Origin of the sequence: Aggregatibacter sp. oral taxon 513 (assembly GCF_018128305.1) — a bacterium.
Lineage (GTDB): Bacteria > Pseudomonadota > Gammaproteobacteria > Enterobacterales > Pasteurellaceae > Aggregatibacter > Aggregatibacter segnis_A.
Genome location: NZ_CP072381.1, coordinates 1,553,681 through 1,611,351, shown reverse-complemented (window position 1 = coordinate 1,611,351; position 57,671 = coordinate 1,553,681). Strand labels below are relative to the sequence as shown.

50 protein-coding genes and 1 other RNA gene (2 of these 51 running past the window's edge) are annotated in these 57,671 nt (G+C 42.7%); 21 read left to right on the top strand and 30 right to left on the bottom strand.

Annotated features, from left to right (window positions below; all coding sequences use genetic code 11):
• From J5A60_RS07690 to J5A60_RS07675, 4 genes are all read right to left on the bottom strand, one after another.
• A protein-coding gene (locus tag J5A60_RS07690; protein ID WP_212509985.1) for a translocation/assembly module TamB domain-containing protein crosses the window boundary here: on the bottom strand, positions 1–1,859 show its start. 2,017 nt of this gene lie to the left of the window's left edge; only the first 1,859 of its 3,876 coding nucleotides appear in the window; it begins with the start codon at positions 1,857–1,859; its stop codon lies off the left edge, out of view.
• A gap of 21 nt (positions 1,860–1,880) precedes the next feature.
• Positions 1,881–3,638, bottom strand: a complete 1,758-nt coding sequence (locus J5A60_RS07685) for an autotransporter assembly complex family protein (RefSeq protein WP_212509984.1) — start codon at positions 3,636–3,638, stop codon at positions 1,881–1,883.
• Positions 3,639–3,812: 174 nt separating this feature from the next.
• A complete protein-coding gene (narL, locus tag J5A60_RS07680; protein WP_212509983.1) occupies positions 3,813–4,442 on the bottom strand; it encodes a two-component system response regulator NarL in 630 nt (209 codons plus the stop codon).
• An 8-nt stretch (positions 4,443–4,450) separates the two neighbouring features.
• Complete coding sequence (locus J5A60_RS07675) at positions 4,451–6,952, bottom strand: class I adenylate cyclase (protein ID WP_212510762.1); 2,502 nt, start codon at positions 6,950–6,952, stop codon at positions 4,451–4,453.
• Between the two features lie 153 nt (positions 6,953–7,105).
• On the opposite strand from J5A60_RS07675, the gene hemC reads away from it, so the two are divergent.
• The 4 genes from hemC to J5A60_RS07655 are packed head-to-tail and all read left to right on the top strand — an operon-like array spanning position 7,106 to position 11,535.
• On the top strand, positions 7,106–8,032 hold the full coding sequence (gene hemC / locus J5A60_RS07670; RefSeq protein WP_212509982.1) for a hydroxymethylbilane synthase: 927 nt from the start codon (positions 7,106–7,108) through the stop codon (positions 8,030–8,032).
• A 9-nt stretch (positions 8,033–8,041) separates the two neighbouring features.
• Positions 8,042–8,788, top strand: coding sequence for a uroporphyrinogen-III synthase (locus J5A60_RS07665; RefSeq protein WP_212509981.1), 747 nt, complete (start codon positions 8,042–8,044; stop codon positions 8,786–8,788).
• Between the two features lie 29 nt (positions 8,789–8,817).
• Positions 8,818–10,248 carry a uroporphyrinogen-III C-methyltransferase gene (locus J5A60_RS07660; protein WP_212509980.1) on the top strand — a complete coding sequence of 477 codons (1,431 nt, stop codon included), beginning with the start codon at positions 8,818–8,820 and terminating at the stop codon, positions 10,246–10,248.
• A gap of 12 nt (positions 10,249–10,260) precedes the next feature.
• Positions 10,261–11,535: a heme biosynthesis protein HemY gene (locus J5A60_RS07655; protein ID WP_212509979.1), complete on the top strand. Its 1,275-nt coding sequence runs from the start codon at positions 10,261–10,263 to the stop codon at positions 11,533–11,535.
• A gap of 56 nt (positions 11,536–11,591) precedes the next feature.
• On the opposite strand, the gene J5A60_RS07650 is transcribed toward J5A60_RS07655, so the two are convergent.
• Positions 11,592–12,320, bottom strand: coding sequence for a 7-cyano-7-deazaguanine/7-aminomethyl-7-deazaguanine transporter (locus J5A60_RS07650; RefSeq protein ID WP_212509978.1), 729 nt, complete (start codon positions 12,318–12,320; stop codon positions 11,592–11,594).
• A 238-nt stretch (positions 12,321–12,558) separates the two neighbouring features.
• On the opposite strand from J5A60_RS07650, the gene J5A60_RS07645 reads away from it, so the two are divergent.
• On the top strand, positions 12,559–14,643 hold the full coding sequence (locus J5A60_RS07645) for a TonB-dependent receptor domain-containing protein (RefSeq protein ID WP_212509977.1): 2,085 nt from the start codon (positions 12,559–12,561) through the stop codon (positions 14,641–14,643).
• A gap of 109 nt (positions 14,644–14,752) precedes the next feature.
• On the opposite strand, the gene pgeF is transcribed toward J5A60_RS07645, so the two are convergent.
• Both pgeF and rluD read right to left on the bottom strand, forming a co-directional pair.
• Entirely contained in the window at positions 14,753–15,490 is a 738-nt protein-coding gene (gene pgeF, locus J5A60_RS07640) for a peptidoglycan editing factor PgeF (RefSeq protein WP_212509976.1), read from the bottom strand.
• Position 15,491: 1 nt separating this feature from the next.
• A complete protein-coding gene (gene rluD, locus J5A60_RS07635; RefSeq protein WP_212509975.1) occupies positions 15,492–16,466 on the bottom strand; it encodes a 23S rRNA pseudouridine(1911/1915/1917) synthase RluD in 975 nt (324 codons plus the stop codon).
• Positions 16,467–16,572: 106 nt separating this feature from the next.
• Between rluD and J5A60_RS07630 the strand changes: the two genes are divergently transcribed.
• Entirely contained in the window at positions 16,573–17,358 is a 786-nt protein-coding gene (locus J5A60_RS07630) for an outer membrane protein assembly factor BamD (protein ID WP_212509974.1), read from the top strand.
• A 35-nt stretch (positions 17,359–17,393) separates the two neighbouring features.
• Here J5A60_RS07630 and J5A60_RS07625 read toward each other — a convergent pair whose 3' ends face one another.
• From J5A60_RS07625 to J5A60_RS07615, 3 genes are all read right to left on the bottom strand, one after another.
• Entirely contained in the window at positions 17,394–17,969 is a 576-nt protein-coding gene (locus J5A60_RS07625; RefSeq protein ID WP_212509973.1) for a 5-formyltetrahydrofolate cyclo-ligase, read from the bottom strand.
• Between the two features lie 12 nt (positions 17,970–17,981).
• Positions 17,982–18,165: non-coding RNA, 6S RNA (ssrS, locus tag J5A60_RS07620), on the bottom strand.
• 83 nt (positions 18,166–18,248) lie between these two features.
• Positions 18,249–18,554 carry a cell division protein ZapA gene (locus J5A60_RS07615; protein ID WP_032997987.1) on the bottom strand — a complete coding sequence of 102 codons (306 nt, stop codon included), beginning with the start codon at positions 18,552–18,554 and terminating at the stop codon, positions 18,249–18,251.
• A gap of 129 nt (positions 18,555–18,683) precedes the next feature.
• Between J5A60_RS07615 and J5A60_RS07610 the strand changes: the two genes are divergently transcribed.
• The 6 genes from J5A60_RS07610 to rplS all read left to right on the top strand — a co-directional run bounded on the left by J5A60_RS07610 (position 18,684) and on the right by rplS (position 22,774).
• Entirely contained in the window at positions 18,684–19,232 is a 549-nt protein-coding gene (locus J5A60_RS07610; protein ID WP_212509972.1) for a YecA family protein, read from the top strand.
• 9 nt (positions 19,233–19,241) lie between these two features.
• Complete coding sequence (gene pepP, locus J5A60_RS07605) at positions 19,242–20,552, top strand: Xaa-Pro aminopeptidase (protein WP_212510761.1); 1,311 nt, start codon at positions 19,242–19,244, stop codon at positions 20,550–20,552.
• Positions 20,553–20,784: 232 nt separating this feature from the next.
• Positions 20,785–21,033, top strand: a complete 249-nt coding sequence (gene rpsP / locus J5A60_RS07600) for a 30S ribosomal protein S16 (RefSeq protein WP_006719370.1) — start codon at positions 20,785–20,787, stop codon at positions 21,031–21,033.
• 24 nt (positions 21,034–21,057) lie between these two features.
• Positions 21,058–21,585, top strand: a complete 528-nt coding sequence (gene rimM / locus J5A60_RS07595) for a ribosome maturation factor RimM (RefSeq protein WP_212509971.1) — start codon at positions 21,058–21,060, stop codon at positions 21,583–21,585.
• Between the two features lie 64 nt (positions 21,586–21,649).
• Positions 21,650–22,399 (top strand): tRNA (guanosine(37)-N1)-methyltransferase TrmD, encoded by a 750-nt coding sequence (trmD, locus tag J5A60_RS07590; protein WP_048750746.1) that lies wholly within the window; start codon positions 21,650–21,652, stop codon positions 22,397–22,399.
• A gap of 24 nt (positions 22,400–22,423) precedes the next feature.
• Positions 22,424–22,774: a 50S ribosomal protein L19 gene (gene rplS, locus J5A60_RS07585; RefSeq protein ID WP_006719364.1), complete on the top strand. Its 351-nt coding sequence runs from the start codon at positions 22,424–22,426 to the stop codon at positions 22,772–22,774.
• A gap of 101 nt (positions 22,775–22,875) precedes the next feature.
• Here rplS and glpQ read toward each other — a convergent pair whose 3' ends face one another.
• The 4 genes from glpQ to rnr all read right to left on the bottom strand — a co-directional run bounded on the left by glpQ (position 22,876) and on the right by rnr (position 28,988).
• Entirely contained in the window at positions 22,876–23,961 is a 1,086-nt protein-coding gene (glpQ, locus tag J5A60_RS07580; RefSeq protein ID WP_212509970.1) for a glycerophosphodiester phosphodiesterase, read from the bottom strand.
• A 156-nt stretch (positions 23,962–24,117) separates the two neighbouring features.
• Entirely contained in the window at positions 24,118–25,560 is a 1,443-nt protein-coding gene (gene glpT / locus J5A60_RS07575) for a glycerol-3-phosphate transporter (RefSeq protein ID WP_212509969.1), read from the bottom strand.
• A gap of 304 nt (positions 25,561–25,864) precedes the next feature.
• Positions 25,865–26,602, bottom strand: coding sequence for a 23S rRNA (guanosine(2251)-2'-O)-methyltransferase RlmB (rlmB, locus tag J5A60_RS07570; RefSeq protein WP_212509968.1), 738 nt, complete (start codon positions 26,600–26,602; stop codon positions 25,865–25,867).
• A complete protein-coding gene (gene rnr / locus J5A60_RS07565; protein ID WP_212509967.1) occupies positions 26,595–28,988 on the bottom strand; it encodes a ribonuclease R in 2,394 nt (797 codons plus the stop codon). Before rnr ends, rlmB begins: the two co-directional genes overlap by 8 nt.
• A 236-nt stretch (positions 28,989–29,224) precedes the next feature.
• On the opposite strand from rnr, the gene J5A60_RS07560 reads away from it, so the two are divergent.
• The 3 genes from J5A60_RS07560 (at position 29,225) to mreD (ending at position 31,902) form a co-directional block, all read left to right on the top strand.
• Positions 29,225–30,280: a rod shape-determining protein gene (locus tag J5A60_RS07560; protein ID WP_048750741.1), complete on the top strand. Its 1,056-nt coding sequence runs from the start codon at positions 29,225–29,227 to the stop codon at positions 30,278–30,280.
• A 66-nt stretch (positions 30,281–30,346) separates the two neighbouring features.
• On the top strand, positions 30,347–31,414 hold the full coding sequence (mreC, locus tag J5A60_RS07555) for a rod shape-determining protein MreC (protein ID WP_212509966.1): 1,068 nt from the start codon (positions 30,347–30,349) through the stop codon (positions 31,412–31,414).
• On the top strand, positions 31,414–31,902 hold the full coding sequence (gene mreD, locus J5A60_RS07550; RefSeq protein WP_212509965.1) for a rod shape-determining protein MreD: 489 nt from the start codon (positions 31,414–31,416) through the stop codon (positions 31,900–31,902). Before mreC ends, mreD begins: the two co-directional genes overlap by 1 nt.
• A gap of 46 nt (positions 31,903–31,948) precedes the next feature.
• Here mreD and greB read toward each other — a convergent pair whose 3' ends face one another.
• Positions 31,949–32,428 carry a transcription elongation factor GreB gene (gene greB / locus J5A60_RS07545; protein ID WP_212509964.1) on the bottom strand — a complete coding sequence of 160 codons (480 nt, stop codon included), beginning with the start codon at positions 32,426–32,428 and terminating at the stop codon, positions 31,949–31,951.
• Between the two features lie 116 nt (positions 32,429–32,544).
• Here greB and J5A60_RS07540 point away from each other — a divergent pair, with 116 nt between their 5' ends.
• Positions 32,545–34,860 (top strand): Tex family protein, encoded by a 2,316-nt coding sequence (locus tag J5A60_RS07540; protein ID WP_212509963.1) that lies wholly within the window; start codon positions 32,545–32,547, stop codon positions 34,858–34,860.
• A 161-nt stretch (positions 34,861–35,021) separates the two neighbouring features.
• Here the strand turns inward: J5A60_RS07540 and tuf are convergent, their stop codons facing one another.
• From tuf to ilvC, 6 genes are all read right to left on the bottom strand, one after another.
• Positions 35,022–36,206: an elongation factor Tu gene (gene tuf / locus J5A60_RS07535; protein WP_109092129.1), complete on the bottom strand. Its 1,185-nt coding sequence runs from the start codon at positions 36,204–36,206 to the stop codon at positions 35,022–35,024.
• A gap of 64 nt (positions 36,207–36,270) precedes the next feature.
• Complete coding sequence (fusA, locus tag J5A60_RS07530) at positions 36,271–38,373, bottom strand: elongation factor G (RefSeq protein WP_212509962.1); 2,103 nt, start codon at positions 38,371–38,373, stop codon at positions 36,271–36,273.
• Positions 38,374–38,488: 115 nt separating this feature from the next.
• On the bottom strand, positions 38,489–38,959 hold the full coding sequence (gene rpsG, locus J5A60_RS07525; RefSeq protein WP_005555497.1) for a 30S ribosomal protein S7: 471 nt from the start codon (positions 38,957–38,959) through the stop codon (positions 38,489–38,491).
• Positions 38,960–39,112: 153 nt separating this feature from the next.
• Positions 39,113–39,487, bottom strand: a complete 375-nt coding sequence (rpsL, locus tag J5A60_RS07520) for a 30S ribosomal protein S12 (RefSeq protein ID WP_005543325.1) — start codon at positions 39,485–39,487, stop codon at positions 39,113–39,115.
• A gap of 447 nt (positions 39,488–39,934) precedes the next feature.
• Positions 39,935–42,505 (bottom strand): autotransporter outer membrane beta-barrel domain-containing protein, encoded by a 2,571-nt coding sequence (locus tag J5A60_RS07515; protein WP_212509961.1) that lies wholly within the window; start codon positions 42,503–42,505, stop codon positions 39,935–39,937.
• Positions 42,506–42,572: 67 nt separating this feature from the next.
• On the bottom strand, positions 42,573–44,051 hold the full coding sequence (gene ilvC / locus J5A60_RS07510) for a ketol-acid reductoisomerase (protein ID WP_212509960.1): 1,479 nt from the start codon (positions 44,049–44,051) through the stop codon (positions 42,573–42,575).
• Between the two features lie 172 nt (positions 44,052–44,223).
• On the opposite strand from ilvC, the gene ilvY reads away from it, so the two are divergent.
• On the top strand, positions 44,224–45,102 hold the full coding sequence (gene ilvY, locus J5A60_RS07505; protein ID WP_212509959.1) for an HTH-type transcriptional activator IlvY: 879 nt from the start codon (positions 44,224–44,226) through the stop codon (positions 45,100–45,102).
• Positions 45,103–45,129: 27 nt separating this feature from the next.
• Complete coding sequence (gene rarD / locus J5A60_RS07500) at positions 45,130–45,999, top strand: EamA family transporter RarD (RefSeq protein WP_212509958.1); 870 nt, start codon at positions 45,130–45,132, stop codon at positions 45,997–45,999.
• 8 nt (positions 46,000–46,007) lie between these two features.
• Here rarD and aroE read toward each other — a convergent pair whose 3' ends face one another.
• Genes aroE through J5A60_RS07485 form a run of 3 tightly spaced genes read right to left on the bottom strand, consistent with a single transcriptional unit; the run spans position 46,008 to position 47,916 of the window.
• The gene (aroE, locus tag J5A60_RS07495) at positions 46,008–46,808 is read right to left on the bottom strand and encodes a shikimate dehydrogenase (RefSeq protein WP_371817615.1); all 801 of its coding nucleotides are present in this window, start codon (positions 46,806–46,808) and stop codon (positions 46,008–46,010) included.
• Positions 46,809–46,811: 3 nt separating this feature from the next.
• Positions 46,812–47,363: a Sua5/YciO/YrdC/YwlC family protein gene (locus J5A60_RS07490; protein ID WP_212509957.1), complete on the bottom strand. Its 552-nt coding sequence runs from the start codon at positions 47,361–47,363 to the stop codon at positions 46,812–46,814.
• A 4-nt stretch (positions 47,364–47,367) separates the two neighbouring features.
• Positions 47,368–47,916, bottom strand: a complete 549-nt coding sequence (locus J5A60_RS07485; protein ID WP_212510759.1) for a type I DNA topoisomerase — start codon at positions 47,914–47,916, stop codon at positions 47,368–47,370.
• A gap of 165 nt (positions 47,917–48,081) precedes the next feature.
• On the opposite strand from J5A60_RS07485, the gene rmuC reads away from it, so the two are divergent.
• Complete coding sequence (rmuC, locus tag J5A60_RS07480) at positions 48,082–49,689, top strand: DNA recombination protein RmuC (protein ID WP_212509956.1); 1,608 nt, start codon at positions 48,082–48,084, stop codon at positions 49,687–49,689.
• 71 nt (positions 49,690–49,760) lie between these two features.
• On the opposite strand, the gene J5A60_RS07475 is transcribed toward rmuC, so the two are convergent.
• The 5 genes from J5A60_RS07475 to serB form a co-directional block, all read right to left on the bottom strand.
• Positions 49,761–51,629, bottom strand: coding sequence for an acyltransferase family protein (locus tag J5A60_RS07475; protein WP_212509955.1), 1,869 nt, complete (start codon positions 51,627–51,629; stop codon positions 49,761–49,763).
• Positions 51,630–51,701: 72 nt separating this feature from the next.
• Positions 51,702–52,793 carry a redox-regulated ATPase YchF gene (ychF, locus tag J5A60_RS07470; RefSeq protein ID WP_212509954.1) on the bottom strand — a complete coding sequence of 364 codons (1,092 nt, stop codon included), beginning with the start codon at positions 52,791–52,793 and terminating at the stop codon, positions 51,702–51,704.
• 67 nt (positions 52,794–52,860) lie between these two features.
• Positions 52,861–53,445, bottom strand: coding sequence for an aminoacyl-tRNA hydrolase (gene pth / locus J5A60_RS07465; RefSeq protein ID WP_212509953.1), 585 nt, complete (start codon positions 53,443–53,445; stop codon positions 52,861–52,863).
• A gap of 120 nt (positions 53,446–53,565) precedes the next feature.
• Positions 53,566–54,057, bottom strand: a complete 492-nt coding sequence (locus J5A60_RS07460; protein WP_006719311.1) for a YajQ family cyclic di-GMP-binding protein — start codon at positions 54,055–54,057, stop codon at positions 53,566–53,568.
• Between the two features lie 10 nt (positions 54,058–54,067).
• Positions 54,068–55,012, bottom strand: a complete 945-nt coding sequence (serB, locus tag J5A60_RS07455) for a phosphoserine phosphatase (protein WP_212509952.1) — start codon at positions 55,010–55,012, stop codon at positions 54,068–54,070.
• Positions 55,013–55,087: 75 nt separating this feature from the next.
• On the opposite strand from serB, the gene J5A60_RS07450 reads away from it, so the two are divergent.
• A complete protein-coding gene (locus tag J5A60_RS07450; RefSeq protein ID WP_212509951.1) occupies positions 55,088–55,768 on the top strand; it encodes a YtjB family periplasmic protein in 681 nt (226 codons plus the stop codon).
• A gap of 105 nt (positions 55,769–55,873) precedes the next feature.
• Here J5A60_RS07450 and rpsT read toward each other — a convergent pair whose 3' ends face one another.
• Positions 55,874–56,137, bottom strand: a complete 264-nt coding sequence (gene rpsT / locus J5A60_RS07445) for a 30S ribosomal protein S20 (RefSeq protein WP_005548279.1) — start codon at positions 56,135–56,137, stop codon at positions 55,874–55,876.
• Between the two features lie 268 nt (positions 56,138–56,405).
• On the opposite strand from rpsT, the gene murJ reads away from it, so the two are divergent.
• Positions 56,406–57,671: the 5' portion of a murein biosynthesis integral membrane protein MurJ gene (gene murJ, locus J5A60_RS07440; protein ID WP_212509950.1), read on the top strand. Its footprint extends 312 nt past the window's final position; only the first 1,266 of its 1,578 coding nucleotides appear in the window; its start codon is at positions 56,406–56,408; the stop codon falls past the right edge of the window.

Sequence of the window (57,671 nt, the reverse complement as noted above, 5' to 3'; positions counted from 1 at the left end):
GCTTGAGCAAGGTCGATGTCGTAGAAATGAAACTGTTTTGCGGTTAAATCTACGACAAGGTTTGGGTGCATAATGTTGCCGGTTATGGCGCTCTTGCCATTAACTGAGGCGGATAAACCGGTCAATAAACCGCTTAAATTCGGTGCATTAATATCAAGAGTAAAATCGGAGACGGAACCAAGGTTGCCTTGTGCGTTGATTTTGTTGTCCCCGTAAGTGAAGGTGAGCTGCGGTACATTAAGTAATGGCTGTTCTGCCATATGTAAATTGCCGGTTAGGCTCAATGGGCGTTGTGACAGTGAGCCCTGCAGATCGATGTCTGAAACCGAAATTTCTGGTTTGCCTTGATTGATTCTTCCCTGTGAATTTAAGCTACCGGAAATGATTGCCGGAAAATCGGCTAAGTAGGCATTAAGCGGCATCTTTGCTAACGCTAAATGCCCGTTCCATTCCACACCATCACGCCAATTTAATTTGCCTGTTAAATCTGCCGTGCCATTTAAGGTATTGAGTTTGAGTTGATTAATCGCGATATCGGATAAATGGGCCACGGCTTGTAATGCCACATCGCTGTTTGATATTCCCATGCCACTGACCGCACTTTTGAGTTGTATTTGTGCGGCAGCTAAGTTGCCGTCTACGGTCAAATTGAAATCCTGAATTTTTAAAGGATCCTTGTTATTAAAAGGGTATTGTGCTTGAGGCACAGTCAAGTTCACTTGAAGCGGAAGGTTGGGTTCAGCAGCCTGAATTTGAGCATTCAGTTGTGACTCCAACGCGCCCTGGGTTTGCCAAGAAAGTGCGGTCTGTTTTTTTAATGCGCCTGAGAGACGGATTTCCGCTTGGCTTGCCGGCAAAATAAGTTCGTTATTTTGGCGTATATCGTTAATTTTTACGGTGGCATCAAATTGCAACGGAAAATTTTGTTGGCGTTCTAGTTGGCCATTCGCTTGTAACTGACCAAGCGAGCTTTGCACATCAAATTTAGCTAGTTCGATAATATCATCAGTTGCGCTTGCTTGAAGTTCTGCAGCAGAAACGAGGATATCTTGCTCGACAGTATTTTTCCCACTGAGACTTTGATATCGCCAGTTTTTGCCTTGCACGCCTTGAATGTGTATCGCAAAAGGCAGTTCAATTTGCTGCAATTCACTAAACAGCGGTTTACGGAGAGACTGTTCCAACTTTTCCCATTGAATTGGTGTGGAAGTTTCAGTCTTTTTAGACGTATCGGTATTTTTTTTGGTTGAGGTTAAATCGTGAATAAAGCTGAAATTCTCAATTTGTGTCGGCGCTAATGTTAATCCATTGGCGTTATTTAAACTTGCTGCTGTATGGAATGTACCTAAAGTGATTTTATTTTTATCAAGAGATAATGAGAAATCGTTAACGGCTAACCGATTGATTTGCACCGAGATAGGTAGGAACACATGTTTCATGTTCCCGTTGCTTTTCTTTTTAGGCTCAGAGGGTGGCAGCAAGGCGGTGTCAATCAGAATGGATGGTTGTGTCAGGGTGATATCATCAATGCACACGTCTAAATGCCATAAACAGCTTAATTGCAGCTGCAGATGCGCTTCCTCAATATGGGCATCCACACCTTCTGTCTGAAAGCGAAGATGTTTTAATGTTAATCCTTCTTTTAAATTGCCTTGTGCTTGTTCAATGGAAAGGGCATCCAGTCCTGCATCTGCCCAGTGGAGGAGTTTGTGCTGACCACTTTCTGTTGAAAGGAGGGCGAATAGGGCAAAAATAGGTAAAAAAATGACCGCACTTATGAGGCATAAAAGCCATCGCCAAAGGCGTTTTGGCGATTTTACTTTCGTTGTTTGAGCCGCTTTTTCTGTCTGTTCTGTCATGAAGTAATCCGTGTTATGTTGCTATATTTCACTACCCAGCCCGATATAAAACTGAATGTTTTTACTCTTGTCTTTGTCTTGTATCGGGGTGGCAACATCAAATTTAATGGCGCCTACCGGCGAGGCCCAGCGCAAGCCAAAGCCCGCACCATAGCGTAATTCATCAGGTTTAAAGCTATTTGCCGCTAGACCGGTATCAGCAAAGGTAGCTAGCCACCAGCCGGGATAAGCCTGATATTGGTATTCAAGGGTTCCTGTCGCTAAACGGGAGCCGCCGACTAATTTGCCATTTCGATCTTTTGGCGAGATTTTTTTATAACCATAACCACGTACGCTGCGATCGCCGCCGGCAAAGAAACGTAATGAAGGTGGAATTCGGTGAATATCTGCAGTGTTGAGTACGCCAATTTCTAGACGAGTAAGAAAACGGTGATTTTGCGCATAGGTTCTGACCCAAGCGGTGGACGCTTGAATTTTCCAGAAATTGACATCAGAAATCCCCAATTTACGTCCAAAATCGAAGGTAATACGTTGTGAATCACCCCAATCAGGAAAGGCACCACCGCGTAAACGGGTACGGGTTAACGAGGTTGTAGGATATAGTAATAGCGTTTTGTCGGAGATATCCGCTTGGGTAAAGGCATCGTAGCGCAAGCGTAAACCTAAGGAATACTGCCATCCGGTAGGATGGTTCCAATAGCGTAGTGCGGCAAGAGTTGATGAGGTTGTTTTGGTATCGTTCTTATTTTCACGTTCAAAACCGCCGGAATATTCATAGTAATAATTCAGCGGATTTTTCAGTAGGGGCATTTTATAGGTCAGTTCGAGCGTTTGCTTCGGTGAGGAAAAATAGAGATTGCTTCTGACACTATGCCCGCGATCATTGATCCAAGGTTTCGTCCAACTCCATTGAAAACGAGGCCCAACATCGGTGGAATAACCTAGTCCGACATTCATAATATTTTTTTTGCGTGGATAGAGCAGCACATCCACATCCACTAATTTCTTTTTATCGTCTAAGTGCGGTTGCAATAGTACTGAGCTGAACCAGTTTGAGGAGGAATAATTGTTGGTTAAGGTAGAAAAATCACTCATTAAATAGGGTTCATTTGAGTGAATGTTAAGCATGTTGCGTAAATATTCTTCTCGAATTTGCGCGTGTAAGAAATGAATTTTCCCATAGTGGTAGCGTTTTTTGCTATCGAAGGTGAGATTCCACCAAGCTTCGCGTGTGGATTTCATCACTTCTAAACGGGATTGTTCAAATTCTGCATCAAAATAACCGCGAAATAGCGCGAGTTGTTGCAGTTGGTTTTTATAATCTTCGTAAGTTTCATGATTGAGTATGGTACCGGTTTTAGGAACCTGTTTTTCCAGTTGCATGAATTCCGGATCTTGTTTGGCCTCCCCTTTAATCACGATGTCTGTGGCAGCGATTTTTACCGGTTCGCCTACGGTAATGTGAGCGATTAATAGCGGCTTGTTCTTGGTTCGCGGTTTTAATTCAAATTGAATCTGGTGATCATAATAGCCTAAAGCACGCAGACCTTTATCAACGGCTTTGCTGACAATATCTTGATAGCGTTCGGAGCCGTCTGCCTCTTCTTTATCGATGGCATTGAGGTGAATTTGGATATTATTTTTTAACGCATCGTTTTTTACTCCGTCGATTTGTAAATCGACAAGATGTTCGGCGTAGGCGGAGGAATGCCAAAATAAGCACGAAAATACAAGTGCATAGAAACGTTGACTTGCTTTTTTATTGAACAATTGCTTCATATAACTCCCACATTAAACCTTGGTAGTTTACTCGTTAGGTTTTTTCCCTGCAATGCTTCGCCTATACAAAGTGCGGTGGATTTTTTCGATATTTTTAAGAAAAGGGGACGAGTAAATTGATAATAAAAAAATAGCCGACAATGCTGTCGGCTATTTCTTGTGAAATTATACGGTTTAGCCGTTTTTATGCTCAAAATAAAGCACTGTTGCGGCAACGCGTGAGTGAACGTTAAGTTTACGTAGCAAATTACGAATGTGTACTTTGACGGTTTCTTCCGAAATAAACAATTGGCCGGCAATTTGTTTATTGGAAAGACCGGTTGCCACTAAACGCAATACGTCAATTTCACGATCGGTAAGAGAGTCAATAGGGCTTTGCGAAGATTGACGCTCTAATAAGAGATTTTTAATGGAATCACTGAGGATAGCTTCACCTTGAGCGATGCGTTTTAGTTGAGAAAGTAATGTGTCGGGTTCGGTATCTTTTAATAAATACCCGTCCGCACCGGCATCAATTAAGGTAAAAATGTCGTTTTTAGCATCAGACACGGTCAAAATGACAATGCGAGCATCAACGTCTTCTGCTCTCAATGCTTTAAGCGTATCTAAACCGGAGAGTCCTTTCATATTCAGATCTAAAATAATGAGATCCGGTGAGGTTTGTAGCGCTAAATTAATCCCTTCAGAACCATTGCCTGCACCGCCAACAACCTCAAAACCTTCTTCTAATTCAACAAGTTGTTGTATGCCGCGGCGCATTAACGGATGGTCATCAATAATTAAAACTTTTAATTTGTCATTCATGTTACACCTCAAGACAAAGCCAAACGGCTATGGAAAGGAACAATCGTTATTCCTTCTTCTGCCATTAATAATTGGTAGAATTGTGGATAATTAAAATCGCGTTGTACGATTTTATACGGATTCTCATTTTCATCCAAGCCTGAGAGTTGATAAATTCGATTTATCTCATGAATTTTTTTCTCTTTTGTACCATCACAGTTGCGGTAAACCTCAAGGCGATTAAGTTCATCTAAAATATACACGTTAAAACTGCCGTTCGGATTATCTTCAAAGAAGAATTGCAGGAAACCTTCCGTTGCAAATCGATCGATTTCTCGTGGATATTTTTGATGCTTTGTTGGAATCGGATCCGTTGCTGCGGCTTTTTTATTAAGTGCGGTGTCAAATTGATGTGTTTTTGTGACCCGCCCGTGATGAATTTCTTGCAAACTAATACCGCGTTCTTCAAAGAAAAATTGCCAGTTTTTTCCTGCCACTCGCAATAAATTGTTTTTCGGCGGTTCGGCGACCCCGAGTTGGATGCTGATACATTTATTAATGAGTGTCGTGACGATGCGGCGTAACGCATGTCGATAGTAACGGCTATAACAAAAAACTTGCACAAATTTCGGTGATGGTGCTCCGCGATAAATTTTGTTGGAAAGCACTTTTAACGCCAATAAAATCGCATTCGCTCCTTCAAAATGTAACGTTCTGACCTCATTCCATACATTACGGTAGGTTAAGTCAATGCTGCCGACTAAGCTTTCTTCATTCGGACCAAAGCTAAACAAATCACTGGCTTGGATGGTGGGCTTGATATCCTTCAACTGTTGCGTCGGATCTTGAGTTAAATTGATAATCACGGCAAGACTACGGATTTCGCAAGGATGGCTGAGATCGGCGTTGCTTGCAAAGGTCGTTTCAATCGGGAATGTTAAACGGAGGTCGGTGACAAACTGGCGCAACGTTTTTAGTTCTATGTTATCGCTAGAAATAAATAATTGCGTATTGGCGGTTAATAAACGATTGAAATAGGCCCAAGCCACAAGTTTATTCAAGCTTTCGTTATATTCGATATAACGAGGATGACGACAACCTTCCACGTCCGGCGTTTGATTGATGACATACCAACCGTCTTTAAAATGTCGATTATGTTTGACTTCAATAAACGTCAACGCCGGTTCTGATAAATCCACAGCCAGTTGTGGGTTGAGTAAGGTCACTTTACCCGGCAACTCTTCAAAAGCAGCGTACAGTTTACGTGTCAGCACACTCATGTCTTGTGGCATGATGCTGGCATTCACTTGGTGTTTACGTGCAAAATGGACTAAGTTGCGATAGCTCAACATGAGGAATTTAATCAAACTATTATGTATTTTCATGGTTTGTTTGATTTTCCAATGTCGGCGATTATTGAGGCACTCTAATTGACCGCACTTCCATCCCCATTGTTGGGTTAGCTTGAGCAGTTCGTCCAAACGCCAGTTCGTTTCCTCGGGAGCCACTTCATTTTCGTGTACTTTGATATAAAAACAGCAACGTACAAAGTCCAACCGTTTGAATTCTTTTTGACGCGTTAAATAATCGGTAACCCGCTGTAACATGGCTAAATAAGCATCAAATTGGTGTTCGACGTTCACATCACCATTTAGTAAGGCTTGCTTAAATTCGCGAGAAATTAAGAAGGTGTTTGGGTAATCCCAAGAATAAGCTTCGAGTAATAAAATTTTGAGCAGAGATTTATACGGATAATCAATGCCTTTATAAAGCTGCCACAAGCTTGCGCCAAAATATTCGTTTGCTGAGAACGAGCCTAAACCACCAAAATCGACCCAATCGTTTAAATCCAGCTGCCCTTCTTGAGTTAAACGCTCAATTTCCGCTTCATAATTTTCTTCACGTTCAACCAATAAATGTAGCCATAACAAAGGTTTGCCGGCAAGACGAATGGCAGAGCGGTAAAACTCGTCCAGCAGTAACATGTATTGTGTGGAACCACAATTTTCACCATCCATCGGTTCGGCATAACGAAAACAACGGAAACGCTTTTGATCCATTAAGTAGAAGTTAATTTCTACTTGAAAGCGTTTTGCCCATTGCTGAATTGCATTAGTTTTTTGTTGTAATAGGTCGAGCGCACTTTGGCTTAAATCTTCTCGATGGCAAATCCAAATATCCAAATCGGAAGATGGTGTTTGGGCGATGGAGGCAATACTGCCCATCACATATACGCCCAGTATGGCTTCTTGCTCAAAAGTGCGGTGATTTTTTTGAATGTTTTTTCTTTGTTCTTCAGAGAGGGTTCTAGCAAGATAATCTTGTTGAAAACCTGTGAGAGAAAAATGAGCGATTCCGGTCGGCGCGTTAGCAACATAGCCAGGAAGATCAGGATGGTTAAAATGAAGTAATAAAGGAATGAGTTTAAAGACAAGTTGAAAGGATTCAGTCGTATCGGATAAAGCGCGATCAAGGCGTAATTTATCTAGAAAGTCCACGCGTTTTTTGGCTTCATTGACATCAAACTTCAATTCGTATCCTAACTTTTTTACAACAGTCATACTTGGCTGGTGGGTACTCTATCACCAGTACTTCAGGAAAGCAAAAAAATTAAATGGAAACTGACAATACGGGCTAACAATGGTAGGATAAAGCACATAAGATCACTTTCATATCTCGTTATTATGTTTAAAAAAACTTTAAAAATTGCCACTCGTCAAAGCCCATTAGCATTGTGGCAGGCAAACTTTGTGAAAGCGCGTTTACAACAACTGTATCCCGATTTATCAATCGAATTGGTGACGATGGTCACTAAAGGCGATGTGATTTTAGATTCGCCGTTGGCGAAAATCGGCGGTAAAGGTTTGTTTGTGAAAGAATTGGAAAATGCATTATTGAATAATGAAGCGGACATCGCTGTGCATTCTATGAAAGACGTGCCGATGCAATTTCCTGAGGGGCTAGGTTTATCCGTCATTTGTAAGCGTGAAGATCCGCGTGATGCATTTGTTTCAAATACTTACCGCACTTTAGCCGAGTTGCCTCCGGGAGCCATCGTCGGTACATCCAGTTTGCGTCGTCAGTGTCAGCTAAAAGCCTTACGTCCGGATTTGGAAATTCGCTCTTTGCGAGGCAATGTGGGAACGCGTTTGAGCAAACTGGACAACGGTGATTTTGATGCGATTATTTTGGCTTCTGCCGGTTTAATCCGTTTGGGATTGGCGGATCGAATTACTTCTTTTATTGAGGTAGAACAGTCACTTCCTGCTGCCGGGCAAGGCGCCGTAGGGATTGAATGCCGTACGAATGACGAACAGGTGAAACAATTATTAGCACCGTTGGCTGATGTCGAAACGACTTATTGTGTGTTGGCGGAACGCGCCATGAATAATCGCCTACAAGGCGGTTGCCAAGTGCCTATTGGTGGTTATGCCGTGTTGCGTGAGAGCATGTTGTACTTGCGAGCCTTGGTGGGCAGTGTTGACGGTTCAACAATTATTCGTGCGGAAGGTCAAAGTGCGGTAGAAAATGCTGAGGTTTTGGGCGTGCAAATTGCCGAGCAACTTTTGGCACAAGGTGCTGACAAGATTTTGCAAAATATTTACGCATAAGAGTTGAATATGGCTGTTTTGGTGACACGCCCTGACGAACGTGGAGAACAACTGGTTGAGATGTTGGTGAAAGCCGGCATCGTTGCGTTGCATTTACCCCTATTTCAAATTACTCGCGGGGTGGAACTGAACGAATTGCCAGCGAGATTAGCGAAGCTGAAACCTGGCGATTATGTCTTTGCTGTTTCTAAAAATGCGGTAGATTTTGCGGATAAAGCCATTAAAAACACTGGTTTCAAGTGGCGTGATGACTTATCCTATTTTGCCGTCGGGAAAAGTACGGCTCAGTATTTTGCTGCCATGACAGAAATGGCTATTCACTATCCGACTACGCAGGAAAGTAGTGAAGGATTATTGCAGTTATCCATGATGCAGGATTTGTCTGAGAAAACGGTATTAATTTTGCGCGGCAATGGTGGTCGCGAGTTTTTTGCCGAACAGGTACAACAACGTGGCGCTAGTATTGAAATTGTCGAATGCTATCGACGTGAACCTCTCGTTTACAATCAAGCGGAGAAAACCAGTTTGTGCAAACGAGCAGGCGTAAAAACGATAGTCGTGACTAGTGCTGAAATACTTACCCAATTAGTGGATTTTGTTCCGCAAAGCGAACATAATTGGCTAAAAAGTTGCCACCTTATTACAATCAGTGAGCGTATTGCTCATTTGGCACAAGCGTTAGGTTGGCAACAAGTGACGGTTTGTCCGTGTTCAGACAATAGAACGTTATTACAAACCTTATTACAATGTCGTTAAACCACATTTTTTCTTTATAGGTAAATATTATGGCTAACAAGAAATCTCACCCGTCGAAACGGAATGCAGAAGTGGAACAGAAAATTGATGTCAGTGAAGATCTTGATTTAGCGACACAAGATGAGGCATTAACTGAACAAATTGAGGCTCCAATAGAGGATAAAGTAAACACTATGCAACAAGAACACAATGAAAAGACGATCTCTTCGGCACAGCAATCTGCTGTAGCGGAAACTGTTGCTAACGCTTCTACAACGAAAGAAACACCTGTAAAAGAAACGGTAGTTGTAAAAAAAGGCGGTTCTGCATTAGGTTTGTTAGCCATTTTAATTGCGCTAGGTTTGGGGGGCGCGGGCTATTATTTTGGTCAGTTACAGGTTGAGGAAATACAACAAAAATTGACCGCACTTTCAGGGAAAGTACAACAGTCAGTGCCTGCAGTGGTAGCCGAAGGACAAAATTTTGAAGCCGAAAGAGCACAGCTGCAACAGCTTATTGCATTTTCAAAAACGGCCAGTGAACAAATTGGCGCATTACATCAGGAAATTGCTGTTAAAGAACAAAGCTTATCAGCGTTGAAACAAGAAGTTCAACGCTTGGCGAACCAAGCCAAAGCAGAGCAACCCAATGATTGGTTGCTTACCGAGGCGGACTTCCTACTTAATAATGCGTTGCGTAAATTGGTGTTAGATAATGACGTGGACACCAGCATCGCGTTGTTAAAAGTAGCCGATGAAACTTTATCGAAAGTTGCGTTGCCAGAGGTGGCTTTAGTACGTAACGCCATTCACGCAGATTTGAAAAACTTATTATCGCTTAATAACGTAGACCAAAACACCATCATGCAAGATTTATCCGAGCTTGCGAACAATGTTGACGAATTAACGGTGTTAAACGTGAATTTTGATGAAGATCCGAACAACGATAAATTGACGGATTCTTTGGATGATTGGAAAGAAAATGCAGAAAAAAGTGCGGTGAGTTTTTTAAATCATTTTATTCGTGTGACCCCAAAGAAAGCGAATGACAAAGCCTTGTTAGCACCAAATCAAGATATTTATTTACGTGAGAATATTCGTTTACGTTTACAAATTGCAATTTTATCTGTGCCGCGCCAACAAGACGATTTATACAAACAATCTCTACAAACTGTGGCTTCTTGGATTCGGACGTATTTTGATACCAACACCGATGTAGCTCAAAACTTCTTGAAGAATTTGGATGAATTAGCGGAACAATCAATTTACGTGGATGTGCCGACTCAGTTAAGTGGGTTAAATGCCTTAGATAAATTGTTGAATAAGCCAACACAAGAAGTGCAAAAAATCACGCTTTCTGTGGATAAAGAACTCGAGTCGCACGGTAATTCGGGAACTGAGCCAACAGGAAAAGAAAATGAGGCTGCCACCGCGCCGGCGAATGAAACAAAGCTGGAAGTTAATCAAGGACAACAACAATAGGAGAAATAGATTATGTTACGAGTGCTATTTTTAATGTTGTTGTTACTGGCGAGCTTAATTGCCGGTCCGTATTTAGCGGGTAAGCAAGGCTATGTGCGAATTGAAACGGCAAGTCATATCGTCGAAATGTCCATTACCACTTTAGTGATCTTCTTTGTGCTCGCTTTAGCCTTGGTGTACAGCATTGAAGTCGTCATTAGCCGTTTTTTCCGTTTAAGCAACAACACATACAGCTGGTTCTCTCGTCGTAAACGCACGAAAGCGCAAAAGCAAACGTTGGAAGGCTTAATGCGTATGGATGAAGGGGATTATTCTAAAGCGGAAAAATTAATTGGTAAAAATGCGAAGCATTCTGATGAGCCGGTGCTGAACTTCATTAAAGCAGCAGAAGCAGCACAACAGCGTGGTGATGAATTCAGTGCAAACCGTTATTTAATGGAAGCAACGGAAATTGCTGGTTCTGATAGCTTGGTTTTAGAAATTGCACGTACCCGCATTTTATTACAACAAAATAAATTACCGGCAGCGCGCAGTTCAGTTGACAGCTTATTGTTGATGGCGGGGAAAAATAAGGAAGTACTTAAATTAGCCGTTGAGATTTATTTAAAATCAAAAGCTTATCAGGCGCTAGATAATATTTTAGACCAAATCGAAAAATCCGGCTTGTATACCTCACAGGAATTTGTTGCATTACAAACCCAAGTGGAAGATGGATTGCTCGATGAGAAAATGAACGAAGAAGGCGTCGATGGTTTGTTAGATTGGTGGGATCAACAATCTCGTAAACGCCGCAGTGATGCCCGTGTGAAACTGGCGTTAATTACGCGTTTAATTGATGCCAATGATCATGAGTCTGCTTATGAATTCATGTTGGAATTAGTGAAAACATTAGATAGTGACAATAGCCCGTTAACGCAAGAATTGTTTAAACAAATCAGTCGTTTGCAACCGGAAGATAACAGTAAGTTAGTTAAATTTATCTGTAGATGGTTAAAAGGGGCGGAGCCATCTGCGCAATGTTGTGCGCATCGTGCACTCGGTTATTTATATGTGCGTAACAATGACTTTGCTAAAGCCAATGAGGTGTTTAAAGCGTTAATCGCCAATAAAGAGAAATTGGAGCCGGCGGACATTACAATGGCATCTTATGTTTTTGAGCAAGTTGGTGATAAGGCTGCAGCACAACAATTACGTGAAGACGGCTTGAAGTCTGTGATGGCAGTAGAAAATCTCAACTTATCGGAAGAAACATCAGAAAATCCGACCGCACTTTTAGCGCAAAAATAATGTTTTCAAAAGCAAAAATGCCCTGAATCCTCAGGGCATTTTTTATTCGTTTCTTTTTAAGAATTTTGGGGTAATTTCATATCATTTTCGAGAACGGCAGTCAGTTGCTGAATCTTACGCAGAATCATATTTAAGAACACACCGTAAGCAGGGACGAACAACAGTAACCCAATGAATAATTTAAATAAATAATCGACGAAACCGATTTCCATCCAGTGTTCCGCCATAAACGGATCGCCACTGGCATAGAAGGCAATCGCGAAGAACAAATAAGTGTCTGCCATAGAACCAAATACCATAGAGCTGGTTGGCGCTATCCACCAAGTTTTGAGTTGGCGTAAGCGATTGAATACCAAAACATCTAATAATTGTCCGAAAACATAGGCGAAGAAACTCGCGACTGCAATGCGGAACACAAACATATTAAATTCGGTTAATGCTTGTAGACCTTGATATTGGGTATTTGAAAAGAGGGTTGAGATCACATAGCTGATAATTAATGCCGGAATCATTACCACGAAAATGATCCAACGTGCTTCTTTCGCACCGAAGATACGCACGGTTAAATCCGTCGCCAAGAAAATAAATGGGAAGGTAATTGCGCCCCAGGTGCTGTGGAACATAAAGTCTTCTTGTGCGCCGAAGAATGTGAGTGGCACATGAATTTCAAAAGGAAGCTGTACTAAATAGTTACTGACAGCAATGATAAAAATGTGGAAGAAACTGAGCAAAACTAATGCTCGACGTTTTTGGCGATCGCTAAAGATCGAAAATGCGTGTGTCATTTGAATACCTTTTTAGTTTAAATTGGGGTTAGGGAACCCAGAACAGATTGTGAGTCTGCAAAAATGCAGGGCGCAAATGATACTGCATCAAGAAAATAATTCAACTGAAAATAGTATTACCTCTAGATCGGTGATATGAAAAAATGTTCTAAAATCGGAAATATGCCCCTCTTCAAAGACCGCATCTTTTTTTATATTATAAAAAAGAATCATTATTAATATCAAAATGGGTCTTTTTATGAAATCGTATATAAAATTTTCTCCAATTAGTCTTGCTATCTTTTCTGTTTGCTCTACTCAAGTCTTAGCTGAAGAAACGAATAGTGAAACCTTGGCGCCGATTGTGGTCACTGCAGCCGGTACATCCCAAGATTTAAAAGATGCTCCTGCTAGTATCAGTATAGTCAATCAGGAACAGCTTAAACAACATCCATCCAATCGTTTGGAAGAAGCGTTACAAGATATTCCGGGCGTAAATGTCAGTGGGAGTAATGTAAATAAATCAGATATTTCTATCCGTGGTTTACCGGCTGATTACACATTAATCATGGTGGATGGTCGCCGCCAGAATACCCGTGAGTCCCGTCCAAATGGTAATGGGGGTTTTGAAGGCGCGTTCATTCCGCCGCTGAATGCGATTGAGCGTATTGAGGTGGTACGCGGACCGATGTCCTCTCTGTATGGTTCTGATGCGATGGGCGGCGTTGTCAACATTATTACCAAAAATGTTACCAAAGAATGGACAGGATCTGCTTCTGTCGGCTTTACCGCACATGATAAAAGCACTTTTGGTAACGGGCATCATGGTAATTTCTTTGTTTCAGGTCCATTAATTCAAGATAAGCTAGGGCTGCAAGTTTACGGCGGAGCAGACTATCGTCCTGAAGATAATATCATCGGCGGTTCTAATCGTAATAAAAACCGAAATATCAATGCCAAACTTTCCTTTACTCCAACAGATAAACAAACTTTTATCTTAGAGGGTGGGCGCCATCTATTAGAAAAACAGGAAACACCGGGAAAATCCTTAGCGTTAACAACAACTCGTGGTACCAGTGTGGCTCAAAATCAACCGGGCTCAACTCGTGCCACTAGAAATCACTGGTCTTTGACTCATCAGGCCGGTTGGGATGTGATGAGTTCGGAATTGAGCTTATATCAAGAAAAAGCAAAACGTGAAGTGACCACGAATGGGGTGATGGATTCTCGTAAACCTGAAATTACTAATACCGTATTTGATGCGAAGTTCATGTTACCTGTAGCAAATCACTTTTTTGTGTTTGGCGGGCAATATCAAAATGCAAAATTGGAAGATGATTCCGTTATCAAAGTAAACCGAGTGACAAGAACGGTGAATGGAAGAACGCAAACCCGTTCGGTACCGGTTTATCAAAATACAGAAAATAAAGTTCATCAGTATGCGTTTTTCGTTGAAGATGAAATTAATTTTACAGATAAATTCCTATTAACATTGGGTACACGTTTAGATCATCATCAGAAGTTTGGTACGCATTGGAACCCAAGAGCCTACGCTGTTTATCATATTAATGATAACTTTAGTGTAAAAGGGGGAATTGCTAAGGCTTTCCGCGCGCCAAGTATTCGTGAATTAAGCGAAAGCTATGTTACTGCCACAGAAGCGGGTGCCGGTGTGATTTACGGTAATCCAAACTTAAAACCGGAAACCAGCGTAAACGAAGAGGTTAGTGTTGTTTATCATCACGATAGCGGCGCCAATGCTACGGTAACCTTGTTTAATACGGATTTTAAAAATAAACTCACTAGCCATTACACCGGAAATCCGGATCCGCTTACCGGCGCAAAACTTTATGAATACAGCAATGTCGGTCGAGCCAATATTAAAGGTGTCGAGGTAAGTTCCCACATTCCGTTTAATGAGCATTGGAACGTCGATTTATCTTATACATATCAGCACTCAAAACGTAAATCTGATGAAGACATTTCGGCTTCAGGCGTGAGTTTAAGAGGATTGCCATTAGATAATACGCCTAAGCATGCAGCCAGCGGAAAACTTAATTGGATAGTGAATGATAGCTTAAGCGCCTATACTCGAGTTGCTTATAAAGGCAAACAAATTTGGGCAAATCCGCGTAATGGAGACAATCGAAACGCTTATCGTACCCGTGGTGGATATACGACGGTAGATTTTGGTACAACTTACAAATTTAATCCAAATGTCTCCCTTAACTTTGCGGTATTAAATATTGGTAATGAAATTGGCGAGCGTGTGGATACCAACGGCGGAAGCTGGACGGTAGAAGATGGTCGTCGTTTCTGGACGAATCTTAATATTACATTCTAATCCTGAAAAAATAAGGCACATTTAATTTTTTGGATGTGTTTTTATTCCAACTTCAAAAGTGCGGTCAAAATTCACCGCACTTTTTTCATGAAACAGATTAAAAATCAAATTATCCGTTAATCCATACTACCGACGCCATTCTTCCTGTGACATTCTCTCGGCGATAAGAAAAGAATTTGTCTGCTTCAAGATAAGTACAGTATTCACCACCACTGATTTGGGTAATGCCGAGAGCATTGAGACGTTGCGTAGCGATTTGGTAAAGGTTGCCGAGGAATTTGTCTTTCGCTTTCGGATCTGCGATAAAGGCGGATGTGGCTTGGGGATCTTGGGCAACAAATTGATCGATAACTTCTTGCCCTACTTGGAAAGCCGTTGGGCCAATAGCCGGACCGAACCACGCTAAGATGTCTTCAGGCGGACAGTGAAATTTGGCGACAGTTTGTTCTAATACACCATCGCATAATCCGCGCCAACCGGCATGGGCAGCGGCCACTTTCGTGCCCTGTTTATTGGTAAATAACACGGGCAAACAATCGGCAGTCATCACTAAACACATTTGATTCGGTTGGCAGGTATAAACCGCATCGGCATTGAAATCTTCCCCGTCATAAGGCAGGGTTAATACGCGCGTGCTATGAGTTTGGTTTAAGAACAACGGCATTTGTGGCAAATGGAATTTTTCTACCAATAAAGTGCGGTTGATTTTCACGACGTTTTTATCGTCCCCTACATGATCACCCAAATTAAAACTGTCATAAGGCGCAAGGCTCACACCGCCATGGCGAAGCGTGGTGAACGCCTTCACGTTTTGAGGGGCGTTCCAGTTCGGTTTAATGGCTTGCATATTAATAATCCAATTCGTCTTTGTGGAGAACATAATCCGCTTTTAAAGCAGTCACTAATTCCACAAAATCGTCCGGCAACGGTGCGTACCATTCCATCATTTCGCCATTAATTGGGTGTTGTAAACGTAACATCACGGCATGTAAGGCTTGACGTTTGAAATTACGCAATACTTCCATCAATTCTTCACTGGCATTTTTTGGGGGGCGTGGACGACCACCATAGGTTTGATCGCCTAATAACGGGTGGGCGATATGTGCCATGTGTACACGGATTTGGTGGGTACGACCGGTTTCTAAACGCAAACGTAGGCGGGTGTAATCGCGGAAACGTTCCATAATACGATAGTGAGTGACCGCAGGTTTACCCATCGGATGCACGGCCATGTGCGTACGTTTGGTTGGGTGGCGTGCCATGGGCTCATCCACGGTGCCGCCTTTGGTCATGATGCCACAAGCAACCGCTTCATATTCACGGGTGATTTTGCGTTTTTGCAAATCACGCACCAACTGGGTTTGCGCGGGAATGGTTTTGGCGACGACCATCAAGCCCGTGGTGTCTTTATCTAAACGGTGTACAATGCCCGCGCGCGGCACTTCGGCAATTTGTGGGTAATGGTAAAGTAGCGCATTGAGAACAGTACCTTTAGGATTGCCTGCACCGGGGTGGACCACAAGATCTTTGGGTTTGTTGATAACGAGAATGTCCTCGTCTTCATAAACGATATTTAACGGAATAGCTTCCGGCTCAAAGCGGGTTTCATCTTCAATTTCTACAGTAATCTCAATGTGTTCGTCACCGTAAACTTTGGTACGTGGCACATTTTGCACGACACCGTTGACCAACACCAAATCCTCCTCAATCCATGTTTTTAAGCGGGAGCGGGAATAGTCGGGGAACAATTCCGCTAGGGTTTGGTCTAAGCGCTGTCCCATTTGTTGCGGTTGCACGGTTGCCGAGAGAGTAATTTGTGCCATAAATAAAAAATCCGTTAATCAAGTTTGCTTATTTAGCAATGTTCTATACAATATCGGGCAATTGTAACTCATTTCTCATTTTTCGTAAAAATAAGGATTCTATTCAATGCGTAAACTTAAATCCTTTGCATTGCTTACCGCTATGGTGTTGGCGGTGACCGCATGTTCAAGCTCTAAACAAGATGTAGAACAAGCACCGGAACAAACCTTATACAGTACAGGGCAAACCTATTTACAGGACGGCGATTATTCTCAGGCAATCCGTTATTTAAATGCTGTGAGTAGTCGTTTTCCGGGGAGTTCTTATAGCGAACAAGTACAATTAAATTTGATTTATGCCTACTATAAAACGCAGGACTACTCCGAAACGTTAGTCACCATTGATCGTTTTATTCAACGTTTCCCAAACAGTAGTCACTTAGACTATGCCCTTTATATGGCGGGTTTAACTAATTCTGCATTAGGTGATAATTTCTTCCAAGATTTCTTCGGCGTAGATCGCGCAACCCGTGAAAATACATCGATTAAAACGGCCTTTGCTAACTTCCAAAATTTAGTGCAGCATTTCCCGAATAGTCCTTATACGCCGGATGCCTTGGCGCGTATGACTTACATTAAAGCGAGTCTTGCTCGTCATGAGTTAGCGATTGCGAAGTTTTATTTTAAACGTGATGCTTATGTGGCAACAGCAAATCGTGTGGTTTCTATGTTGAAACTGTATCCGGATACGCAAGCGACTTTGGATGCATTACCGTTGATGAAAGCATCTTATGAAAAGATGAACTTGACTCACTTAGCAGATCAAACCGCAAAAATTATTGCAGCTAACGAAGGCAAAAAATTTGATGAGCCGGAAAAACCAAAAGAACCGGAATTAAAAGCGCCACAATAATCCATAAAAAAACCTCCGAATTTTCGGAGGTTTTTTTATCCCGCTAAAATGTGTTCTAAGGGAATATCCCAGCTTTCGATTGGGAGTGCTTCTACTTGTTGGCATTGATGTGCTAAACCCACTGTGATGAAACGGTGTGGTGAGTTTTGTAACGTACGATCGTAAAATCCGCCCCCCATGCCTAGACGGTTTCCCTGCTTATCAAAGGCGACCAACGGCGTGAAGATCAGATCTAATTGCTCAAGTGGAATTACATTTTGTACATTTAAGTGCGGTTCAAAAATGCCGAATTTATTGGCTTTCATCGGTGTATCGGGTAAATAGCGTAAAAATAATAAATGACCACGAACAAAAGGATGCAGCACCGGCAAATAAACATTTTTATCTTGTTGCCATAATTGCTCAATAAGTGGTTTTGTTGAAATTTCTCCGTCAAAGGCAAGATAGAGCGCAATGTTTTTCGCCTGTTGTTGTTCGATAAGTTTTAGCGCCTGCTCAGTAATATGTTGTGCAGCTTGTTGCTGTTGAAGTGTGGTCAGTTTTTGCCGAGTTTCTCGCATTTGCTGACGAAGTTGTTGGCGAAGAGCGGCGGTTGAGGAAAATAAACGCATAGCTATTGTTTGAGAGGACCCGAGGTGCCGTTGTGGATGGTCGGTCCTTGAACCCGACGGTTCAAGGGAATTAGTTGAAATCATTTTTAGGCTTCTTAGCAGAGCTAAGCCTGCACACCAATGACAGGAAACCAATTCATAAGATTAAAAGTATCGGCTCAGGGACATAACCCACTGGCGAACACCTCAGGAATTTCTTTTATTCAATACTACTCGAAATTAGGTTTAATGACTAGCACTAATTCTCTTTCTCAGATGACATTTAGTTATCTGAAATTATCAGGAATTGAGCTTTTGTGCCCCGATATTTTCAAGAGAATGATCGAGCGGACGCAAAATTCTGTTTTTTAGCACATCCTCAATGAGATGCGTTTTTTGTTGCTCTTGCATGAGTTCAAAACTTAAATTTAAGGCGACGATGGAAAGGACCTTTTCAACTTGTAACATGCCGGTGCGCTCTTTCATTTCCAAGACGCGTTGATCTAATTCGCGGGCAGCGTTGCGTAAAGCTTCATGTTGTTCTTCCGGACAATTTAAACGTAATACCTGCCCCAAGACGGAAATTTCAATACTTTTTGATGACATTTTAGCCTCAAATTCTTTAATCAAAACTGGCCGTATTATGCCATAGGCAAAAAAACTTGCCAATTTCTAAACTGGTTGCCTGCGGTGTAGAATGATAAACTAAGCGCAATTTCAACAAGGATAATTTCAATGACAACAATTTCTTATCAAAACCTGAATCAACAACTTCAACAAGCCTCTATTCCACTTTCTGCTGCTGAATTACACGGTTTTTTAAGCGGCTTAATTTGCGGAGGGATTCAAGATCAAAGTTGGCAGCCATTGCTCTATCAATTTACCAATGATAATCATGCCTATCCTACCGCACTTTTAACGCAAGTTAGCAACATTTATCAACAAGTTCATCGCCAATTGGCGGACAATGAAGCGTTTGATTTTGAGCTTTGTTTGCCTGATACGGAAAATGTCTTTGAACAGGCGGATGGCTTAGCGGAATGGTCGAATCACTTTTTGCTCGGTTTAGGCTTGGCTCAACCGCATTTGGATAAAGAAAAAGGCGACATCGGCGAAGCGGTGGACGATTTACATGATATTTGCCAGTTAGGTTACGAAGAAGACGATGATCCCGAGGAACTGGCACAAGCGGTGGAAGAGATCGTGGAATATGTGCGCACCATCGCCACCTTGTTTTTTACCCATTTCACCAAACAAGAAGACAAACAGCCAACGTTACACTAAGGATAAATGATGGATCTCGCATACATAGCAGCGTTACCGATAGAAGAATTTGCCCAACGCCGTGCCAAGGTTTTTGAACAAATGCAGGAAGATTCCTTATTTTTGGTATTTTCCGACATTGAACGTCGTCGCAATGACGGCTGTGATTATCCTTTCCGTCAGGACAGCTATTTCTGGTATTTGACCGGTTTTAATGAGCCGAATTCGGCATTGTTATTGCGTAAACAGCAAGGTGAACTGCAGGCGATCATTTTTGTACGTCCGTCCGATAAATTACTGGAAATTTGGAATGGCCGCCGTCTTGGCGTGGACAATGCACCGCAAACCTTGTTGGTGGATACCGCTTATGCCATCGACGAGTTTGTACCGCAGTTTAACAATTTAGCGCAAAAACAGACCGCACTTTATTATGCACCGAAGCAACAGCCTTGGGGCGATGCCTTGCTGGAACAAAGTGCGGTGGAATTTTTGAGTGTTTTTAATTGGAAGCCGATACTCGGTGAGATGCGCCTGTTCAAATCGGAAAATGAAATTGCGCTCATGCAACAAGCGGGGCAAATCAGCGCGCTTGCACACATTAAAGCCATGCAACAAACCCGCCCGAACCGTTTGGAATATGAGGTGGAAAGCGATATTTTGCATGAATTTAATCGCTTTGGTGCGCGTTATCCTTCCTATAACAGCATTATTGCCAGTGGTGAAAATGCCTGCATTTTGCATTATTCGGAAAATGATATGCCGTTGCGCGACGGCGATTTGGTGCTTATTGATGCGGGCTGTGAATTTGCCATGTATGCAGGTGATATTACCCGCACATTTCCAGTGAATGGTCAATTTACTGAAGCGCAAAAAGCGATCTATGAAATTGTCCTACAAGCACAAAAACGCGCCATTGAATTGCTGGTACCGGGCGGCTCCATTGCGAAAGCAAACGAAGAAGTTATTCGTATTAAAACCGAAGGTTTAGTGCGTTTAGGTATTCTGAAAGGCGACGTAAATCAATTAATCGAACAAAAAGCCTATCGTGAGTTTTATATGCACGGGTTAGGACATTGGCTCGGGTTGGATGTGCATGATGTGGGCGAATATGGTGAAAATCGCGACCGCACTTTGGAACCCGGCATGGTACTCACCGTAGAGCCTGGGTTATATTTATCTAAAGACGCGGATATTCCGGAGCAATACAAAGGCATTGGCATTCGGATTGAAGACAATTTGTTGATTACCGATTACGGCAATAAAAATCTGACGTCTGCTGCACCGAAAGAAATTGCCGATATTGAGAAATTAATGGCAGATGCGCAATCTTTTGAAGGGTAAAAGAGATCTTAAAAACGTTCTGAAAAACGACCGCACTTTATCTTGAATTTATCTGAGAAATTCCCGTTTTAACAAAGCCCAAACATGGATTTTAACTTGCTTTTTATGCGAAAAAGAGTACAATCCACGGGCTTTTTGTCTATATATACAGAGAAAAAAGTAAGTTTAACTCTCATTTAACTTTCGATATTTGAGGGTTTTCTTTTTGTAATCAAATAATTAGAGGAAGGTTATGGTAACCATTCGTTTATCTCGTGGCGGAGCTAAAAAACGCCCATTTTACCAAATCGTAGTTGCTGACAGCCGTTCACCACGTGACGGTCGTTTTATTGAGCGTGTTGGTTTCTTCAATCCAATCGCACAAGGCAATGCAGAACGTGTTCGTATCAATTTAGACCGTGTTAACCACTGGGTTAGCCAAGGTGCTTCATTGTCTGATCGCGTTGCGACTTTAGTAAAAGAAGCGCAAAAAGCTGCGTAATTTTACTTTTTTGAGGTGATGAATATGCAACAACAAAGAATCGAAACTGTCGGCAAATTAGGTTCGACTTATGGTATTCGCGGTTGGTTACGTATTTACTCATCCACAGAACAAGCTAAAAGTATCTTTGATTATCAACCTTGGTTTTTGAAAATCAAAGGGCAGTGGCAGCCAACCGAACTGGAAAACTGGCGTCATCATAATCACGAACTGATCGTTAAATTAAAAGGCGTAGATGATCGTGAAGCGGCGCAAATCCTTGCCAATGTGGAAATCGGTGTCGATTTATCGGTATTTCCAACCTTGGAAGAAGGGGATTACTACTGGCACGATTTAATTGGTTGTGCGGTGGTGAATCTGGAAGGTTATGCCATGGGAACCGTGACTGAAATGATGGAAACCGGTTCTAATGATGTATTGGTAGTAAAAGCCAATGTAAAAGATGCTTTCGGGAAACAAGAGCGGTTAATTCCGTTTTTGTATGAACAAGTAGTTAAAAGAGTCGATCCCGCCACTAAGACGATTACAGTGGATTGGGACGCTGGTTTCTAATCTCAGGTATGCCGTAGCGCTTTGCGGTAACATTAACATAAGGCTCAAAAGTTAAGGCTAAATTATGTGGATTGGGGTAATAAGTCTGTTCCCTGAAATGTTTAAAGCAATTACGGAATATGGGGTAACCGGCAGGGCTGTTAAGCAAAACCTGTTACAAGTGCGGTGCTGGAATCCAAGGGATTTTACGCACGATAAGCATAAAACCGTAGATGACCGTCCTTATGGCGGAGGTCCGGGAATGCTGATGATGGTGCAACCATTAAAGGATGCTATCGATTCAGCAAAAGAAGTAGCAGGCGAAGGCGCAAAAGTGATTTATCTCTCACCGCAAGGTCGTAAACTCGATCAACAAGGCGTAGAGGAATTAGCGCAGAATCACAAATTGATTTTGTTATGCGGCCGATATGAAGGCATTGACGAACGTTTGATTGAAACGGTCGTTGATGAAGAATGGTCCGTAGGTGATTATGTCCTCACCGGCGGTGAATTGCCGGCAATGACGTTAATTGACGCAGTTGCCCGTTTTATCCCCGGTGTGCTTGGTAAACAAGCTTCCGCAGAGGAAGATTCGTTTGCTGACGGATTACTGGATTGTCCGCATTATACGCGTCCTGAAGTGCTTGATGGATTAACCGTGCCACCCGTGCTGATGTCGGGACACCATGAGGAAATTCGCAAATGGCGGTTAAAACAATCGTTATTGAGAACATGGTTACGACGCCCTGAGCTACTGGAAGGCCTAGCTCTGACTGACGAACAACGTAAGCTGTTAAAACAGGCGAAAGCCGAATATGACAGTAAACTCAGTTAAATCTAGGATCAAAAAGGATCAAAAATGTCTAACATCATTAAACAACTTGAACAAGAACAATTAAAACAAAACGTACCTAGCTTCCGTCCGGGTGATACCTTAGAAGTTAAAGTATGGGTTGTTGAAGGTAGCAAACGTCGTTTGCAAGCATTCGAAGGCGTGGTTATTGCAATTCGTAACCGTGGCTTGCATTCTGCATTTACTGTACGCAAAATCTCCAACGGTGTTGGCGTTGAGCGTGTATTCCAAACTCACTCTCCGGCAGTTGATAGCATCGTAGTGAAACGTAAAGGTGCGGTACGTAAAGCGAAACTTTACTACTTACGTGCACTTTCCGGTAAAGCGGCTCGTATCAAAGAGCGTTTGGGCGAATAATTTCGCAAACCAGAAAAAAGAAAAGGCTTGGATTTCCAAGCCTTTTTTATTTGTGTTAATAAGCAATTAAATTTGCTTAATCCACATATTTGATTCGTACATTATTTGTGTTTTTTTAAAAACTCTACACCCGTATCCGGGAAGTCGGTAAAGACACCCGTTGCGCCTGATTTGTTTAACAAGGCATCATACATTTGGTTTACGTCAGTAAAGAATTCCGGTAAAGCATCTTTACGTACCGTGTATGGATGCAACTCAATGTTATATTGCGCGAGTTCTTTTACTAGAGGTGTATATTCAATTTTACCCGGTTTGGATTTTTCTTTATCGACTAACATATACCAGCCTGGACCAACACCATCAGCATATTTGACGACTTCTGCCATGGCTCCTGGTTTGAACATCCAATCATAGTCATAATTTACCCATTTGCCTTTGGCATTTTTTTCTTCCGTTTCATGCCAATCGGTATATGCCACTAACTGGACAAGTTTTAAATCCATGTCCATTTTCGGTAGTAATTCCGTTTTAATACGTTTTAACTCATTGAAATCGAAAGTTTGCAAATAAATTAGATCACTTTTCTTGTCATAGCCGTATTTTTTCAACACTTTGAGGGTTTCTACAGCAATATCTTTGCCATTTTGGTGGTGGAACCAAGGCGCTTTTATTTCAGGGTAGATACCCACTTTTTTACCGGTAGATTTTTCTAACCCTTGGATAAATTCGATTTCATCTTCAAAGGTATGTATTTTGAAATGAGATTGCCACAGAGGGAAACGTCCAGGGTAAACAGCGACCTGTTTTCCTTCCTTCGTTTCAAAGTTTTCTGTCATATTCAAACTTTGAATTTCTTTTAATGTAAAGTCGATAACGTAGTAACGACCGTCTTTACGATGACGATTTGGGAATTTTTTCGCAACATCGGTTAAACCGTCTAAGAAATGATCATGAATGACGACTAAGCGACCGTCTTTTGTCATCGCCAAATCTTGTTCTAAATAATCGGCTTGTTGTGCAAAAGCAAGCGCTTTAGATTCCAATGTATGCTCCGGTAAATAACCGCTTGCACCACGGTGGGCAATAATAATTTTGTCTGATTTCATCTTGTTTATGGAGGGTTGGTGACTACAACCGGCTAATACGCCTGCTGTAATTAATGTGACTGCTAAGGTTTTTAATTTCATCAGCATTTCTCCTTGAAAGTGCGGTTGATTTTTGAGGTGTTTTTAATTTCATCCAAAGACAGAGACAAAAACTTACGTTGGATAAAATCATTTAACTTATAAAATTTGGGTACAAAAAAGGCGCTAAGCTTTCGCTTGCGCCTTTGAATTGTTCAATTATTTGGTGCCGTAGGTGTCACCTAATTTCGCTTTGTGTTTGCCTTCTTCAATCATGACGATAAAGAGCAAGATCACGGCGAGAATACCACCACCGATCATGACGTAGAAACCGCCGTCCCAACCGTAGTGTTGTGCAGCCCAACCAATAACGGCAGACGCTGATACTGTACCACCTAAGTAACCGAATAAACCGGTAAATCCTGCTGCCGTACCTGCCGCTTTTTTCGGTGCAAGTTCAAGCGCATGTAGACCGATAAGCATAACCGGACCGTAGATTAAGAAACCGATTAAGGTCATTAAGATGAAGTCGGTTAATTGATATGGGTTTTCATACCATGCAGCATAATTTGCTAACTCTGCTTCCGGTGTAGCTGGGTTCATCCAGTAAGCAGCAACTGCTGCAGTGGTTAAGATCATGAAGATGAAACCGGTTAAACCACGTTTACCTTTGAATACATGGTCAGAAACCCAACCACATAATAATGTGCCCGGTACTGCGGCCAATTCATAGATCGTGTATGCCCAAGCGGTACCTTTAATGTTGAAGTGTTTCACTTCACTTAAGTAAACCGGTGACCATTTCAATACGCCATAACGGATTAAGTAAATGAATACGTTAGCAATCGCGATGTACCATAACAATTTATTTTTCAAAACATAGGTAACAAAGATTTCTTTTGCCGTTAAGTCGTTTTCATAGGTTTTTTCGTTATAGTCATCCGGATAGTCGTTGCGCCATTTTTCAATAGAAGGCAAACCACAAGATTGTGGTGTGTCACGCATCACAAAATATACCGGAATTGCACAGAGCATTGCCGCAATACCCGGATAGTAAAGGGATTGTTGCCAAATGTCTTTTGCTTGTGCTTCAACACCGTGAGTGCTGAAGAAGATTGCGCTGGCTAATAACACCATGGCGCCCGGCATCATACCACCGATATTGTGAGCGGTGTTCCAGATGGACACGATAGTTCCACGTTCGGATTTAGACCACCAGTGCACCATAGTACGACCACATGGAGGCCAACCCATACCTTGGAACCAACCGTTTAAGAAAATCATGACCCACATAATCGCGATACCGGAAGTTGCCCACGGGAACAAGCCCATTAGGGTCATACAAAGACCAGAAAGCAACAAACCGAATGGTAAGAATACACGTGGGTTAGAACGGTCGGACATCCCAGCCATGACGAATTTGGATAGACCATAAGCCAAACCTGCAGCAGAACCGATAACCCCTAATTCGGCTTTAGAGTATAAGCCGGCTTGAATTAAGCCCGGTTGTGCCAAGTCAAAGTTTGCACGTACGAAATAATAAGCGGCATAACCGAAAAAGATCCCTGCGAATACTTGCCAACGTAGGCGTTTGTAGGTGGAATCGATTTTGTCAGCCGGCAGCTCAGCAATATGTGGAGCTGGTTTAAATGGACCAAACATAAAATTCTCCAAGAGTTAAATAAGTAATATTGTCTTTATATGAAAAGAACGCAGGAATGATAAAGCAAATATAAAAACAGGAAAGCAAAATTATGAGGTTTTGTGAGAAATATCACAAAAATAAGCACTCTTTTGATTGAATGCGAAATATTTATTATTGATAAATGAACATCCGCTGTTCATTTTCGCTCATAAATTGTAGGGGTAAATAAAAAATAAGCGCTGTTCTACGCGCTTATTTTTATCTGAATGAGAAAAAGTGCGGTTAAAAATTGCCTCACTTTTCCATGTGGAAACTGATAAATTAACCCAGTCGTTGTCGCACGATTTCAAATAAGCAAACGCCGGTGGCAACGGAGACATTGAGAGAAGAAACCGAACCGGCCATTGGAATGCTGATGAGTTGATCGCAATGTTCGCGGGTTAAGCGGCGCATGCCTTCTCCTTCTGCCCCCATGACCAACGCCAACGCCCCCGTGAGTTTGGTTTGATAGAGGGTTTCGGTGGCTTCACCGGCGGTGCCTACAACCCATACATTGTGTCGCTTTTGTAGATCACGCAGGGTACGGGCAAGGTTAGTCACTCGAATAAGCGGGACATTTTCTGCTGCGCCACAGGCGACCTTTCGTGCAGTAGAATTGAGTTGCGCAGATTTATCTTTCGGCACAATCACCGCACTTACACCCGCTGCATCTGCCGTTCGCAAACAAGCACCAAGGTTATGTGGATCCGTGACGCCATCTAAAACCAATAATAAAGGCGCATTTTGAGTTTCTAATAAGCGATCCAAATCATGCTCATTTAATTCCGGTAATGAGTGCACTCGCGCAATAATGCCTTGATGTACTTCGCCTTCTGCTTTTTTATCCAAGGTTTGACGATTTAAAAATTGAACGGAAATGCCCAACCGTTGAATTTCATTAATTAAGGGTTGTAAACGTTGGTCGTCTCGGCCTTTTAACGCCGACACTTCAATTAAACGTTCCGGGTAATTGGTCACAAACGCTTTTACTGCGTGGATGCCATAAATTGTTTCACTCATGTTTTTTCTTTACCTTTTTCGTTTTGGAGGCGGCGTTGGATTTCATTTTAGAAACGTGACTTTTTTTGACCGCACTTTTGTTTATTTTTGCCTTTTTGTTTGTCGTTGTTTTCTTAGGCGCTTTGACTTCCGATTTTTTCGCCTTGGTTCGCGCTGTTTTACCACTACGTTTCGGCTTGCGTTCACTTGAAATTAAAGAAAAATCAATTTGTTTTTGCTCTAAACTCACCGCTTCTATGCGCACTTTTACCGCATCACCGAGACGGAAAATCATGCCGCTGTTTTCACCGATCAGACGTTGTTTCGGCATATCGAATAAGTAGTAGTCATTCGCCAAACCGGAAATATGCACCAAGCCGTCGATAAACAGATCATTCAAACGGACAAAGAAGCCGAAACCGGTCACGGAAGAAATGACACCGTCAAATTCTTCGCCCACATGATCCTGCATATATTCACATTTCAGCCAATCGGCGACTTCACGGGTGGCATCATCAGCACGACGTTCTGTGGAAGAACAATGCGCGCCAAAGACATCCATTTCCTCAAGTGGATAATGATATCCACCGGTGTCGGTCGTTTTACGTTTAGAGCCCTTTTGTTTCGCCAATAAATATTTGATGCCACGATGTAACGTCAAATCGGGATAACGGCGAATCGGCGAGGTGAAATGGGCGTATTCTTCTAGCGCCAAACCAAAGTGACCGATGTTGTCGGCGCTGTAAACTGCTTGGCTCATAGAACGTAGCAACATGGTTTGGATCAATTCGTGATCCGGGCGTTGTTTAATCTGTTCAAGTAACTGTGCGTAATCCATCGGTGTCGGTTTATTACCACCGGATAGGCTCAAGCCACATTCAGCCAAGAAACTGCGAAATGCCATGAGTTTTTCTTCACCGGGCACGGCATGAATACGGTACAGCGCCGGTTCTTGATGTTTCTCCATGAAGTTGGCAGACGCAATATTTGCCAAAATCATGCATTCTTCAATGATTTTATGGGCATCATTACGCACGACCGGCTCAATCCGCTCAATGCGACCTAAGGCATTGAAAATAAATTTGCTTTCAATGGTTTCAAATTCGATAGCGCCACGTTGTTGGCGAGCTTTTACTAACGCTTGATACATTTCATACAGGTCTTGTAAGTGAGGGACTAAGGATGCATAACGATCACAAAGTGCGGTGTCTTTTTCCAGTATTTTTGCCACTTTGTTATAGGTTAAACGGGCATGGGAATTCATCACTGCTTCGTAAAATTGATAGTCTGTCATTTTGCCTTTGGCAGAGATCGTCATTTCACATACCATACACAGGCGATCCACTTGCGGATTTAACGAACATAAACCATTGGAGAGTTTTTCCGGCAACATTGGCACGACGCGGTTTGGGAAATAGACGGAATTGCCTCGATTATAGGCTTCCGTGTCCAAGGCGCTTTTCGGTCGAACGTAATAGCTCACATCGGCAATCGCCACCCAAAGCTTCCAGCCTTTGCCTTGTTTTTGGCAAAATACCGCATCATCAAAATCGCGTGCATCTTCGCCATCAATGGTCACTAACGGCAAGCCACGTAAATCTACACGGCCACGTTTAGCCTCTTCAGGCACGTCTTCAGCCCATTTTTTAAGTTGTTTTTCCACCGCACTTGGGAAACTGTGGGGAATATCATGCTTACGAATGGCAATTTCCACTTCCATACCTTTCGCCATATTGTCCCCAAGTACCTCGGTGATTTTGCCGATAGGTTGGAAAAATGGCGCTGTGCGCGGATGGAGTTCCACCACGACGACTTGCCCCATGCGGGCACCAAGACGGGCGTTATCAGGAATTAAAATATCGCGTGTAATACGGCTGTCATCCGGCACTACATAACCGATGCCTTGCTCAAGGAAAAAACGACCGACAATTTGTTTTTTGTTCGCTTCCAACACCCGCACAATACGGACTTCTGGACGACCTTTGCGGTCAAAACCGTTTGCTTGTGCCAACACGTAATCGCCATGCATGACTTTCTGCATTTGCACGTTAGGAATGAAAAAATCTTCTTTTTTTCCTTCGACTTGTAAAAAACCGAATCCTTCTCGATGGCCTATCACCATGCCTTTGAGTAAATCGAGTTTTTCCGGTAGGGCATAGCATTTCCGTTTCGTGAACACCAACTGTCCGTCATTTTCCATGGCGCGTAAACGACGGCGCATAGCTTCTTGTTGTTCTTCATTTACGATGGCAAGGGTTTTAAAAATCTCCTCTTTGCTCATAGGAGAATTCTGTTTGCGAATCACTTGCAGAATAAAGTCACGACTCGGAACCGGGTTGTCATATTTTGCCAATTCCTTCGCATAATTCGGATCTTGCAATATCGCTTTGTGTGTTTTTTTCGCCATAATTTTCTTTTCATCAAATAAAGTGCGGTCAGTTTACACGCTGTTTTGCCTAAAGCAAGGGAAATTGAGGCTCAACAGCTTATGGAAAAGCATCAATGGCACCGATAAATTGTAATTTTTTGCGATTGAAACATAAAATTTTCTGTTATAGGCGCGCATTTTTTGGTACATTTAGCGCAATTTTTTAACGCTCGAAAATGAGCTTGTTTTATTCAATTTAGTTCAGTGGAATACGTATGTTATTTAAAAAAATTCGCGGTTTATTTTCTAACGATCTTTCAATCGATCTTGGTACAGCAAATACATTAATTTATGTGAAAGGACAGGGCATTGTTCTTGATGAGCCTTCAGTTGTAGCGATTCGTCGCGATCGTAGCGGCTCACTAAAAAGCATTGCGGCGGTAGGTAAAGAAGCGAAACAAATGTTAGGACGTACACCGAAAAGTATCGAAGCGATTCGTCCGATGAAAGATGGCGTGATTGCCGACTTTTTCGTGACCGAAAAAATGTTACAGTACTTTATTAAACAGGTACACAGCGGCAACTTCATGCGTCCAAGTCCTCGTGTGTTGATTTGTGTGCCGGCAGGTGCAACTCAAGTAGAACGTCGTGCCATTAAAGAATCTGCCATGGGGGCCGGTGCTCGCGAAGTGTATTTAATTGAAGAGCCAATGGCAGCAGCCATTGGAGCAAAACTACCGGTTTCGACTGCAACAGGTTCCATGGTCATTGATATCGGTGGTGGTACGACAGAAGTCGCGGTAATTTCTTTAAACGGCATCGTTTATTCTTCTTCTGTGCGCATCGGTGGTGACAGTTTCGACGAAGCTATCGTGTCTTATGTGCGTAAAAATTTCGGTTCCATTATTGGTGAACCAACGGCTGAACGTATTAAACAAGAAATTGGTATTGCTTACATTCAAGAAGGCGATGAAGTGAAACAAATGGAAGTGCATTGTTCCAATATTGCAGAAGGCGCACCACGTTCCATTACCTTAACCTCTCAAGATGTTTTAGAAGCGATTCGCCAACCGTTGAGTGGCATTGTTGCGGCAGTGCGCACCGCATTAGAGGAGTGCCAACCGGAGCATGCTGCGGATATTTTTGAGCGCGGTATGGTGTTGACCGGTGGTGGTGCCTTGTTGCGCAATATTGATATGTTGTTAGCGAAAGAATCCGGCGTGCCGACCATTGTGGCGGAAGACCCGTTGACTTGTGTTGCTCGTGGCGGCGGTGAGGCCTTGGATATGATTGATATGCACGGCGGCGATATTTTCAGCGACGAAATTTAAGCCTGATGAACAAGAAAAAGTGCGGTTAAAAATGACCGCACTTTTATTTAGTCGGAATTGACGACAATGAAACCTATCTTCGGTAAAACCCCTCCCTTAGGATTGAAACTCTTTTTAGCGGTTACCGCTTCTGTCGGTTTAATCCTATCTGACGGACAAACAAACGCGATAATTCAAGCCCGCGGCTTTCTGGAAACGGCGGTCGGTAGTCTCTATTATTTAGCTAATACACCGCGTGCGGTGTTAGATGGTGTTTCTGATAATTTGGTGGATACCAATAAACTGCAAATTGAAAATCGCGTGTTAAAAGAGCAACTGCGTGAAAAAAATGCTGATTTACTGTTGCTTGATCAGTTAAGAGTTGAAAACCAACGTTTACGTTTATTGCTAAATTCACCATTACGAACCGACGAATACAAAAAAATTGCAGAAGTGTTGACTGCTGAAACAGATGTTTATCGTCAACAAATCGTGATTAATCAAGGTGAAAAAGACGGGGCTTATGCCGGTCAGCCGGTGATTGATGAGAAAGGCGTCGTTGGACAAATTATTTCGGTGGGGGAAAACACCAGCCGTATTTTGTTGATTACCGATGTGACGCATGCGGTTCCGGTTCAAGTATTGCGTAATGACGTACGTTTAATCGCTAACGGAACGGGTCATAGTGATGAATTGACGTTAGATAATGTGCCGCGTTCCGTTGATATTCAAAAAGGCGATTTATTAGTGACATCCGGTTTAGGTGGGCGTTTCTTGGAAGGGTATCCAGTGGCGATCGTGGAATCAGTTTCCAGAAACGGAAAAAATTATTTTGCGACGGTCACAGCAAAACCGTTGGCTTCTATTGATAAATTGCGTTATGTGCTTTTATTGTGGCCAACGAACGAAGATATGCGTAAAGCGAAAACCATTACACCGGAAGAAGTGCGTAAAGTGGTCCAACAACGTCTTGATAATCAAGGGGCCGAAGCCAATAAAGTGAAGAAAACCGTTGTCCCGGTAGAGAATGACCCGAGCAATAATATGACATCACCATTACCAAGTGAATACATGCCGGCAGAAGCACCAACGGATTCACAAAATGAGATGAATCATCCACCGTTACCAAACCAATCTCACAGAGAGGAAGATTAATGCAAGGTCGATTTTTCTTTCAATGTTTTGTGCTGACGGCAATTTTTGCGATTGCTTTAGTGATGGAATTGGCGCCATGGCCGTCCGGTTTCCAGAGTTTTAAACCAGCATGGATTGTTTTGGTGTTTGCCTATTGGGCGTTGTCAATTCCACATAAAGTCAGCATTGGCTGGGCGTTTATTATCGGTATTATCTGGGATATGGTGCTTGGCTCAACACTCGGGGTACATGGCTTAGTGATGTCTTTATTCGCGTATCTTATTACTCGACATCATTTACGGTTGCGCAACCTTTCCTTATGGATGCAAAGTTTGTTACTGGTGGGCTTTATTTTTGCTATTCGAGTCAGTATTTTCTTGATTGAATCTGTTTTGCATAGCGCCAATTTTAACTGGCAAGAAATTTTCGGGGCGTTAGCCAGTGGTGTGCTTTGGCCTTGGATTTTCTTACTTCTCAGAAAAATCCGTCGTTATTTAAGTTTGAGTTAATGTGCGCAGAAAATTCACTGAATTTTCTGACCGCACTTTACCTTGGCTACCCCTTTTCATACCAAATACGATTTACATATAACTGGATTTTACCGGAAGGCGTTTCTACGGTAATTTCGTCGTCTTCTTCTTTACCAATTAAGGCACGCGCCACCGGTGAATCAATAGAAATCCAGTTTTTCGCTGGGTCAAATTCATCACAGCCCACAATACGATATTGTTTAACTTCTCCATCTTCGTTTTCTAGCTCCACCCACGCACCAAAAAACACTTTACCTTCTTGCTTCGGTGAATAATCCACGATTTGTAGCACTTCTAGCCGTTTAGTGAGAAAGCGTACACGGCGATCAATTTCCCGCAATCGGCGTTTACCGTAAATATATTCTGCATTTTCACTGCGATCGCCTAATGCGGCAGCGTCAGATACGGCTTGGGTGACTTGTGGGCGTTCTTCTTTCCATAAAAATTTTAATTCCCGATCCAGCACATTCCAGCCTTGTCGGGTGATGTAATTTGACTTTGCCATAATCCTGTCCTCAATTGCCGTAAAATTATACCGAAAAAGGAACAAACATTTGAGCCTCTTGCGCAAAAACAGTATGCTATGCCCGTTTTTTCATTCTTAAGAAAGAAGTACATATCATGTTAAATCAGCAAATTAGCCAACTTATTGCACAAGAGTTAAATGTTCGCGATAGTCAAATTCTTGCCGCTATTCAATTATTAGACGATGGCAACACCATTCCTTTTATTGCCCGTTATCGTAAAGAAGCCACAGGAGGTTTGGATGACACGCAATTACGTCATTTTGAAACCCGCTTAATTTATTTGCGTGAATTGGAAGACCGCCGCCAAACCATTCTGAAATCCATTGAAGAACAAGGCAAATTAACGGATGAATTACGCGATAAAATTCAAGCAACGCAAAGCAAAACCGAATTGGAAGATCTCTATTTGCCGTTTAAACCAAAACGTCGTACCAAAGGCCAAATTGCCATTGAAGCTGGGCTTGAGCCATTGGCAGATTTACTTTGGAACGAGCCAAAAACAGTGCCGGAAACCACCGCACTTGATTATGTGAATGCGGAGAAAGGCGTCGCTGACGTTAAGGCTGCATTAGATGGTGCACGCTATATTTTGATGGAGCGTTTTGCCGAAGATGCAGGATTGTTGGCAAAAGTGCGCGATTATTTAAGCAAAAATGCACTTATCGTTTCTAAGGTGATTGAGGGCAAAGAGGCAGAAGGCGCAAAATTCCAAGATTATTTTGATCACCAAGAACTGCTTAAAAATGTGCCGTCTCACCGTGCTTTGGCGATGTTCCGTGGTCGTAATGAAGGCATTTTACAATTAAGTTTGAATGCGGACCCGGAAGCGGAAGAGGGCAGTCGCCAAAGCTATTGTGAAGAGATTATTCGTGATTATTTAGGTGTTCGTTTTAATGGTCAACCTGCCGATAAATGGCGTGAACAAGTGATTTCGTGGACATGGAAAATTAAAGTGGCCTTGCACTTGGAAACGGAACTCATGGCGACCTTACGTGAGAAAGCGGAAGATGAAGCCATTGATGTGTTTGCACGAAATCTGACCGCACTTTTAATGGCTGCTCCGGCGGGCGCTAAGAACACGATGGGGTTAGACCCGGGTCTGCGTACCGGGGTGAAAGTGGCAGTGGTGGATAACACCGGTAAGTTATTGGCAACCGATACCATTTATCCGCACACCGGGCAGATGGAGCGTGCGATGTTGTCTGTTTTCCAATTAATTAAACAACATAACGTAGAATTGATTGCCATTGGGAATGGGACAGCCTCTCGTGAGACAGAACGTTTTGCCAAAGACGTGATTAAGGAAATTAAAGAACATAAACCACAAACAGTGGTGGTGAGCGAAGCGGGTGCTTCCGTCTATTCCGCTTCCGAATTGGCTGCGCAGGAATTTCCTGATTTGGATGTGTCCTTGCGTGGCGCAGTATCTATTGCTCGTCGTTTGCAGGATCCGTTGGCGGAATTGGTGAAAATCGAGCCGAAAGCCATTGGTGTGGGCCAATACCAACATGACGTGAATCAAAGTCAATTAGCGCGTAAACTAGATGCGGTGGTGGAAGACTGTGTAAACGCTGTTGGTGTGGACTTAAACACCGCCTCTGTGCCGTTATTGGCGAGAGTAGCGGGGATGACCAAAACGATAGCGCAGAATATTGTGACATACCGTGATGAAAACGGGCGTTTTGACAGCCGTGAGCAACTGAAAAAAGTTCCTCGTTTAGGCCCTAAAGCCTTTGAACAATGTGCCGGATTTATGCGTATCGCCGCAGGCAACAATCCATTAGATGCGTCAGGAGTGCATCCGGAAGCCTATCCGGTGGTGGAAAAAATCCTGCAAGCAACAGAGCAGTCTATTCAGGATTTAATGGGCAATGCCGGTTTAGTGCGCCAGCTTGATGCAAAACAGTTTACCGATGAGCAATTTGGTTTGCCGACGGTTCAAGATATTTTCAAAGAATTGGAAAAACCGGGGCGCGACCCGCGCGGTGAATTTAAAACCGCCACCTTCGCTGAGGGCGTGGAAGAAATTACGGATTTGAAAGCCGGCATGATCTTAGAAGGTACGGTAACTAACGTGACCAATTTCGGTGCTTTTGTAGATATCGGGGTGCACCAAGATGGCTTGGTTCATATTTCTTCTCTCAGCGATAAATTCGTGGAAGATCCGCATCAAGTGGTGAAAACCGGTGATGTCGTGAAAGTGAAAGTATTGGAAGTGGATGTGGCGCGTCGTCGTATTGCATTAACAATGCGTTTAGATGAAAGTGCGGTGAAAAATGACGGAAAATCTGACCGCACTTTATCCGCAAAACCGCGTTCTGATAATGCTCGCCAAGATCGTAGCAATCCGCGAGCAAATAATACGATGGGCAATGCCTTTGCGGATGCGTTGAAGAATTGGAAGAAATAGTAAATGCTAGTTTACTAAAAATATTTAAAATTATGACCGCACTTTAATGCACTAAAGTGCGGTCATTTTTTATTGTATTTTCATCAGATTCGTTTTATCAACATGATGAAAACAAAAAGGCGTATCATTCGATACGCCTTTCTAATCAGGTTGATTATCAATTATTTGATGATTTTAGCTACCACGCCGGCACCTACAGTACGGCCACCTTCACGGATAGCGAAACGTAAACCTTGGTCCATCGCGATTGGGTGGATTAAGGATACGGTCATTTTGATGTTATCGCCAGGCATAACCATTTCCACGCCTTCTGGTAACTCGATTGTACCGGTTACGTCAGTTGTACGGAAATAGAATTGTGGACGGTAACCTTTGAAGAATGGAGTATGACGACCACCTTCTTCTTTGGATAATACGTACACTTCAGATTCGAAATCAGTGTGTGGAGTGATTGAACCCGGTTTAGCCAATACTTGACCACGTTCGATTTCTTCACGTTTAGTACCACGTAATAATGCACCGATGTTTTCACCTGCACGACCTTCGTCAAGTAATTTACGGAACATTTCAACACCGGTTACAGTTGTTTTTGCAGTTGGTTTGATACCAACGATTTCAACTTCATCACCGGTACGGATGATACCACGCTCCACACGACCAGTTACCACAGTACCACGACCGGAGATTGAGAACACGTCTTCAATTGGAAGAAGGAACGGTTGGTCGATAGCACGCTCAGGCTCAGGAATGTAAGAATCTAAGTGGCTTGCTAATTCAAGGATTTTTTCTTCCCATTCTGCTACGCCGTTTAACGCTTGTAATGCAGAACCACGTACGATTGGTGTATCGTCACCCGGGAAGTCATATTGAGAAAGAAGTTCACGAACTTCCATTTCAACTAATTCTAATAACTCTTCGTCATCTACCATGTCGCATTTGTTTAAGAATACGATGATGTAAGGAACACCTACTTGGCGACCTAATAAGATGTGCTCACGAGTTTGTGGCATAGGACCATCAGTTGCTGCTACGACTAAGATAGCACCATCCATTTGCGCCGCACCGGTAATCATGTTTTTAACATAGTCGGCGTGTCCCGGACAGTCAACGTGTGCGTAGTGACGAGTTGGAGTGTCGTATTCAACGTGGGATGTGTTGATGGTGATACCACGTGCTTTTTCTTCCGGCGCGTTATCGATTTGGTCGAATGCACGAGCTGCACCACCGTAGTGTTTTGCTAATACGGTTGTGATAGCTGCAGTTAAAGTGGTTTTACCATGGTCAACGTGGCCGATTGTACCCACGTTAACGTGCGGTTTTGTACGTTCAAATTTTTCTTTAGACACGATTAAGTTTCCTCAATGTATAAGTCCACAAGCCGGAATGGCTTGTGGATTTAGTTAAACAAAATTATTTTTTACGAGCTTCAATAACTGCTTCAGCCACGTTTTTCGGAGCTTCAGCATATTTCAATGGTTCCATTGAGTAGGAAGCACGACCTTGAGTTTGGGAGCGTAAGTCAGTTGCATAGCCAAACATTTCAGAAAGCGGAACTTCAGCGTCGATTTTAACAACGAATTCATTTGCTTCTTGACCGTTCACCATTGCACGACGACGGCTCAAGTCACCGATTACGTCACCCACATACTCAGGTGGAGTTTCTACTTCAACTTTCATGATTGGTTCAAGTAAAACTGGGTTTGCTTTTGCGAATGCTGCTTTAAATGCTAAAGAGGCTGCAAGTTTAAACGCCAATTCAGAGGAGTCCACATCATGGTATGAACCGAAGTGTAAACGAACACCGAGATCAACTACCGGATAACCTGCTAATGGACCAGATTTAAGTTGTTCTTGGATACCTTTGTCAACAGCCGGGATGTATTCACCAGGGATAACACCACCTTTGATTTCGTTAACAAATTCATAGCCTGGGCCTTCTGGCTCTAGTGGGTATAAGTCGATAACCACGTGACCATATTGACCACGACCACCAGATTGTTTTGCGTGTTTACCTTCCACATCGTTAACACGAGAGCGGATTGTTTCACGGTAAGATACTTGTGGTTTACCAATGTTAGCTTCCACTTTGAATTCACGTTTCATACGGTCAACGATGATATCCAAGTGTAACTCACCCATACCGGAAATAATGGTTTCGCCAGATTCTTCATCAGTATGAACACGGAATGAAGGGTCTTCTTGTGCAAGACGACCTAATGCAAGACCCATTTTTTCTTGGTCTGCTTTCGTTTTTGGTTCTACCGCAACAGAGATTACCGGCTCTGGGAATTCCATGCGCTCAAGGATAATTGGTGCTTCAATAGCACATAATGTATCACCTGTCGTTACATCTTTTAAGCCGATCGCAGCAGCGATATCGCCTGCACGAACTTCTTTAATTTCTTCACGTTTGTTAGCATGCATTTGAACGATACGACCGAAACGTTCACGTTTTTGACGTACGGAGTTCAACACGGTATCACCAGAGTTAATTACACCGGAATATACACGGAAGAAAGTTAAGTTACCTACGAATGGGTCAGTTGCAATTTTGAATGCTAATGAAGAGAATGGTTCTTCATCACTTGCATGACGTTCACCTTCTGTTTCATCTGGATTGATACCTTTAATTGCAGGAATATCCGTTGGAGCAGGTAAGTATTCAACAACAGCATCAAGCATTGCTTGAACACCTTTATTTTTGAATGCGGAACCACAAGTAACTAAGATGATTTCATTCGCTAATACGCGTTGACGAAGAGCTACTTTGATTTCTTCTTCAGTTAATTCTTCACCACCAAGGTATTTTTCCATTAGCTCTTCAGAAGCTTCTGCAGCTGCTTCAACAAGGTTTTGACGCCATTCTTCACAAGCTGCTTGCATATCTGCAGGAATGTCTTCATAAGTGAAGGTCATACCTTGGTCAGCTTCATTCCAGTTAATTGCTTTCATTTTGATCAAATCAACAACACCGGTAAAGTTTTCCTCTGAACCAACAGGTAGTTGAAGAGGAACTGCGTTTGCACCTAAGCGGGTTTTTAACTGATCAACTACGCGTAAGAAGTTTGCACCGGTACGGTCCATTTTGTTAACGAATGCGATACGTGGAACTTTATATTTGTTCGCTTGACGCCATACAGTTTCAGATTGTGGTTGAACACCACCAACTGCACAGTAAACCATTACTGCACCATCAAGAACACGCATAGAACGTTCTACTTCAACAGTAAAGTCAACGTGTCCCGGGGTGTCGATAACGTTAATACGATGTTGTGGGAATTGTTGTGACATACCGGACCAGAATGCGGTTGTTGCCGCAGAGGTAATGGTAATACCACGTTCTTGTTCCTGTTCCATCCAGTCCATGGTTGCTGCACCATCGTGTACTTCACCAATTTTGTGACTTACACCAGTGTAGAATAAGATACGTTCAGTGGTAGTAGTTTTACCAGCATCAATGTGCGCACTAATACCGATATTACGATATCTTTCAATAGGGGTTGTACGAGCCATTATTATTTCCTTGACGATTTCTTATTTAAAATTAAATACGAAATTTTATAAATGAATGAGGCTTCATCGCATAAAAAATGAGATGAAGCCTAAAAACGTAAGTGCTAACCGAATATTACCAACGGTAGTGAGCAAACGCTTTGTTAGCTTCAGCCATACGGTGAACGTCTTCACGTTTCTTAACTGCTGCACCTTTGTTTTCGGATGCATCAGATAATTCATTAGCTAAACGTAAAGCCATGGATTTATCACCACGTTTACGAGCGGCTTCAACGATCCAACGCATACCTAATGCGTTACGACGCACAGGGCGAACTTCAACCGGAACTTGGTAAGTAGAACCACCAACACGGCGGGATTTTACTTCTACAGTTGGACGTACGTTTTCTAATGCCGCTTCGAAAGCTTCTAAAGCTTCTTTACCGGTACGTTGAGCTAAAGTGTCTAACGCGTTATAAACGATAGATTCTGCGATAGATTTTTTACCATCTACCATGATGACATTGATAAATTTAGCAAGTAATTCTGAACCGAACTTCGGATCCGGTAAAATCTTGCGTTGTTCAATACTACGACGACGTGGCATTGCGAATTTCTCCGTTTTTATAATCTTCAGGGTATCCCAAAACTCGATAAAAATTAACCGCACTTTTAATTGAAGGGGCTAATTAGATACTGGAGTTTGCGATTTAAATAAGTTTTACTAATTTAGCGTTTGGCCTTACTTAACGGAGAACCATTAAGCTTTAGGACGTTTAACGCCGTATTTAGAACGACCTTGTTTACGATCTTTTACGCCTGCGCAGTCTAATGCGCCGCGTACAGTGTGATAACGCACACCCGGTAAGTCTTTAACACGACCGCCACGGATAAGCACAACACTGTGCTCTTGAAGGTTGTGACCTTCACCGCCGATGTATGAGGTTACTTCGAAACCATTGGTTAAACGAATACGGCATACTTTACGTAATGCAGAGTTCGGTTTTTTAGGTGTAGTTGTGTATACACGGGTGCATACACCACGTTTCTGCGGGCAAGCCTCTAATGCAGGAACGTTACTTTTTACAACCTTTTTCACACGCGGTTTGCGTACTAGCTGGTTGATTGTTGCCATTAAAAAACTCCAGTTTAATAAAAATTCATTAAAGAATGTTGTTTTACAAAATCTGTCCATACAAGAACAGACCGAAGATTTTAATCTTCAAAGCGTGTTCTGTCAACTGATTCTAGGTTTCCTATTTTGTTTTGACTGCGTAAAATTTTTTTTAAAAATGGCCTTGTTAACTTAGACTTTATTGTTGTTCTGTGTAGGTATTTAAAGTGGCACGATAATCATCAATATTAATTTCTTAAGAAATAAAAGCTATTAAATAATAAAGAATGTGTGCTTTTCTCAAATTATCTGGGGAGCTTACTAAAATGTAAGGGGAAACAGTGGATTTGTGAGGGCGTGGATATGATGGTTTATCAGTGAAGTGGGTAAGATTAGTACATAAGTAATGAGTTAATCTAAAAAAGAAAAATGCGCTTAAAATTAAGCGCATTTTTTATTTATTTTAAACTACCATTGGAAACGATAGACGGCTTGTACGCCAAATGGTTGCTTGATGTGTTTGCCGTCGGTGCGATTCACTTCTAAACCAATGCGGTGATTGCCCAAACCGGCATTAAAACCGACCGCACTTGTGAAACGACCGCGATAACTTTCTACATTGAGTTGGCTACCATTGTAGTTAATATTGCTATGGCGTGTGCGTGTCGTGATTGCATTCGCTTCGGCATAAGGTTGAAGTTTCCATCCTTGGCTCAACTCGAAGGTTTTGGCAAGGCGTAAACCGATTCGAGAAGAAATGGCAGATAAGCTATCTTCTTTTTCTTTACCGTTAATATGCGTCCAAGCCAATTGCGCTTGTGGGGTCACGGTCCATGCGCCGGCTAATTGGAATTGTTTGCCGATTTCACTACTTAACGTGTAAGCGTTGTAACGGTGTTTTTCCGTATGATTCGAGTTTGCGGTTAAGCGACTATATTGTGCGATGTTATCTAAATAGACACCATTTTCAGCCATGTAAGTCCCGTAAACCCCAATGGCTTGTCCTTTCACTTTTCCGTTGCCATAATGATTGTTGAAGTCAATATTGGCTTGGCTGTGTCCGACAAATCCGCCTAAACGTACCTTATCCGTTACCGCTGCATCCGCACCGATTTGTAAGCTATGTACGTTTTGCTTAAAGCCGGAAGTTTGACTTTCACCCGTTGAAAGTGCGGTGAGTTTTTGATGTGAATTGACGTTTCTCACCCAAATATTGCCTTTTTCACCAGTTCTGATTTCACCTAAACGTTGGTGAATGCCGTTTAATTCATTTTCGACCATCAGTAATTCCGCTTGGCGAAGAGACACTTGTGCGTTTGCGCTCTCAAGTAGTTGTGCAGTCACCGGTAACGATGGTGTAATACTTGGCTGTGGCTGTGGCTGTGGCTGTGGCTGTGGCTGTGGCTGTGGCTGTGGCTGTGGCTGTGGCTGTGGCTGTGGCTGTGGCTGTGGCTGTGGCTGTGGCTGTGGCTGTGGCTGTGGCTGTGGCTGTGGCTGTGGCTGTGGCTGTGGTGTGACTGTGCTTTGTGAGTGCGCTAACACCCAATTTTTTCCTTCAGGGGTTAAGAAGTATTTATAAGCACCGAGCGCCACATAACCATTGGCATTCGCTAAGTGAAATTTTGCATTTCCGCTATTGGTTTCAACTAAGGTTACTTTACCATTTGCTACATGAGCGCCGTGATCCGTCACATTAAGTTTATGATCACCTTCCGCTTTTCCTTTCACAACGATTTTATCGGCTTTATTTTCAGCGATATTGGTATTGAGATCAAATGTGGTGGAGCCGGAAAGATCACCTTTAATCGTTAACGTTTTATATTCCGATGTCGGTTCAAATTTGACCGTTGAATTTTGCGTATTCAAGTGATGAAGAATACTCGATTGATTAAAATTCCACTGGCTGTTGGCTAATGTGACGTTTACTTCGGTTTTTGCCGGTCTTTGTGGATTTTCAATAATTGCGCCAGTCAGTTTTGAGTTGTTATCAGCACTAAGGTGCAAATGGAATTTGCTTGCTGAATTTGCATCAATTTCTTCCTCGTCTTCCTCGTCAAGTGGGAAATTCGGATCATTGATGGAAATGAGTGCTCGAGTGGTATTTAATTCGCTATTATGTAAGTTCAGAGTAACGGTATGTTCGTCCCCAAACGGTACAGCATGCAATCCATAACCGGCTTTAATCTTAGAATCGCTTAAGGTAACCGTCTGTGTGCCGCTGTCATGGAGGTTCATGAAGATACTTTTATCGTTTAACGTAGCGTTTAACTTTTTAGCATTGACGATTTGTGTTTCAGAGAGATCATTTCCAATATCAAAAACAGATTGTAAATCTTTATTTCCAGTAATAGTGACGTTTTTAATATTTACAATGTCTTTTCCGAAAAGCGTGTATGCCCCGTTGTTTTCACCATTCATGGTGATTTGATGGTTAGAAGAGTTAATGGTAGATGTTTCTTGCGATTCAATTGCATTTGAACCGTCATTATTGAGCTCAATATCTGCTTCAGTATTGATTGTTGAATTACGGGATTCAATGGCAGCATTGCCATCAAAATGACCATTAGCATCAGGAATGTTGTGAATTTGAGAATAGTTTTTGTCAACGATGAGTTTTACACCCTGTTCTAAATTTGCTGTTGCACCATTGACATGAACTAATTGGCTGGACGTATAATCTTCTTTAAGCGTTGCTTTAACGCCTGATTTTAGTGTAATGACATTATCTTGTTTTGTTAGATCGAAAATATGAAATAAAGCATCAGATGATTGACTTGGTCGGCCTAGGTTATAACTAGCACCCGTTTCTGTTTTTGCTTTGTTTTGGTAATTTCCTGCTTCAACGGTGACATTTACAGCATCGGCGAGTTGAGTCGCTGTATTGTTGATATACCACGTATTGCCAGGTCCTTGAATATATTTACAACCTGTTGTTGTATTACAAGTGAGATCCGTTGCCCATCCCAAATTTGCTAAACTTAATGTTGTTGCAACCAAACTTAACTGAAAAGTGCAGTTAAATTTTTTATTGTTTTTCATACTGATTCCTTAATTTTTCCTATAAAAAAGCCGATCTAAAAAATCGGCTTAATATAATGATGTTTAATTAACCTTTCAATGAAACGCGTTTCATATCTTTCATGTAACCACGCAATTCTTGACCGATTAATTCTACCGGATGATTGCGGATTGCATCATTCACATCGCGTAAAGTGATGTTGTCGATTTCCACGGTTGGTGTTGGTTCACCGATATCGCCTTTGCGTAAAGTCGGCACCAATGCTTTTTGCATAATCGGGCCAGCAACGTTAGCGAATAAGTAGTTACCGTATTCCGCCGTGTCGGAAATCACTACGTTCATTTCATATAAACGTTTACGCGCAATCGTGTTGGCGATTAACGGCAATTCGTGTAAGGATTCGTAGTAAGCGGATTCTTCGTAAATGCCACTGGCCACCATGGTATCGAATGCCAATTCCACACCGGCTTTCACCATCGCAATCATTAACACGCCATGGTCGAAATATTCTTGCTCGCTGATTTTGCCCTCATATTTCGGTGCGTTTTCAAAAGCGGTTTTGCCGGTTTCTTCACGCCATTTTAAGAGGTTGGCATCGCCGTTTGCCCAGTCTTCCATCATCACACGAGAGAATTCGCCGCTGATGATATCGTCCATGTGTTTAGCAAATAAGAACGCCAATTCTTCTTTGATTTGTTCTGCCAACTCGAATGCACGCAATTTTGCGCTGTTGGACAAGCGATCCATCATCAATGTAATACCGCCTTGTTTTAAGGCTTCAGTGATGGTTTCCCAACCGTATTGTACTAATTTGCCTGCATAAGCCGGATCTTTGCCGTCAGCCACTAATTTATCGTAGCAAATGAGAGAACCTGCTTGCAACATGCCGCAAAGGATGGTTTGTTCGCCCATTAAGTCGGATTTGACTTCCGCCACGAAAGAGGATTCCAACACGCCTGCACGATGACCACCGGTTGCCGCTGCCCAAGCTTTGGCAATTTCTAAACCTTCGTCTTGTGGGTCATTTTCCGGGTGCACAGCGATTAACGTCGGCACGCCAAAACCACGTTTATATTCTTCACGAACTTCTGTACCCGGGCATTTTGGTGCCACCATCACGACGGTGATGTCTGGACGAATTTGCTCGCCCACTTCAACAATGTTTAAACCATGGGAATAGCCCAATGCCGCGCCTTTTTTCATCAACGGCATCACATCAGCAACGACCTTGGAATGTTGTTTGTCCGGGGTGAGGTTAATGACTAGGTCGGCTTTTGGAATCAGTTCTTCATAAGTGCCCACTTTAAAACCATTTTCACTGGCACGTTGGAATGACACACGTTTTTCTGCGATGGCTTCAGGACGTAATGCGTAGCTGATGTCTAGACCTGAATCACGCATATTTAACCCTTGGTTTAACCCTTGAGCACCACAACCTACGATCACGATTTTCTTGCCTTTCAAGAAATCCGCTTCCGTTGCGAACTCACTGCGATCCATAAAACGGCAACGACCGAGTTGGTCTAATTGTTGGCGTAAGTTTAAGGTATTGAAATAATTAGCCATGATGTTTTCCTTTTGTGTGGGAGTGTTTGTAGAGGTTTAAACGATTATAGGGTGTTGGTATGTTGCGTAAAGTGATATTATTGAAATGTTGCATTGCGTTTTTTGCAATTAAAATCCCCTTGCTTGCTTATGAATGGGTAAATTTAAACTCACCTTTATAAAATAAACCGCTATGACTTTTAACGATCTCAAAATCTTCATCACCCTCACCCAAACTCAAAACTTCGCCAAAACGGCAGCGTTGCACCATATGTCGCCGTCAACCTTGTCCCGTCAAATTCAAAAAATCGAAGAGGAACTGGGCCAGCAGCTTTTGTGGCGGGATAATCGTCAGGTGTTGTTAACGCCAAATGGTGAGGTGTTTTTGGTGTTTGCACAGCAGCAATGGCAGAATTGGATGCTATTTCAACAGCAACTACATACCCAAGAGGAAGAGCTTAGCGGGGAGCTAAAGCTGTATTGCTCGGTGACAGCGGCGTATAGTCATTTGCCGGGGATTTTGGAGAAATTCCGTGCGCATTATCCGAAAGTGGAAATTCAACTGACCACAGGCGATCCGGCGCAGGCGGTACATTTGGTGCAGGCGCAGCAGGTGGATTTGGCGTTAGCGGGGAAACCGCCGGTATTACCGAGTGCGGTGACGTTTCATTATATCGATGATATTGCGTTGTCGATGATTGCGCCTCGAGTGGCATGTTCGGCGACGCAGTTATTACAGCAAGATCCCATCAATTGGCAACAAGTTCCTTTTATTCTGCCGTTAGATGGTATGGCGCGGCAGCGGATTGAAGAATGGTTTAAACAAAAAGGCATTAAACACCCGAAAATCTATGGCACCGTGGCAGGACATGAGGGCATTGTGTCCATGGTGGCACTCGGGTGTGGTTTAGCCTTATTGCCCGATGTGGTGATTAAAAATAGCCCGTTGAACAGCCAAATTTCTACCTTGCAGTTAGATGAACCAATTACCCCTTTTGAACTCGGTGTGTGCGCCTTGAAACCTGCCTTAGAACGCCCTTTAGTGCGTGCATTTTGGCAGTTATTAGCGTAAAGTGCGGTCATAATTTAAGGAGTTTTTATGCTAAAAGGCGTTGCATTTTCTTTATTTGCCTCTCTGCTGTTTGGCTACATGTATTATTTTTCTACGCTGTTGCTGCCTTTGAGTGGCACAGATATTTTCGGTTATCGCATTGTATTTACCCTGCCTTTTGTGGCGGCTGCTGTGATTTTGTTTAAACAAAAAATGGCGCTGATTGCCCATTTAAAACGCATTCAAAGACAACCGCACTTTGCGTTGGCTTTTCTCTTTACCGGTGCGTTGATGGGCTTTCAAATGTGGCTGTTTTTATGGGCACCTAATAATGGCAGCTCGTTGAGCGTTTCTTTCGGTTATTTATTGCTGCCTTTAGTGATGGTGGCGGCAGCGCGAATTATTTTTAAAGAACGGATTTCACGCATTAAGTTTTTAGCCGTATTGATTGCTGCCGTGGGAGTCATTTCCAACATCGTCTTAAAAGGGGAAATTTCTTGGGAAGCGTTGGTGATTTGCGTGGGATATACCACTTACTTTGTGGTACGTCGAATGTGGAAAATGACCGATCTTGCGGCATTTTTCTTAGAAATGTTGACCCTCTTGCCATTTTGTATTTACTTCTCCTGGCAAGTGGATATTGCCCAAGTACAACAAAGTAATCCAAATATTTTGGTCTTGTTGCTACTGCTCGGCTTAATTAGCGGGACGGCACTCAATTCTTATATTCTTGCTAGCAATCATTTACCGATGAATTTGTTGGGCTTACTTGGTTATGTAGAGCCTTGCTTGATGGTGGGGGTTTCTTTGTTAATCGGCGAAGAAATTGATGCGCAAAGTTATCCGTTGTTTATTTGTTTGGTCCTTGCCATGCTTTTGATTATCACGGATGGCATTCTACAAGCGAAAACGCGCTAATAGCTTTTTTATAACTGTTCAAATAACGGCGTAATGTTTGGCATTACGCCTCGCCATAAATAAAATGAATGCGCTGCTTGCGCCAATAACATCCCAAAACCGTCACTTCGGTTTTGTACGCCTAACGTACGACAGCGTGCTAAAAACGGCGTGTCTTTTTGTCGATCATATTGCATGTCGTAAACCGCTTTTGTTGCACGTAGAATCTCATCATTAATCGCTACTATACCGCCGTGTAAACCTGATGAAGTGGCGTTAATAATCACATCAAAGGATTGTGCGGGAAGTTGATTCAGTTCCACGGCACGAATGTCGCCGTAAGGCGAAAATTTCTCTGCCAATTGTTGCGCTTTGGCTAAAGTGCGGTTGGCTATCACAATGTTTTGCTGTGCTTGTAAAAGCGGTAACAACACGCCTTTAGTGGCACCGCCTGCACCTAAAATGAGTAGGGTTTGATTCGGCTTAAGCCAATTCAATCGCTGCAAATCCGTCACCAGTCCTGCGCCGTCAGTGTTGTCCGCATACAGCGTGCCATCATCTAATTTTTTCAACGTATTGCAGGCTTCCGCCATCAGACAACGCTCACTGTGTGAATCTGCCAGCTTGAACGCGCGTTCTTTGAAAGGCGAGGTGATATTACATCCCGCCGCTCCCTGCGCAAAAAACGCCAATAATTGCCGTTCAAAATTCTGTTCGTCGCCTAACATGGCATCGTATTGCACGTCTTGGGGGGTTTGTTCGGCAAAAATACGGTGAATTTGCGGCGATTTGCTTTGAGCGATAGGATTGCCCCAAACGGCATATAACATGATTTATCCTTGACGAAAAACTTGGTTGGTGAAAATGTCGCGAATTTCGGATGGATTTACCGCACCGCCCACAGGCATATCCAGCACCGGAAAATCCGTGCCGAATTGCTGTGTCACTTCTTGTGCTGTGCGGCAAGGCGGCAGTCCGGTTAAGTTGGCGCTGGTGGAGGTGAGAGCAAAGCCCGCTTGTTCGCATAACAGCTTAACGGCAGGGTGTTGGCTGATGCGCACCGCAATACTGTCAAAATCGCCGGTAAGAAATTTGGGTGTCGTTGTTTTGGCCGGTACGACCCACGTCGTTGGTCGATCATATTGCGTAGTTAAGCGTTGCCAATGTTCTTCCATCAAACGGCTTTCATCCATAAAAGGCAACAAAAAATCCAAGCTCGGCGCAATTAAAATTAGCCCTTTTGACATCGGGCGCTGTTTTAAAATAAGTAAATTTTCCACCGCACTTTGGCTGTTTGGATTACAACCTAAGCCAAAAACCGCTTCGGTGGGGTAGGCAACGACTTGCTGATTTTTTAAATGGTTAACAATCTCTTGTAAATTCATGAGGTTACTCGGTCGTAAAAATATGGCGACAGGTTTTATTCACACATTGCCAAGTGCGTTGTTCGCCCTGTTGTTTTTTTAATAAGGCTAAATTGCCATAGCATTGTGGACAGTCCACTAAATAGGGTTTAGTTGGCACGGAAAACTTACAATGCGGAAAACGGTTGCAGGCGAAAAATAGCTTGCCGGCACGTCCACGCCGCGCCACTAACTGTCCTTCTTGACATTCCGGGCAAGGTACGTGTTCTTCCGTTTCCTCTTCTGTTTCCTCATGTACCACAAAATGACACTCAGGATAATTGCTACAACCGATAAACATGCCGAAATGCCCTTGTTTTAGCGCCAATAAATGTCCGCATTGAGGGCAGTTTTGTTCCAATATTTTAAGGATTTTTACTTCGTTGGAAGCCTGTAACGGTTTTAAATAATCACATTGCGGATAGGCAGAACAGCCGAGAAACAGCCCTTTTTTGCCTTGTTTTATTTGCAACAACGCACCGCACTGTGGGCAGTGTTCCTCGTGTTTGGTAGGCTGAAATAAAGGTTGGTTCATGGCATGCCCTAAAAGTGCGGTGATTTTTCTCGACAAATATGAAAATGCTTCAAGCGCCATTCTACCGCAAGTTTTGCGCCTTTTACCACCCACGAAATGAAAAAGCAAAAGGTCGGCAAAGGCTACGGATTTCCTTTATACTAACGCCCAATATTAGGAGGGAACATGTTTGCATTGGATATTGATTTAAATGTGTTATTGGGCGTTTGCGCCGCATTGGGCGTGCTTTGCCTTATTTTGCTTTTTGTCAGCGCGCGCCGGAAGCGGGATAGCCTGGAATTACAACAGGATTTAAATAAAAACATTGAGGATTTTAATCGCTTATTAGAAAAATTTGATGCCGTTACTGCCCGTAAAAATCAATTAGAACAAGAGGTGGTGAAAGCGCAAACCACGGCCGATGGGCTACAAATTCGCTTAAACGAACGGGATGAAAAAGTACAGTATTTGCAAACGGAACTGAACGAAGAACAGGCTCGCCATTCCGCCATCGCAGAACAAATAACGACGCTGAAAGAACGTTTTGGTGTGGCATCGGCACAGGCGGACAGCTTGCGCGGACAACTTGTGCAAAGCCAAGCACAGATTGTCCGCAAAGAAGAATCGCTGGCAAATTTAATGGAAAAACACACCGCACTTTCGCAGGAACTCGCGGAATTGAAAACCACGTTAACGGAAAAAGAAAAGTATTTTGTTGAGCAGCAACAACATGTTGAACAAACCAAACAGCAGCTCAATACGGAATTTCAAAACCTCGCCAATCGTATTTTGGAAGAAAAAAGCCAGCGTTTTCAGCAAACGAACCAAGCGTCCATGGACAGCTTGTTAAAGCCATTCCGTGAGCAAATTGAGAGTTTCCAAAAACGAGTGAATGAAATTCACTCGGAATCCCTCAAAGGCAACGCGGGCTTGGAAGCGGAAATTAAGAAAGTGTTAGAAATCGGTTTAAGTATGTCGCAACAAGCGAACAATTTGACTTCCGCTCTGAAAGGAGAAAAGAAAACTCTAGGCAACTGGGGCGAAATGCAGTTGGAGCGGGCGCTGCAATCTGCCGGCTTGGTGGAAGATGAACATTACACGGCACAGGCGCATTTTAAAAACGAAGAGGGCAAACGCAATTATCCCGACTTTATTCTTAACCTACCGGATGAGAAACATTTGATTATCGACAGCAAAATGTCGCTTAACGCCTATGAAAGTGCGGTCAGTGCTGAAGATGAAATAGAGCGGCAGGCGTTTCTGCGCGAGCACATTAAGGCGTTGCGTAATCACATCGACGACTTATCCCGTAAAGATTACAGCAACCTTATCGGCGTACGTAGCCCGAATTTCGTGTTGATGTTTATTGCCGTGGAACCCGCTTACATTGAAGCCTTAAAAATGGATCCGAGTTTATTCGGTTACGGTTATGACAAAAATGTCATTATGGTGTCACATACCACGCTGATGCCGATTTTACGTACGGTGGCGAACCTGTGGCGGGTGGAACGCGGTAATGCCGAAGCGCGTGAAATCAGCGAAAAAGCCGGCGACATTTACAACCAAATCTGCTTACTCGCAGAGCGTTTGGCGAAAGTGGGGAATAGCCTTTCCACTGTCAGTTCGCACTACAACAGCGCTGTTACTGCACTCGTGGGGCAACAGGGCTTGATAGGCAAAGTTGAACGCTTTAAAGCACTTTCTGCCAAAGCCAATAAAACCATGCCCGATATTGAGCCGTTACATCATGATTTTGAAACAGAACGGTTGTTGCTGAATAAAGAACAACAGTAATAAAAAAGTGCGGTAGAAAAACCGCACTTTTTGTTAACAGGGTAGATTCGAAAAATACTTACAAGATTGAACTATTTATATAATTTTTTAACTTGTTCAGGGGAGAGCAATCTTTGGTGTTTGGTAAATTCTTTCCCTAAATAGTAAGCACCAAAGTTTGTTAAATGGTCCTGATCTCCATAGAGATATTTTCCTTCCGCCATTACACTGTCTTTAGGAAGATATTGCTGTGCATCAACCCAATGTGCATTCGGGATATCTTTAATTAAATCATGAATGATTTGATTACTTGCATCAATATCGCCCATTCTACGAATTGGCTCGAGGTATTTATCTAGCCCATATTTAGCGAGAAGATGTCCTCGAATAGGGGAACGGTTAATCGAGCTGTTATTGGCAAAAACATAAACAGGTTTTTCTGTTGCGAGTTTTTCCACCATTTTTCTGAATCTGATTTCAAAGTCAGGGACTAAATAAGATTCAGCTTCAAATCGCGGAACCGGTTGACCTTCCATTCGAAGATCATAAAACTCAGAAATGAAAACGGCATCGTATTTGGCTATTTCATTCCATTGTGATTGGCATTCCGGTGTCACTTCTCCATTTTTATCTACCAATACTTGGCAATCTGGACCTGTATTTAGAATATCCGCCTTCCAGCCTTCTTGCGCACCGACATAATTTAAGAAATAAGCTAAATGGCCGGCATGTGAATCGCCAATTGTTAAGATTTTTGCTGGGAGGTGCGTATTCGTCTCTGCTAATGGCACTTCTTGCTCAATTTGTTCTTTCTCATTTTTGATCTGTTTTCTTTCATAGGTGTTATATCCAATCACTAAAACAGAAGGGATCACATAGAGATATAAAAATGCCTGTTTGAAACTTAATTTTGATTTTCTAATTGGCTGCTCAATTAGGTAATAACTCAAGATAGAGAAAAGTACGGTTAACGCCGTGACTAACAATACAATCTGATTATCTATTTGTTTGGTGCCCGTAATATAGTAGGCAAAAGAGATAAATATCCAATGGTATAAATAGAGTGAATAAGATATTTTTCCAATAAATACCATTGGTTTGGTGGAAAGCAGTTTTTTGACAATACTCTCTTGCGTTGTGGTGTAAATGACAAGGGCTGCAAGTAAACAAGGTAAAACTAAGCTTACTCCGGGAATAAAGACTAACTTGTTATGATAAAAATATAGGCAAGCTAGCAATAATAAAAAACTGAAATTCCCAATCAGCTTTTTATTAAATGTGTGATTTGCCGATAGATTAATATTATAAATGGCTAATAAAGATCCAATAAGCAATTCCGGAAAGCGTAAATTGGAAAGATAATAAGTATTCGGTTGATGTAATACATCTTTATAAAAAGTGTTAGAAATAAATGAGGTTAATAACAACAGGACAAAGAGTATTAGTGTAAACCTAAAAATAGATTTTAAATTCCCTGCTTTTTTGTAAACAAATAATAAAAATAAAGGGAAAATTAAGTAGTATTGTTCCTCAACGGCTAATGACCAAATATGTAAAACAGGGTTTTCTGTCGCATTAAGGTCAAAATAACCTTGTTTAAACCCTAGATAAAAGTTGGAGGAAAATACAGCGGCAAGCTCAATGGTCTTTCTGAGTTGGTTAAAATCATTATAGATAAATAATGCGGAAGCAACCAAAGACACAAGAGCCATGACGGCAATGAATGCCGGGTAAATTCGCTTTATACGGCGAGTATAGAAGTCTTTAAAAGAGAAACTATTTTCTTGAATCTCATTAATGATGATGCCGGTAATGAGAAAGCCAGAAATAACAAAGAAAATATCTACGCCAAGAAAACCACCCGGTAGCCAATTTGCATTGAGGTGATAGATGATCACTGAAATGACCGCAATGGCACGAAGTCCATCTATTTCAGCACGATATTTAATTGAAGAAGACATGTAAATTCCTTAAAAAAGAGATAAAAAAATCGCACTTTAGTTGCTTAAAGTGCGGTTCATTTTTTGATTGTTTTACACGTTGAAGCGGAAGTGCATGACATCGCCGTCTTGTACGATGTAATCTTTCCCTTCTAAACGCCATTTTCCGGCATCTTTGGCACCGTTTTCACCTTTGAATTGGATGAAATCTTCGTAGGCAATCACTTCAGCACGGATAAAGCCTTTTTCAAAATCGGTATGGATCACGGCAGCCGCTTTCGGTGCAGTGGCACCCACGGAAACTGTCCATGCGCGAACTTCTTTTACGCCCGCGGTAAAGTAGGTTTGTAGATTGAGAAGCGCATAACCGGCGCGAATGACACGGTTTAGGCCCGGTTCTTCAATGCCGAGATCTTGTAAGAATTCAAGTTTTTCATCATCATCCAACTCGGCGATTTCCGCTTCAATTGCGGCACATACCGGCACTACGAGAGAGCCTTCTTTTTCGGCAAATTCGCGGACTTTGTCGAGGTAAGGATTATTTTCAAAACCGTCTTCGTTCACGTTCGCAATGTACATGGTCGGTTTTAAGGTTAAGAAATTGTAGCTTTTGATTGCCAATAACTCGTCTTTGTCTAACGGCACGGAACGAATCATACCTGCTTCAGAAAGTACCGGTAAGATTTTTTCCATCACAGACAGCTCGAATTTCGCATCTTTGTCACCGCCTTTAGCACGTTTTTGTAAACGTTGAATCGCACGTTCACAGCTGTCTAAATCGGCTAACGCTAGTTCGGTGTTGATGGTTTCAATATCGTTTAACGGATCAATTTTGCCCGCAACGTGTACGATGTCATCGTTTTCAAAACAACGTACGACATGGCCAATGGCGTCCGTTTCACGGATATTAGCTAAGAATTTGTTACCCAAGCCTTCACCTTTACTCGCACCGGCCACCAAACCTGCGATATCCACAAATTCCATGGTGGTTGGCAATACGCGTTCAGGTTTGACGATTTCTGCTAAGGCGTCTAAACGCGGATCCGGCATTGGCACCACACCGGTATTTGGCTCAATGGTGCAAAACGGATAGTTTGCCGCCTCAATGCCGGCTTTGGTTAAGGCGTTGAAAAGTGTGGATTTGCCCACATTTGGCAGACCCACGATACCACATTTGAATCCCATAATTTTTCCTTATTGGTGAAGAAAAGTGCGGTTGAAATTTACCCTGTTTTTTTACCGCACTTTTCGGTTAAATTTTAAAGCTATTCAGTCGATTAGTGGCTTTGACGATGCCGTCTTTGAAAAGCAGTTCCACACAATTTGCCGCTTCATCCAGGGCTTTTTCAAGCGCTTCACGCTCACTGGGTGACGGTTTGTTTAACACATAACCTGCCACTAAATCACGATGTCCCGGGTGGCCGATTCCAATACGCAGACGATAGAAATTGTTGTTATTGCCCAATGCGGCAACAATGTCTTTTAAGCCGTTGTGTCCGCCATGTCCACCGCCTAATTTCAGTTTAACGCTGCCGGGCGGTAAATCTAGTTCATCATGTAAGACTAAAATTTCTTCGGGTTTGATACGATAAAAATTCGCCAATGCGCCAACCGCTTTACCGCTTAAATTCATAAAGGTTGTTGGCACCAAAAAACGGATTTCTTTGCCGTTCATCAGCGTTTTTCCCACGTTCCCGAAAAACTTATTTTCCGCATTTAATGTGACATTAAACCGCCGTGCTAAACGCGCAATTAACCATTCTCCGGCATTGTGGCGGGTGTCTGTGTATTTATCGCCGGGATTGCCAAGCCCAACAATTAACTTAATTTCTGACATAGTCTGTTTACGTGAATAAAAATAGTGGCGTATTGTAGCGGAAAGTCGGTTTTTTCTCAATGAAGGGAAAAGGAAACCGCACTTTAATTATCCAAAGTGCGGTCGTTTTTGAACGCGTTTTTAATCGCGGAAATTATTGAATTGGAATGGTTGCCCCAGTTCCGCTGTTTTGACGAGTTGAATCACGGCTTGTAAATCATCGCGGGATTTTCCGGTAACACGGACTTGCTCGCCTTGGATTTGGCTTTGCACTTTGATTTTGGAATCTTTGATAAGCTTAGTGAGCTTTTTCGCCATGTCGGTTTCAATGCCTTGTTTCAGCTTGATTTCTTTGCTGTACGTTTTGCCGCTGTGTTCATAGTCAGCAGGGATGTCTAAGGAAGTGGATTCGATGTTACGTTTAATACAAGCGTTACGTAAGATGTCGATGAGTTGCTCCACTTGGAAATCCGATTCGCTGCTCACTTTAATGCTTTCGTTTTTTTCGTTAAATTCGATCGCAGCTTGTACGTTACGGAAATCCCAACGATTAGTGAGTTCGCGGTTGGCGTTTTCCACGGCGTTGCGGATTTCGTGTCCGCTGATTTCGGAAACAATGTCGAATGATGGCATGGTTTTCTCCTTATTTCATTTTGTCGTTTGCACTTAAAATACATAAAAGTGCGGTTAAATCGGTGAAGTTGATGATAACTTGCGCCAATTGTTGTACTTTTGGTTTGGCGTGATAAGCCACGCCGACATCGGCAACTTGCATCATGGCGAGATCGTTGGCGCCGTCGCCGATGGCAACGGTGTTTTCAGTGGCAATGTTAAATTGTTGTGCTAACTGTTGTAAGGTTTGCGCTTTGTATTGTGCATCCACAATGGCGCCTTGTACGTTGCCTGTAAGTTTGCCGTCAATAATCTCGAATTGATTGGCTGCAATGAAATCTAAGCCGAGTTTTTGTTGTAATACTTCGGCAAAATAGGTAAATCCACCGGAAGCAATGGCCACTTTCCAACCGTGATTTTTGAGTTCTTTGACTGTTTCGACTAATCCCGGCATCAGCGGTAAATGCTGTTTGACCTCTTGCAAAATGCCTTCCGGCGCATCTTTTAAGGTGGCAACCCGTTGGCGCAGGCTTTGGCTAAAATCGAGTTCACCACGCATGGCGCGTTCCGTAATGGCGGAAACCATCTCACCGGTGCCGGCAAGCTTGGCGATTTCATCGATACATTCAATTTGGATGGCGGTGGAATCCATGTCCATCACCAATAATCCCGCTTGCTTCAAACTGGCGTGAAAGTTTAGCGGCGCAATATCCAGAGCTAATTCATGGGCAATACCAATCCACTCCGCTTTCCACTCGCCTTTGAGCAATACCACGGTGTTATGCAACACATTCCACGCGGAAAAACACAAAAAATTTTCACCGCACTTTTGCTGAAAGGTTTGTAACTTTGTGAGATTTAGGCTGTTGGAATAGAGAATAAACGCCTGATCCGAATGATAGGGCTTGTCAGCAATAAATGGTGCAGGAAGTTCAGAAAAATGCGCCATAATGGCGTTAAGATTTTGTGTTTGCATAAAAATCCTGTAAATTGTGGCGGTTTTTAAAAGCACTGTATTCTAGCTTACTTATTAAACTTTGGGGAAAATAACTTGCATTTAACAAAAGAAAAAGTGATTAAATTTATGATGTTCTTTGGCATTGTTTTGTTATGCGCGGGCATCATGGCAGTCATTTTATTTGGCGTACAACAATTTAAAATCGGCTCACAGCTAGCCAGTGTAAATCAGGTCGCTAATATTTCTCATTTATTGGCACGCCAGCAAGCGAATCTATTTTCGATGTTGTTGGTGAATAATGCGAAAACAGAACGGTTAGTGGAGAATTTGGATAATTTCACCAAAGAAGAATTTGTACTGGATGCGGCAGTGTATGCGCGTAATGGTGAATTATTAGCACAAAGCACCAACTCGTCAGATATACGCAGTTTGTTGGGCTTGGATAAAGAAGAAAAGGAAGCGGATTCTCAGCAAATTGTGGAACCTATTTATTCCCCAAACGGCCTGGAAGGCTTTTTACGCGTCACTTTTGATGCCAAATACGGACAAACGACCCAAAGTAAAATCAATCAAATTTTTTATCGATTATATGGTGAAATTGTCATTGTTTTTCTCGTTGGAATTCTGTTTGCCAGCAGTTTTCATTATTTCCTCAGCCACTATCGCCGCAGCCGTAAGCATGTTCATGTTGTGGAAAAAACACCTACGCCAAGTAACAAAACAATGCCATCCACGAGCAAAGCGTTTCATCAGCGTCGAAGACGAATGCGATAGGGAAGTGCGGTGGCTTTTATGATTGTTTTCTCTTTGGGAAGAATCAAAAAAACACGAAAACAAAAAACCGCTCGTTTGAGCGGTTTTTTTATGATAAGGCAAAAATTAGGCTAATTTTTTGATTTGAGCAGCTAATTTAGATTTGTGGTTTGCTGCTTTGTTAGCGTGGATTAAGCCTTTAGAAGCCATGCGGTCAACAACTTTTTGCATTTCAACGAATGCTGCTTCAGCTGCTGCTTTCTCACCCGCTGCTACTTGAGCATAAACTTTTTTGATGTAAGTACGCATCATAGAGCGTTGGCTTGCGTTGTGTTGACGGCGTTTTTCAGATTGAACCGCACGTTTTTTTGCTGACTTGATATTAGCCAAGGTCAAACTCCTAAAAATTTCTGTTAGTTAATAGTGACAAAATAGGGGCGTAAATATGCCGATTTCTTATACTTTTGTCAACGGGAATTTTGTGTTGATTTCGGTGAGACACAACCGAACGTTGGCATCGTTATACTTAACAAGCTCTTTCTAAACGGGCTCACCAAACGATGTGCGCGGGATTTTAACAGTTTTTTCCCTTAGAATATAGCGTAAAAACGAAATTTCTATACAATTAGGCAAATTTTATCATTCAGAGTAATTCGTTTTGAGCAAAAGATTATTAAAATCCGGCATGATCGTGAGCGGTATGACGCTCGTTTCGCGTGTGTTAGGCTTGGTGCGCGATGTAGTGATTGCTAATTTAATCGGTGCCGGTGCGGCGGCAGACGTATTTTTATTCGCCAACCGTATTCCTAATTTCCTCCGCCGATTATTCGCCGAAGGGGCGTTTTCACAAGCGTTTGTGCCGGTGTTGGCGGAGTATCAAAAATCCGGTGATTTATCCAAAACCCGCGAGTTTATCGGCAAGGTGTCGGGCACCTTGGGGGGCTTGGTTACCGTCGTTACGTTATTGGCGATGATCGGCTCGCCGGTGGTGGCGGCAATTTTCGGAACAGGTTGGTTTGTCGATTGGCTGAATGACGGGCCGAATGCGGAAAAATTCACGCAAGCCTCGTTGCTACTCAAAATCACTTTTCCTTATTTATGGTTTGTGACCTTCGTTGCGCTGTCCGGTGCGATTCTAAATACCATCGGTAAATTCGGCGTGATGTCGTTCTCGCCGGTGTTGCTCAATATTGCCATGATTGCCACCGCACTTTGGTTGGCACCGCAGTTGGAAAATCCGGATTTAGGCTTGGCTATCGGGATCTTTCTCGGCGGGTTATTACAATTTCTGTTTCAACTGCCTTTCTTATATCAAGCTAAATTATTAGTAAAACCCAAATGGGCGTGGCATGACGAAGGCGTGAAGAAAATCCGCACACTGATGATTCCTGCTTTATTTGGCGTTTCCGTGAGCCAAATCAACTTGCTACTTGATACCTTTATCGCCAGTTTTTTAATGACGGGTTCCATCAGCTGGCTATATTATTCCGACCGCTTGTTAGAGTTTCCTCTTGGATTGTTCGGTATCGCCATTTCTACGGTGATTTTGCCGACCCTTGCCCGCCATCATGTAAACCGCGATGATAACGCCAAAAGTGCGGTGGATTTTCGCAACACAATGGACTGGGGCGTACGCATGATTTTATTGCTCGGCGTGCCAGCAATGATTGGTATCGCTGTGTTGGCGCAACCGATGTTGCTCGTGCTGTTTATGCGCGGCAGCTTTACCTTTAGCGATGTGCAGTCAGCCTCTTATTCCCTCTGGGGCTTTAACGCAGGGCTTCTGAGCTTCATGTTAATCAAGATTTTGGCGAATGGTTATTACGCCCGCCAAGACACCAAAACGCCGGTGAAAATCGGCATTATTGCCATGGTAAGCAACATGGCGTTCAATTTATTAGCGATTCCTTTCAGTTACGTAGGC

What these genes read in the sequence shown, in the direction of transcription:
- rlmB (WP_212509968.1), bottom strand. Translation starts at nt 26,602, where the DNA reads ATGAGTGAAACAATTTATGGCATCCACGCAGTAAAAGCGTTTGTGACC.
- J5A60_RS07560 (WP_048750741.1), top strand. Translation starts at nt 29,225, where the DNA reads ATGTTATTTAAAAAAATTCGCGGTTTATTTTCTAACGATCTTTCAATC.
- aroE (WP_371817615.1), bottom strand. Translation starts at nt 46,808, where the DNA reads ATGTTATATGCCGTTTGGGGCAATCCTATCGCTCAAAGCAAATCGCCG.
- J5A60_RS07645 (WP_212509977.1), top strand. Translation starts at nt 12,559, where the DNA reads ATGAAATCGTATATAAAATTTTCTCCAATTAGTCTTGCTATCTTTTCT.
- pgeF (WP_212509976.1), bottom strand. Translation starts at nt 15,490, where the DNA reads ATGCAAGCCATTAAACCGAACTGGAACGCCCCTCAAAACGTGAAGGCG.
- fusA (WP_212509962.1), bottom strand. Translation starts at nt 38,373, where the DNA reads ATGGCTCGTACAACCCCTATTGAAAGATATCGTAATATCGGTATTAGT.
- narL (WP_212509983.1), bottom strand. Translation starts at nt 4,442, where the DNA reads ATGAATGACAAATTAAAAGTTTTAATTATTGATGACCATCCGTTAATG.
- J5A60_RS07485 (WP_212510759.1), bottom strand. Translation starts at nt 47,916, where the DNA reads ATGAACCAACCTTTATTTCAGCCTACCAAACACGAGGAACACTGCCCA.
- J5A60_RS07665 (WP_212509981.1), top strand. Translation starts at nt 8,042, where the DNA reads ATGGCTGTTTTGGTGACACGCCCTGACGAACGTGGAGAACAACTGGTT.
- trmD (WP_048750746.1), top strand. Translation starts at nt 21,650, where the DNA reads ATGTGGATTGGGGTAATAAGTCTGTTCCCTGAAATGTTTAAAGCAATT.
- greB (WP_212509964.1), bottom strand. Translation starts at nt 32,428, where the DNA reads ATGGCAAAGTCAAATTACATCACCCGACAAGGCTGGAATGTGCTGGAT.
- rpsG (WP_005555497.1), bottom strand. Translation starts at nt 38,959, where the DNA reads ATGCCACGTCGTCGTAGTATTGAACAACGCAAGATTTTACCGGATCCG.
- J5A60_RS07490 (WP_212509957.1), bottom strand. Translation starts at nt 47,363, where the DNA reads ATGAATTTACAAGAGATTGTTAACCATTTAAAAAATCAGCAAGTCGTT.
- J5A60_RS07475 (WP_212509955.1), bottom strand. Translation starts at nt 51,629, where the DNA reads ATGTCTTCTTCAATTAAATATCGTGCTGAAATAGATGGACTTCGTGCC.
- mreD (WP_212509965.1), top strand. Translation starts at nt 31,414, where the DNA reads ATGCAAGGTCGATTTTTCTTTCAATGTTTTGTGCTGACGGCAATTTTT.
- J5A60_RS07515 (WP_212509961.1), bottom strand. Translation starts at nt 42,505, where the DNA reads ATGAAAAACAATAAAAAATTTAACTGCACTTTTCAGTTAAGTTTGGTT.
- J5A60_RS07660 (WP_212509980.1), top strand. Translation starts at nt 8,818, where the DNA reads ATGGCTAACAAGAAATCTCACCCGTCGAAACGGAATGCAGAAGTGGAA.
- ychF (WP_212509954.1), bottom strand. Translation starts at nt 52,793, where the DNA reads ATGGGATTCAAATGTGGTATCGTGGGTCTGCCAAATGTGGGCAAATCC.
- J5A60_RS07650 (WP_212509978.1), bottom strand. Translation starts at nt 12,320, where the DNA reads ATGACACACGCATTTTCGATCTTTAGCGATCGCCAAAAACGTCGAGCA.
- rnr (WP_212509967.1), bottom strand. Translation starts at nt 28,988, where the DNA reads ATGGCGAAAAAAACACACAAAGCGATATTGCAAGATCCGAATTATGCG.
- rpsP (WP_006719370.1), top strand. Translation starts at nt 20,785, where the DNA reads ATGGTAACCATTCGTTTATCTCGTGGCGGAGCTAAAAAACGCCCATTT.
- J5A60_RS07655 (WP_212509979.1), top strand. Translation starts at nt 10,261, where the DNA reads ATGTTACGAGTGCTATTTTTAATGTTGTTGTTACTGGCGAGCTTAATT.
- ilvY (WP_212509959.1), top strand. Translation starts at nt 44,224, where the DNA reads ATGACTTTTAACGATCTCAAAATCTTCATCACCCTCACCCAAACTCAA.
- J5A60_RS07625 (WP_212509973.1), bottom strand. Translation starts at nt 17,969, where the DNA reads ATGCGTTTATTTTCCTCAACCGCCGCTCTTCGCCAACAACTTCGTCAG.
- serB (WP_212509952.1), bottom strand. Translation starts at nt 55,012, where the DNA reads ATGCAAACACAAAATCTTAACGCCATTATGGCGCATTTTTCTGAACTT.
- rluD (WP_212509975.1), bottom strand. Translation starts at nt 16,466, where the DNA reads ATGGCACAAATTACTCTCTCGGCAACCGTGCAACCGCAACAAATGGGA.
- rarD (WP_212509958.1), top strand. Translation starts at nt 45,130, where the DNA reads ATGCTAAAAGGCGTTGCATTTTCTTTATTTGCCTCTCTGCTGTTTGGC.
- pth (WP_212509953.1), bottom strand. Translation starts at nt 53,445, where the DNA reads ATGTCAGAAATTAAGTTAATTGTTGGGCTTGGCAATCCCGGCGATAAA.
- J5A60_RS07610 (WP_212509972.1), top strand. Translation starts at nt 18,684, where the DNA reads ATGACAACAATTTCTTATCAAAACCTGAATCAACAACTTCAACAAGCC.
- ilvC (WP_212509960.1), bottom strand. Translation starts at nt 44,051, where the DNA reads ATGGCTAATTATTTCAATACCTTAAACTTACGCCAACAATTAGACCAA.
- mreC (WP_212509966.1), top strand. Translation starts at nt 30,347, where the DNA reads ATGAAACCTATCTTCGGTAAAACCCCTCCCTTAGGATTGAAACTCTTT.
- J5A60_RS07540 (WP_212509963.1), top strand. Translation starts at nt 32,545, where the DNA reads ATGTTAAATCAGCAAATTAGCCAACTTATTGCACAAGAGTTAAATGTT.
- rimM (WP_212509971.1), top strand. Translation starts at nt 21,058, where the DNA reads ATGCAACAACAAAGAATCGAAACTGTCGGCAAATTAGGTTCGACTTAT.
- hemC (WP_212509982.1), top strand. Translation starts at nt 7,106, where the DNA reads ATGTTTAAAAAAACTTTAAAAATTGCCACTCGTCAAAGCCCATTAGCA.
- glpQ (WP_212509970.1), bottom strand. Translation starts at nt 23,961, where the DNA reads ATGAAATTAAAAACCTTAGCAGTCACATTAATTACAGCAGGCGTATTA.
- rmuC (WP_212509956.1), top strand. Translation starts at nt 48,082, where the DNA reads ATGTTTGCATTGGATATTGATTTAAATGTGTTATTGGGCGTTTGCGCC.
- pepP (WP_212510761.1), top strand. Translation starts at nt 19,242, where the DNA reads ATGGATCTCGCATACATAGCAGCGTTACCGATAGAAGAATTTGCCCAA.
- J5A60_RS07630 (WP_212509974.1), top strand. Translation starts at nt 16,573, where the DNA reads ATGCGTAAACTTAAATCCTTTGCATTGCTTACCGCTATGGTGTTGGCG.
- J5A60_RS07685 (WP_212509984.1), bottom strand. Translation starts at nt 3,638, where the DNA reads ATGAAGCAATTGTTCAATAAAAAAGCAAGTCAACGTTTCTATGCACTT.
- rplS (WP_006719364.1), top strand. Translation starts at nt 22,424, where the DNA reads ATGTCTAACATCATTAAACAACTTGAACAAGAACAATTAAAACAAAAC.
- J5A60_RS07460 (WP_006719311.1), bottom strand. Translation starts at nt 54,057, where the DNA reads ATGCCATCATTCGACATTGTTTCCGAAATCAGCGGACACGAAATCCGC.
- glpT (WP_212509969.1), bottom strand. Translation starts at nt 25,560, where the DNA reads ATGTTTGGTCCATTTAAACCAGCTCCACATATTGCTGAGCTGCCGGCT.
- J5A60_RS07615 (WP_032997987.1), bottom strand. Translation starts at nt 18,554, where the DNA reads ATGTCATCAAAAAGTATTGAAATTTCCGTCTTGGGGCAGGTATTACGT.
- rpsL (WP_005543325.1), bottom strand. Translation starts at nt 39,487, where the DNA reads ATGGCAACAATCAACCAGCTAGTACGCAAACCGCGTGTGAAAAAGGTT.